Raw genomic sequence first — 47,686 nt, forward strand, 5'->3', positions numbered from 1 at the left:
GCCGGGCCGTTTTTCCTGCTGATGCCGATGAACACCCAGTGCTGCGTGATCGAAGGGTTCAACCTCGACGAGTTGCCGGTTGGATCGCCGCCGCGACTCGGACCGGCGGCGGACGACGGACGCTACGGCGAGGCGGTTGAGATCCTGCGCACCGCCGACCGCGTGGTGGTCAAGGTCGGCGGCGGCGCCCGTCACGCCGGCCGTGAAGTTCAGGAACTGCTGGAGCTGACCGACGGCGTGGCTGTCACCAGTCCGCTCGTCTCCGGCGTCATCCCGTACGCCCACCCGCGCAACATGACGGTGGGCGGATCCAAAGGCAGCTTGTGCGGCAATTGGGCGATGGATCAAGCGGACGTGTTGGTCGCGATCGGAACGCGCTTCGTCTGCCAGTCGGACTGCTCGCGCACCGGATACCCGAAGGTGCGGCGTGTGATCGCCATCGACGCGGACGCCGAAACGGCCATGCACTACGGCCGTACCATCGGCATGGTGGGCGACGCCAAGGCGACGCTGGAAAAGCTGTGCCAGACTCTCCTCGCAAAGGGTGTCAACAAGGGCAGCCGCTCCACGCCGTGGTTCCAAGCCTGCGCCGAAAAGAAGCGGGAGTGGGAAGCGTTCAAAGCCCAACGCTACGGCGCCGCGCGGCTGTTCGATCCGGTCTGGAAGCGAGAGGTGCTCACCCAGCCGGCGGCGATCAAAGCCGCCACCGACTGGGCGCGATCGGCCGGAGCGGTGACGTTCTTCGACGCAGGCGACGTTCAGGCCAACGGCTTTCAGATCGTCGAGGATGAGCGCCTTGGCCAGACCTTCACCGAGACCGGGGCCAGCTACATGGGCTTTGGCGTCTGCGCCCTGCTGACCACCGCAGTGGCCGACCAACCATTCTTCGGCCTGGCCCTCTCCGGCGACGGCTCGTTCACCATGAACCCGCAGATCCTGATCGACGCCGTCGAGCACGGCGCGATCGGCTGCATCGTCCTGCTGGACAATCGGCGGATGGGCGCGATCAGCGGCTTGCAGACGGCCCAGTACGGCAACGTCTACGCCAGCAGTGATTCGGTCGAAGTGGACTACGCCGCGTGGGCCCGCTCGGTCAAAGGCGTCCGCGGCGTGACCGTGGACGGCGGCACGGACGAACTGGTCAAACAACTGAACGAGGCAAAGGCGTACAAAGGCCTGACGTTGATCCACGTGCCGGTCTACTTCGGCGAAGACGAACTCGGCGGCATGGGAGTCTTCGGACGGTGGAACGTCGGCAACTGGTGCCACGAGGTCCAGGCCCTGCGCCACCAGATCGGAACGTAGCAACCAAAACCACAAACGCGAGGCTCACGCGGTGAAAGGTCTATCGGAAAAGGACAAGCAGTCGGCGCAGCGGACGGATGAACTGAAAAGCATCTGCCGCGAAATCCGTCGGATGATCATCAACACCGTCGCGGACGCCGGGGCTGGCCACACCGGTGGCTCGCTCTCGGAGGTCGAAATCCTGGTATCGCTGTATTTCGAGCTGATGCGGATCGACCCAGCCCGTCCGGAATGGCCGCAACGCGACCGCTTCATCCTCAGCAAGGGCCACGCCAGTCCGGGCTACTACTGCACGCTGGCCCGACGCGGCTACTTCCCGCGGGAACGGCTTCGGGAATTCGACGGGATCGACTCGATGCTCCAGGGCCATCCGTGCATGCTCAAGACGCCGGGCGTGGACATGTCCACCGGCTCGTTGGGGCAAGGACTCTCCGCCGGGATCGGCATGCGCCTTGGCGGCGAACGACGCAGCCTGGATTTCAACGTCTACGTGCTGCTCGGCGACGGCGAGTGTCAGGAAGGGCAGGTCTGGGAGGCGGCGATGTGGGCCGGAGCACGCAAGCTGCGCGGACTGATCGCGATCGTCGACTGCAACGGCGTCCAACTCGCCGGCACCGTGGCCGAGACTCTGGGTCTCGAACCGTTCGCCGCCAAGTGGGAGGCCTTCGGCTGGCGGGCGCTGACCTGCGACGGCCACGACATGCAGGAGGTCGTCTCAACCCTGGCACAGGCGAAGCAATCGGCAGCCGACGGACCTGTGGCGGTGATCGCCCGAACGGTCAAGGGCAAGGGCGTTTCGTTCATGGAAGGCAAATACGAATGGCACGGCAAGGCGCCCAATGATGACGAGAGGCGAAAAGCCCTCGCCGAAATCGAAGGCAGTGCATAGGAAGGGTCTCCAAGCATGGCGATGAACGTTGGTGACATGGTGGCGCCGCGAGCGGCCTTCGGCGAAGCGATGGTCGAACTCGGCAAACAAAACGCCGAAGTGGTCGTCTTCGACGCCGACGTCTGCGCCAGCACCCAGACCGTCGCCTTCAAAAAGGCGTATCCCGGCCGCTTCTACCAGATGGGCATCGCCGAGCAGAACATGGTGAGCGCCGCCGCCGGCATGAGCACGCTGGGCTTTGTTCCGTGGGTTTCGACCTTCGCGGTGTTCCTGGCCAAGCGAGCGGTCGACCAGGTGCGGGTGAGCGTCGCCTACCCGCGGATGAACGTCAAACTCAACGGGGCCTACGGCGGCATTCCCACCGGTAAAGCCGGCGCCACCCACCAGTCGGTGGAGGACATCGCGGTGATGCGGTGCATGCCTAACATGACCGTGATCTGCCCGGGCGATCCGTACGAAACGCAACTGGCGGTCCACGCCGCGACTGCGTTCAAAGGCCCGGTGTACGTGCGGACGATACGCTGCCCGGTCCCGGTCATCTTCGACGCAGCGCACCGGTTCGAGATCGGCCGGTCGTACCGGTTGCACGAGGGCAGCCGCCTGACCATCATCGGGACCGACATGATGACGCCCAAAGCCCTGACCGCGGCGAGGGAACTGGACAAGGAAGGCATCGCGGTCCGAATGATCCACATGCCCACGATCAAGCCGATCGACGAGGCGGCCATCGTCGCCGCCAGCCGCGAAACCGGCCGGGTCATCACGGTCGAGAACCACAGCCGCCTCGGCGGCCTCGGCGGCGCGGTCGCCGAAGTCCTGACCGAATACGCACCATGCCGCCTCACGCGACTCGGCTTTCCCGACTGCTTCGGCGAATCGGGCGACAACGAGGCGATCTTCAGCAAATTCGGCGTCAATGTGGAGAACATCATCGCAGCGGCCAAGCAGGCCGTCGCCGACCAATGACAACGGCCGTCTGAGTTAGCGATGCCGACCGGCTGTGCATTCATCATGGCTCCAACGACCATCCAGAAAAGGACAAATCATGGCTCCAACGCGAATGCGAAATTACGTCAACGGCAAGTGGATCGACCCGGAGAACTCAGGTTACATTCCGGTCGAAAACCCCAGCACCGGCCAGACCCTGGCCGAGACCCCGCTCTCGACGGCGGCTGAGACCAACCGCGCCATCGACGCCGCGGCCGAGGCCTACAGGTCGTGGAGTCAGACTCCGGTCTCGCGCCGCGTTCAGCCGCTCTATAGGCTCGTGGAACTGCTGCGGGATAACGAGGAAACCATCGCCCGGACGCTCGTCGCCGAAATGGGCAAGTCCCTCTCCGACGCCCGCGCCGAAATGAAGCGCGTCCTGGAAAACTGCGAAGTCGCCTGCGGCATGCCGGTGCTCCAGCAAGGTGACAAACTGGTCGGCTGCTCGTTCGGCATCGACGGCGAAGTGCTACGGCTGCCGCTGGGCGTCTTCACCATGATCGCCCCGTTCAACTTCCCCGCCATGGTGCCGTTCTGGTTCCTGCCCTACGCCCTGGCCACCGGCAACACGTTCGTGGTCAAAGCCTCCAAGCAGGTGCCGATGACGATGCAACTCATCACCGACTACATTGACCGAACCGGCCTGCCGCCGGGCGTCTACAACCTGGTCAACGGCGATCGGACGGTCGCGGACGCGTTCATGGACCATCCAAAGGTGCGCGGCGTCTCGCTGGTCGGCTCGACTCCCACGTGCCGCCAGGTGGCCGAAAAGTGCGCTAAAGCCAACAAGCGATTCCAGGCGATGGGCGGGGCCAAGAACCACCTGGTCGCCATGCCCGACGCCAAAATCGACGAGGTTGTCCGCAACATGATCACCTCGTGCTACGGCTGCGCTGGCCAGCGGTGCATGGCGTCGTCCGCCATCATCGGAGTCGGCGAGGCGACCTACCAGACGATCTGCCGGAAGTTCATCGAGGACTCCAAGAAAATCATCATGGCCAACCCGCTCGACCCGAAATACGCCGAGGAACCGATGCTGATGGGCCCGGTCATCTCCGCCAGGGCCAAGCAGTTCATCCTCGAGATGATTGACAAGGGCGTCAAGGAAGGGGCGACCCTCGCCCTCGACGGCCGCAACGTCAGAGTCGCCGGCTGTGAGAACGGCCACTTCGTCGGACCGACCGTCTTTACCGACGTCAAACCGGGCATGGAAATCCACCGCACCGAAATCTTCGGCCCCGTCGTGGTCATCCTCAAAGCTGACAGCCTTGACGAAGCGATCGAAATCATCAACAATCATCAGTACGGCAATGGCGCCTCGATCTACACCCAAAACGGCTACTGGGCCCGCAAGTTCAAGCTGGAGGCCGAGTGCGGCATGATCGGCGTGAACGTCGGCATCCCCGCGCCCGTCGCCTACCTGCCCTTCGGTGGCATGAAGGCCTCCCAGTTCGCCGACATCAAAGCCCAGGGCAAAGCCATCATCAACTTCTTCACCGAGGACAAGACCATCACCGAACGCTACTGGCCCGAGGAATCATAAAGAGCCGCCACCAACGAAAGGACCGTCATGAACATCGCCGTCATCTGCGAAACCAGCGCCGCCGACAGGAACAAGGACATCCTGGCCGCCCTCGACGGCCGCGGCCATCGAATCATCAACGCCGGCATGACCCAGAACGGTGCCTCGCCCGAACTGACCTACATCCACACCGGCTTGCTGGCCGGATTGCTGCTGAATGCGGGCCGCGCCGACCTCGTCGTCGGCGGCTGCGGCACCGGCCAGGGGTTCCTCAACGCAGCCCTCCAGTATCCCAACGTCTGCTGCGGTTTGATCCAGAACCCGCTGGACGCCTGGCTCTTCGGGCAGATCAACGGCGGCAACTGCATCTCGCTGGCCCTGAATTTCGGCTACGGCTGGGCCGGTGAAGTGAATCTGCGGTTCATCTTCGACCGGCTCTTCTCTCTGGAGCAATTCGGCGCCGGCTATCCGCCTCACCGCCGCGAATCCCAGCAGCAAAGCCGCCGCACGCTGGCCAAGATCTCAGCCGATACGCACAAGCCGATGGCCGAAATCCTCCGCACGCTGGACGAATCCGTGGTGCGACCGGCCCTCTCTTACCCCGGCATTGCCGAACTGCTCGACGTGGACTCGATCGCCGACCCCACGCTGCAAGCGGCGCTCCGGTCGCGAATGTAGCCTCGCGCCGCGGCGAACTAAACAGCCGAATCGCCCCTGCCCGGCTTGCCTCTTTACATATCGCCCACCGCCGTCTATACTTACGTCAGTCGCAGGAACCAAGGCCCCTGCGGCCGGGAGAAAGCCATGAGGCTCACCAGAATCAGGTTCTACATGGCGGCGATGATCGCCTTTCTGCTGGGCGTACCGCTGAGTGAAAAAGCGGTCGCCGGCGTCGGCGATGTCATCACCGGCTCGCTGCAACTGGGACTGGGCATCGCGGACCTCGCCGACACCAGCTAGGCGTTCGCCGGTGCGATATCGCCGAGCAGTCGGGCCAGCCGGTCCTGACCCCAACGCGGAATCCCCCACGGATACTGGCTGGGATCCTCCAGTACGATCCGCTCCAGACCGCGCAGATACCGTCGCGTGATGTACTCCACCGGATCGCTCTGCCCGGACCATTCCTCTTTCTCTATGGTTTCGCCCACCACGATCTCGAAGCGGAACGGCCGACCCGTCCGCCGAATGCCCGCCACCACTACGTCGGCTCCATGGCGGACGGCCAGAATCCCCACCGTCCGCCTCGCCACCGTCGGCAGCCCCAAAAACGTCGTCTCCACCCCATGCCGCGGCGCCTGATGGTCCGCGACCAGCGCGAACATCCCGCCGGACCCCAACACCTGCTCCGCCCGGGCCAAAGCGTCCGGAACCTCGACCAGCCGGCATCCGCTGCGGGCGCGGATGCGGCGCCGGTACGCGTCATAGCTCCGATTCTCGTGCGGCCGATACACCGCCGTCGCCCGCACCCCGTTGTACCCCAAAAAAACCGGCAGAAGATCGTAAGGCCCATAGTAGCACGTGACCAGGATCGCCGCCTGTCCCCGCCGGTGGGCATCGAGCAACTCCGATCGATGCGGCTCCGCCAACTGCCCGCCGTACCGCCGGTACGTTCCCGGATGCAGCAGCCGATCCGCCAGCATCAGATCCACCAGGTTCCACACCCGATGCACTACCGACCGCCGGGCGATCCGATCGATCTGATCCGCTGATAATCGATCACCCAACGCCGCCCGCGCCTGGGCCTCCACCGTCAACCGCAGCGGATCCAAAAGCCGATAGAGCCACAACGACATCCGCTCGGTAATCGCATACGCGACCTCCGGCCCAAGCACCCCCAGAACCGCCGCCAGCGCCCGGCGGTACACGTTTCCCGCCGACACCACCAGCCGCGGCAGTCGCGCCGATACGCCCATCGCCTTCCCGTCCATCGTCGTGCGGCCCATAGCACCATTCTACGCCCGTACCTTACGCTTTGCAGCCCCGCTCCGATGGTTCAAGGCGTCAACCTCCACTTGAGCCGCCGCGATCTTCCATAAGTGCTCACGCCCAAAATCCTTAACACACGGCGCATCCCGTCGCGTTCCACCGCCAACCCGGCATGTTTTTCATTGTGTCGGCGCAATTTCCGCGCATAATGGTGGTCAACGAGGTGCAAAAGAACACCAGGCTCGGGTCTCTGTGGGTTTGGCGCCAATGAATGTATGCTTGCTGACGCCGACGTTCTTGCCCAAGATCGGCGGGGTGGAAACCGTAGTCGCATCGCTGGCCAGGCACTACTGGCGGATGTCGGTGCGCACGTGCGTGGTCACGCAGTGGCCGCGGCGTGGCAAAGGCACGCCGGCTGACGACCAGCAGCCCTACCCGATCTTCCGCTACCGCCGGCCCTGGTCGTTCCACTTCTCGCTGGGCATGCGCACCATCCATCAGGCCCTCGAACGGGCCTGGCGCGAGACCGGCTTCGACCTGATCCACTGCCACCTGGTCTACCCAGCCGGTTACGTCGCCACCCAATTCGGCCAGAAGCACGGCGTGCCCGTGGTGATCACGCCGCATGGCAGCGACGTCCGGCCGACCTGCCGCTACCGCCAACTGCCGGTCATCTGGGAACGGATTACCTCCTGCCTGCGCCAGGCCTCACGGGTCACCGCCATCAACTCGCACATGCATCGGCTGGTCCAGGACATCCTCGCCGGCCGAACCGACCGGATCGCGATAATCCCCAACGGTGTGGACATCGAGGAGCTCAACGCGCCGACTCCGCACCAGGACGATTGGCCCGTTCCTTACGGTCAGCCGTTCGTGCTCTACCTGGGCGGCCTGACCCATAAGAAGGGCGTCGACGTCCTGCTGCGGGCGATGGACCGAATTCGTAGCGAAGGCCGAAGCGATCTGCGACTGGTTATGGCCGGCGACGGCCCGCTCCGCGACCAGCTTCAGGGCTACATCCGCAGCCGCGACCTCGACGCATCGGTCAACATGGTCGGCTTGGTCTGCGGCGAGTTCAAACAGTGGCTGCTGCAGAACTGCCGCTTCCTGGTGATGCCGTCGCGCACCGAATCGATGCCGCTGGTGGCGCTGGAGGCCTTCGCCTGCGGCAAGCCGATCCTCGCGTCCGGCGTTGGAGGACTCTGCGAACTGATCGCCGACGGCCGCACCGGACGGCTGATCCCGCCCGATCAGCCCGACCGGCTCGCCCGCGAATTGATCCGCTTCGCCGACGGCGATTATCTGCTGATGGCCGCCGCCGCCCGCGCCGAGGCCCAGCGGTTTGACTGGCCCAATATCGCCCGCGACTATCTCGACCTGTACCGCCAGATCCTCGCTGCCCCGCATCCCGCGCCGGCCCCGGTCGCGTCCGCCCCTAGCCCAGCGCCGAGACAATCGCTTCCTGCAGTTGTCGATCCCTCCCCGCTGCATACGACGTGGCGTTCCACCGATAGCCGAGGCCGTCACCCGATGTCCTGGGAATGATGTGGAAGTGCACGTGCCCGACCGCCTGACCGGCCACCTCGCCGTTGTTCTGCAGCACGTTGTACGCCCCAGCCCCGGTCGCCTTCAGCACCGCCTTGGCCAGCACCGGCAGATGCCGCGTTACCGCGCCGACCTCCTCAGCCGGCATCTCCTCCAGCCGCTCGTAGTGCCGCTTGGGAATCACCAGCACATGGCCTTCCGCCAGCGGACCGATATCCAGAAACGCCAGCGCCGAGTCGTCCTCGTAGACCTTCAGCGAAGGAACCTCGCCCGCGACAATCCTGCAGAAAATACACGCCATGGCACACCTCCCGTTTCCTCGGAGCGACCCTCGCCCCAACCCCTTATCACCGCCCACACCGCCAAAGTCAACAGCCTCCCGTCCTATTGCTCCTGCAGACCGTGAAGCTGCGTCTGGTAGAGCTGCTGATACAGCGGCGACGCCTCGATCAACTCCTGATGCGTGCCCGACGAGACGATCTTGCCGCGGTCCATCACCACGATCATGTCCGCGTGCTTGATCGTGCTGAACCGGTGCGCGATCACCAGCGCCGTCCGGCCCGGCATGAAGTGGTCGATCGCGTCCTGAATCTTCTTCTCGCTCTCCGCGTCGATCTGGCTGGTCGCCTCGTCGAAAATCAACACCGGCGCATCGCGCAGAATCGCCCGCGCGATCGCCAACCGCTGGCGCTCACCGCCCGACAGCGTCGCCCCGTGCTCGCCCACCACCGTGTCATACTTCCGCGGCAGCCGCTCGATGAACTCATCCGCGTGCGCCTGCCGGGCCGCCGCCATGACGTCCTCACGCAAGGCGCCGGGCCGCCCATAGGCGATGTTGTTGGCGATGGTGTCCGCGAAAATCACCGTCTCCTGCGATACGTACGAAATGTGCCGGCGCAACGACCGAAGGGCGAAGTTCTCAAGCTTCTCGTCATCCCAGAGCACCTGGCCGCTCTTCGGCTCATAGAACCGCAGCAGCATCGAAACCAGCGTCGTCTTGCCCGATCCGTTCGGCCCGACCACCGCCACCACCGATCCCGACGGCACCTCGAGCGTCACGCCGTCCAACGCCGCATGCTCCGAACCGTCGTAGCGGAACACAAGGTCCTGGAACAGAATCCGGCGCTTCGGCGGAAACGCCTCTTCGGTGCCCGAAGCCAGATCGAACTCCGACGGCTGATCGATCAGCTCGAAAATCCGCTTGGCTCCGGCGTTGGCCCGCTGGAGCTGCGTGTAGACGTTCGACATCTTCCGCCCCGAATCCAGCACGATGCCCAGCGCTACCAGCAGCGTGAACAGCTCCTCCTGCCGCACGCTGCCCCGCATGATCATCAGCATCACGATGTACACCGCGATGCATCCGGCTCCGATCCCGAGCACTTCCAGCGCCGGACTGCTCGTCGCGTTGACCTTCTCGATCCGCAACTGGTTCTTGAGGATGTGACGCTCGACCTTGAAGTAACGCTTCCGCTCCTGGTGCTCCATCGTGTACGCCTTGACCACCCGGATGCCCAGCAGCGTGCTCTTGAGCGCCGAAATCAGCATCCCGTAACCGGCCAGCATCTTCTCGTTCGCCCGCCGAATCCGCTTGCCGAACTGTCGGAACAGCAGCACCGCGATCGGTGCGATCACGATCAGCATCAGCGTCAGCCGAGGCTCCAGCACCACCGCCACCCCCAACGCCCCGATCGCCTTGAGCGGCTCGCGAAGCACCTTGCCGAACACCGTGTTCAGCGCCCGCAGCACGTCCTGCGTGTCCTGCGTGAACCGGCTCATCGTGTCCGAAATGCCGCGGGTCTGGAAGAACCCCACCGGCAGCGTCATCGCCTTGGCGTACATCATCCGCCGCAGGTCGATCATCGTCCGGCCGCCCACCACCGCCCCGTAGTACTCGCCCACGAACCGGCACAAATTGCCGAGCAATTGAATGCCGAAGAACACCAGCAGGATGATCGCCAGAATCCGCCGGCGGTCCGCCATCCGGGCCTCCAGAGTCTGCTCCGCCCGATCGGCGAAATTGAACTTCGCCAGCCCCCAACGCAGCCACTGGTACTGGATCGCCGCCTCACGCAGCGCCACCGAGACCGGCCGGCTCGCCGACGTGCCCGGCGTCCAGACCAAAAGACGCACCTGTTCCTCTGTCGGCGTCTCGGCCAGCCGGCGGATCAGATCGCGACCCCGCACCGTCGGCGCCTCCGCCAGCCCGTTCAGGTAGTCGTCCGGCTGAACCCCCGCCTCCATCAGCGGACGGCCCGGCTTGACCTTGACCACCTTGGCCGCCCGTTCGCCCACCATCTTCGCAATATCCAACCCCTGCGTGTCGCGAACCGCCAGATCGGCCCCCAGCCGGTCCTGGACGTAAAGCCGGTCCACGAATTCCGGGATCGACTCCTGCCCGATGATCACCGTCAGGATCGGATACAGCGAAAACAAACTCGCGGTCAGACTGATCGCCACCCCGATCATCGCCACCACGGCGATAAACAAATACTTGCGATGGGGCCACACCAGCCGGAGCACCCGGCCGAAATACCGCATCTCCCGAAGCTCTCTCCACCGCGTCTTCTTCTCTTGACCCATCAAAAGCCTTTCCTACTCGCCGTCGATCCGGACATTCTCCATCCGGCCAAAACTATCCATTTTATCTTGCCGCTGGATAATCTTGCAGATTCTAAGCCGCAACCCGACAAATTGAAACCCCAAAAGACCCCGCTGGCCCCCCGGACCCGGCCAGGAAACCGATAGAGTTTTCTACGGCCGACACCGAAGCCCGCAGACTTTTGCAGCCCTTTCCTCCAGGACTCTCCACGCCCGTCGCTCCGCCAAAGCAGGCCGATCCCAAGTGGTTGCGCAGGCCGTGGTTATAAAACCCCCACCGATCCCGAAACGTGTGCTATCTTTATTAGAAAAGGAGGGGCCAAGTTGACAACGACCAAGTCAGTCCGAACCGCCGATCAGCGGACCGATGCCGTCGCCGCCTCGCCGTGGCTGTCCGTCAGCTCTCACCTGACCGTCGATCCGCCCGCCTCGCCCGCCGCCGTCCAGATCGCAGCCGCCTTCGGCCTGACCTGCGACGGCGCCCGGACGCTGCGCCTGTTCGACAACCTGCAACTCGGCCTGGATCCCGGTCGCATCGTGCTGGTCACCGGGCCATCCGGCTCGGGCAAATCGACCCTGCTGCGGATCGTCCGCCGCCGGGTCCGGCCGTGCGTCGACCTTAACCGTCTCCGCCTCCGTCGCGACCGCATCCTGCCCGAGCACTTCCGCCTGTCGGTGCCCCGCGCCCTGCACTACCTCTCGCTGGCCGGTCTGGCCGACGCCTTTATTCTCCTCCAGACCCCCGACCGCCTTTCCGAAGGCCAGCGCTACCGGTTCCGGCTGGCCCTGGCCCTCGCCCGCCGCCCGCGGCTGATCGTCGCCGATGCGTTCCTCGAGAACCTCGACCCGGTCACCGCCTTCGTGGTCGCCCACAACACCCGCCGATTCGCCGACCGCTTCGGTAAGACATTTCTCCTCGCCGCCACCCGCGACGACTTCATCGACGCCCTCAAACCCGACCGACACATCCGGCTTGGCGCCGCCGATCCGAATCCCGCTCAACCACGCGCTCAGCCGCCGCCGGCAAGGAACCGGCCTCGCTGACCACCGACAACCCAAGCTGCCGGGCCCACGCCCAGACCACCGCCGCCCCCAGCACCGCCAGCACAACCCAATGCACACCATACCACCGGACATCGCGCCAGCCGATACACGCCTCGCCGACCACCCACGCCGCCAGGCCCACAATGGCCAACCAGCGGCCCGGCGTCTTCCGCCGCGAGCGGACCAGCTCCAGCCACACCACCGCCATCGCTGGAAACGCCAGCACCAGGTAGTAGTTCATCATCAGCGGCGTCAGCCAGAACATCGACAGCATCCAGGCCGCGCTCGCCGCCGGCCAGTCGCGCCCCTGCCCGATCCGCCCGGTCCACCACGTCCATACCGCCAGCAGCCCCATGCCCAACCCCACACTGGCCGCCCAAACCCACCAGACCCGCTCAGCCGGCCAGCGCGCCGCCGACCACCGCGGTACGCTCCGGCTGATCGGCAAAACCTGCCGGGCCCACGGTTTGCCGTCCAACGGCAACGGATCGACCACCAGCGCCTGGTTCCCCCTCAGACCCGCCCGGGCCGCCTCAACCGCCTCCGCCGGCGGATCGCCCCGCAACACCACCATCTCCTCGACCTCCGGCAGACCCCGCAGCCACCGGACCAGCACCGATGGATACGAAAAGTTCGAACGATGGTGATAAATGCCCAGCCGCAGCGGCTCGTAAATCTGCGCCGTCGGCGAATACCACCCGCTCCGCTCCCGCCACGCCCGATGCTCCACCGCTGCTCCGTCGTATCCGAGGAACAGGACGCTTGGAACCACGTCGAGGGCGATCACGCCCGCTGCCACGCCCAGCAACGCCCGCCATTGGCCCCGGCAGCCGAAGTACCCCAACAGCACCAGCGGCATTACCTTGATCGCCACCGCCAGACCGATCAGCGCCCCGCCCCAAAACGGCCAGCCGCGGCCCGCCAGCGCCAACCCGCCCGCGCACAAAACCAGCACCCACAGCGACAACTGGTTCATCTGCAAGACCTGCTGGATATTGATCGCCACCAGCAGCACCGGCCAGACGATCCCGCCGCCCAGCCGCCCGCCGGTCCACCAGCGGTGCACCACCCACACCGACCCGATCGCCGCCGCCGCGTTGCCCGCCACGTGCAGCAACAGCCCCCACGGCGAGGTCAGCCACACCGTAAACGGCATCAAAAAGAAGAACCCGCCCGGCGTATAGCCGAACATCCACCCCTGCCCGCCGAAGCCCCGATGCTCCCAGAAGTACCGGCAGCCCTCAACAAAGAGCTTCCAGTCAAATCCCGGATTCAGCCCGCGAATAAACAACCCGCCCCATATCCCGCTGAACACCACCACCCCGACAGCCAGCCACGCCGTCCGCTCCATAAGAATGCGCCGTCGTTGATGCAATTCGTCCACGTGACTACTCGCAATTCCAGATACTCATTCCATCCGCCCGCAACGTCATCCTATCACCCGCACCGGACAGCCAACAAATGAAAACCGTCCACCTCGGATCGAACCTGCCGTTTCGCTTCGCCATCCGGCCCTGCCCGTTCAGCGACTACGCCAAGCTCGCCCGCTTCCACTACCGAAGCGGCAATCCCGGTCCCGTCGCCCGATGCTTCGGCCTTTACGCAACCAACCTGCCTCGCGGACCCGACTCGAATACGCTGGTCGGCATCGTCGTCTACGGCCTGCCCCCGGTCAACAGCCCGCTTCGCGACCTGGCCACCGCCGACCGCTTCCGCATCGCCGACCGCGCTGCCCGAGCCAAGAAGCTCAACCGCGAACTGCGCACCATCGCCCGCGTAATCATCGACCCGCGATTCCGATCGCTCGGTCTGGCCGCCGCCCTCGTCCGACACACCCTGCCCCACGCCGGAACGCCCTGGGTCGAAGCCTCAGCCGTCATGGGCGCAATCAACCCCTTCTTCGAAAAGGCGGGCATGAAAAGGATCGACGGCCCGCCCAGCCGCAACCGCGCCGCGCTCCAAGCCGCCCTCACCCACGTCGGCCTCACCCCGCCAATCCTCCTCGACACCCCGCGGGCCATCCGCCACGTCGAGTCCCTCCCGCCGATCGAAAAACGCTTCATCCTCCGCCGCATCCACGAACATTTCCTGAACCCCCGCCAGGGCGCCTACTCCTCCGCCGTCAAACATGACCTCCCCTGGATTCTCCCCCGCCTCGCCCAACACGCCCTCGCCCAACCCGCGTACTTCATTTGGAAAAGAACGCGGGTGTAGCGTTACTTCCCGGTTTCCGTTGATCGTGGCCCCGCAAACTCGGCCAGGAACAGGTAGAGTACTCCCAAGATGAACGAAAAGCCACTAGCCCAGAGCATGCCACCGGTCTGAACCAGCGTGTGTGCAAATAGGTTTGGATCCCACGATTGGAGTCTGGATCCGACGAGCAATGCGATGAAATACCGCAAGGAAAACACAAAGAAGGCCAGCGTACAAAACGCTACTCCCGCCGCGCGTCGAGTCATTCAGAATCTCCTTGGACAATACGTTTGCTTTCAACTGCTGATGCGCAAGCCTCGATCAGCACGGAAACCCCGTGAAGGATCGCAGCCAGGACCACCAGGGGGAAGTACAACACCGCCAGTGTGGGCAGCCACCACATCTCCTGGGTGGCTCGAAATGGAAATGAAAGCGCCACGCCCACGACACACACGACCACCAGCCCGCCCAGCGCCCGGTTTCGCAGCTTCGGTACAAAGGCCGTCCAGGCAAAGGCCGGCGCAACCACCCCGCAGAGGATTACCAGAAACAGCAGGAAAAAGTACGCCTGATCGCTCATGCCACCGTCCTCCACTTGTATCCAGAGAATATCTTACCGCTTTCTCGTTCAGACGGCAACCGTGTGGACAGTCACACGCCACAGTATTTCACAAACCTGTCCGCCACGCCTTCGGGTCCTGTTCGTAGAACAGGCTGAGCTGACGGTAGAGTTCCGGGTGCTCTTGCGACAGCTCCACCGGCTTCTCGTAGAAGTATTCGGTGGCGACGGCGAAGAACTCGGAGGGGTCCTCGGCTCCGTATTCGTCGAGCAGCGTCCGTCGGCCGCGGCGGACGTGCGCAGCGAAGCGCTCGTACTCCCGCCCGAGCACCGCCGCCCACGCGGCAAAGCCGCCGCCCTGGAGCACCGCGCTGCTGTCGCCCTGGCCGCCCGTCGCGTCGATCTGATGGGCGAACTCGTGGAGCACGACGTTAAACCCGTCGTCAATGTCGGCTGCGCCGTCGAGCACGTCGTCCCACGCCAGCACCACCGGACCGCGATGCCACGATTCGCCCGAAAACTCCGCCACGCCCTCCTCCACCAGCCCCCAATCCAGATGTCTCTCGTCCTCACGCTCGTAGACCCGCGGCGTAACCAGCACCGTTCGCATGCCCGGAAAGTAATCCGTCCGACGATGCAACAGCAGCAGACACGCCTGGGCTGCGATGGTCACCCGCACCTCATCGGTGATCGCCTGGCCGTCAAGCCCTTCGAACGACTTTTCCGCCAGGAACACCAGCACGTGCCGCTCCAACTCCGCGCGCTCCGCCTCCGGCAAAAGCCGCCGATACGGCACGTTCCGCTCGATGATCGCTCGCCACCCAGCGGGAAACTCGCGGCCCGTCACCCGCGCCCGCCGCCAGCGCTTCAGCCATCCCATTACCATCTCCATCCATCCGTTTCGAGATGCTCCTGTCCGTCCGAATTGTACCGGTTCCCAGCCGTCCGAGGAACCCCATGCACGCCATTGACTTTCGATGCACAAGGACTACACTCAGTCTCGATGGAAGCATAGATCCATACGGCTGCCGAGTCCCTATCGGTCCCGATGAAGCCAAACGGCGAAGGGTGGAACGCAAATGTCGGATCACGTAACCTTCAGCACCATCGACTGGATCATCGTCTTTGCCTACCTAGCCGGGTCGGTGGTCATCGGGCTTTTGGTCAAACGCTACATCGCCAGCATGACCGACTACGTGGTGGCCGGCCGGGCCCTCAAGACCTATCTGGGCCTGGCCACCATGATCGGCACCGAAATGGGCCTGGTCACCGTCATGTACTCCGCCCAGAAAGGCTTTACCGGCGGGTTCGCCGCGTTCCACATCGCGGTGGTCGCCGCCATCGTCACGCTGGTGGTCGGCCTGACCGGCTTTATCGTCGTGCCCCTTCGCCGCCTCGAGGTCATGACCATTCCCGAATTCTACGAAAAGCGCTTCAGCCGCGGCGTGCGGGTCTTCGGCGGAATCGTCCTGGCCTTCGCGGGCATCCTGAACATGGGCATGTTCCTCAAGGCCGGCTCGTGGTTCGTCACCGGCATCACCGGCCTCGAATCGGTAACCTACCTCAACATCGTCATGACCGTTTTGCTGGCCCTGGTGCTCTTCTACACCATCCTCGGCGGCATGGTCTCGGTGGTCGTCACCGATTACATCCAGTTCGTCGTCCTGGCGGTCGGCATCTTCGTCGCCAGCGCCATGGCTCTCAGCACCCTCGGCTGGGACAACATCGTCAACACCGTTCACGAGCTCAAGGGCGAAGCGGGCTTCAACCCGTTCCACGAGGAGGGCTTCGGCGCCGGCTACGTGGTCTGGATGATCTTCCTCGGCCTGGTCTCGTGCGCGATCTGGCAGACCGCGGTCCTGCGGGCCTGCTCAGCCGAGAGCGTCAAGGTTGTCAAACGCATCTACATCTGGTCGTCGGTCGGTTTCCTGATCCGCTTCCTCGTCCCCTACTTCTGGGGCATCTGCGCGTTCGTTTTCCTCTATCAGCATCCGGACCTCAAAGCCGTCTTCTTCCCGGAAACCGGCAAGATCAGCAGCGAGCTGAGTCTACAGGCCATGCCCGTCTTCCTGAGCATCATCCTGCCCGCCGGCCTCCTGGGCCTGGTGACCGCCGCCATGCTCGCCGCCTTCATGTCCACCCACGACAGCTACTTACTCTGCTGGAGTTCCGTGCTTACCCAGGACGTATTGGCTCCGATCCTCGGCGACCGGATGACCACCAAGGCCCGCATCGTCTGGACCCGCATCTTCATCTTTCTGATCGGCGTATTCCTGCTCGTATGGGGGCTCTGGTACGCGATGCAGCAGGACCTCTGGGACTACATGGCCATCACCGGGGCGATCTACTCGACCGGGGCCTTCGCTGTGCTGCTGGCCGGGCTCTACTGGAAACGCGCCAGCACGGTCGGCGCCTACGGCGCCCTGGTCTGCGGCTTCGTCGCTCTGCTGGGGCTCAAGCCGCTCCAGACCTGGCTCATCATCCACTTGAATCTCGAATCCCTGGTGGCGGGCTTGGGTTTCCAGGACACCGTCGGCTCCGAGTGGGTGGGCCTGTTCACCATCGCCTTGGCGGTGACGGTCATGTTCGTCGGGTCGCTGCTGTTTCCCGACCGCCGAAAGGAGGCTGCGTGATGGACTTCTGGCTGAACCTCTGGACGCTGACGTTGATCGTCGGCCTGGGCCTCTTCGCGGTGATCGCAATCGTGGTCGCCATCGGCGGCGCGTTTGACATCCGCTCGCTGTTCCGCTCGCTCAACGCCCAGCACAACCGCCGCGAACCGTAGCCCTACTCGCCGACGAACACGCCCGTTCCGTGCGTGCCGGCGTAGATCCGCTTGGGATTGTGCGGGTCCACCGTCACGCCCCAGACCCGCAAGCCGTCCAGCCCGTTCGACTTATCGCCGTACCTGGAAGCCTGCCACTTGCCCTCGGCATCCAGCGCCACCCGGTACACGCCGTCGCACTGGCTCGCCACGTATAGCACCGGCCGCTCGCCCGAGGCGTCCAGGTCCATCTCGAACGGAACCGGCACGTGGGCGATTCTGCTCCATTTCTCGCCGCCGTCCTCGCTGAGGTAGACGCCTTCGATCGGATCGGTTCGAAAGCCTCTCATCACGGTCGCGTAGACCCGCCGGCTGTCGGCCGGGTCCGGCACGAGGCAGATCACATGCCTGGCTGCGCCCTGCGGCAACCCCTGAGCCGCCAGCGATTTCCAGGTGCTCCCGTCGTCGCTGCGAAACAGGCCGTCGTCCGTGGCCACGTACAGCGGCAACGCGCCGCGACAGGCGGTCATGAAGTTGAAGACCAACTTTCCTTCCTTTGGGAGGCCGTCGGCGACCTTCCGAAAATCATCGAACTTCTGAAAGTCCATCCGATAGACGCCGTGCTGGCCGGAGGTGGCGTAAAGGTATTTCTGGGCCTGTTCGCCCTCTTGCCATTTGACGATCGCCACGTCGAGCACGGCTGAGTTGGGAAGGGCGGCGGCATACTTCTTCCTTCCTCCGATGATCCACCAGCCCTGGCCGTTAAGGTTCGTCAGCACTCCGCCTTCGCCCGTCCCACCGTAGGCGTTGCCGCAGTAGACGATGTCGGGGTTGTCCGGGTCCAGCGCCACGCCGCGGGTCGAGCCGATCAGTTCGGCGGCCACCCACGGCCCGAACGCCAGGCGCATCGACTTCCCACCGTCGACGCTCTCGAACAGCCCCCAGTCGTAGTACGAGAGCCACAGGTGGTTCGGATCGCGCGGATCGACCACGATCCGGCGCGAGCAGAGGAGCTCGATCTCGCCGCGTCCGGACCAGAACTCGTGTCCGTCGATGACCTTCCTGTCCGAGACGATCTGACGCCACGTCTTGCCGTTGTCCGAGGATTTTTTGATATCGCCCAAGTTGTCGCTGGCTGCGTAGATGACGTCGGATAACCCGTCCTTGTCGCCATCGACACCCGCTGGGCAGATATCGCAGCCGACCGAGGTGTGATTTCGGTCTCCATGCCAGATGGCATTGACGGCTGGGTCCACCATCTCGGGGCTCATGACGATCGCCCAACTCGCGCCGCCGTCGGTGCTTCGATACAGCGGCCGGCACCACTCGCGCGAGCCGGCGTAGATGACCTGCGGATTGACCGGATCGACGGCCAGGGCGAACAGGTGCGGGTCTTCCGGTATGCCCTCGTAGGCGCCCGTCCACGTCGCGCCGGCATCGTCGGACCGATACACGCCCGGCCGCAGTGTGCCGCCGCCCACCGTGGCGTAGACGACCTTTGGCTTACCGGCCACCGTCAGCACCTTCCGCGCCCGCGACTCGCCGAGTCCCGCCTGGATCGACTCCCAGCGTACGCCGCCGTCAACGCTTCGATACAACCCGTAGTCCGTCGTCGCGTACATCAACGCTGTGTCCTCACGATCGACGGCTAGGCCCAACACGTGGGCATCCGGCGGGATGTTGCGTTCTTCACTCGTATTGAGCACTTTCCACGAACCAGGCTCGCCCGATTCGCGGCTCACGTAGACACGCGGCCCGAACGCCGCCTTCCCATCCGCCGGCGGCGCAAACGTCTTGAGCTCGAAGTCCGCCGGCCGCCATTCGTAGTGCATTGAATTGGCGGCATAGACCGTTCTCGGTTCCTTCGGGTCGACAACCAGCAGGTTCAGCGCCCCGAGCTTCTCAGCCGCCTTCGTCCACGACCGGCCGTGATCGTCGGACACGCAGATCTGCCCGCGATCCGTTCCCACGACCGCGCGTCCGGTCGGCAGCACGACGATGGCGTTGACGCAGTTGCCCGCCGTTTCGCCGGCTGTGCCGATGCCCGCGTTGGCGTTGGCCCAGCTCTTGCCGCCGTCGGTCGTCACGTGCAAGCCGCCGCAGTCCAGGCCGGCGTAGACAACGTCCGGATTCGACGGGTCCACCGCCATCGCCCCCATCGTCCCGCCGCCGCCCGGGCCGATGTTACGAAAAGTCACCGCCGAACCGATGCCCGTTGCCAACAACACGATCGCCGCGCACAAAACCTTGTTCACCGAAGTCCTCCAGAGATAGTGTGAATGCTCGACATAGGTTCATTCGATGGTAGGGCGGGTGGTTCCGCGGCGAAGCCGCGGGTTCACCCGCCATTTGTCAAACCAACTCCGTCACTAATGCAAACCCGCGCCATAACGGCGCATGATCCACCAGTAGTCCGCGTCGTAGAATTGGCCCAGGCCCATGACCTCGATCGATCCATCCCAGTACAGGATGTTCATCATTCCCGAGTGCCGGCTGGCGAACCAGAAGAAGTCCGGCAGACAACTGTTGTTCTCCGACCAGCCCAGTCCGCCGCTCGCGCCGAAATAGCCCGGTGTCTGGTTCGGCACCACCTCGCCCCACAGGATGCAGTGGTTCGGATACCGGATCAGACTCAGGTTCCCACCCGGGGCTGGGTTGCCCCAGAGCCGGCTGTCGCTCACGGCTTGCCGATCGTAGAACGTCGCCACGCCGTTGATCGAATAACCCCCGCCGCCGTAGTATCCCGGCGTGGACGGACAGCGGAAGATCGGCACGTACAGGTACGTTTCCCGCGGCTTGGGCGGATCGTAGTCGAACGTCCGGTACATTCCCTGCGCGTTCGCCCAATTCATCACCGCGCAGACCCGCGTTCCCGCGTAGAAGTTGTTTTCGCCGAACAAACCGTAGTTCACCGGCCCCGTGCTGAACACCCCGTGATTCTCGTCCATGTAGATCGAGACCATCACGTGCAACTGCCGCAGGTTGCTCTGGCATAGCGCCGTCCTGGCCGCCTCCCGCGCCTGCTGCAATGCCGGCAGCAGCATCGCCACCAGCACCGCGATGATCGCCACCACCACGAGCAGTTCGATCAATGTAAAGACCCGCTCAGTCCGTATCCGCCGTTCATTCCTCATCGGGCACCGTACCTTCCTCGCCCACGAAGATGAAACTCCCGTGCGTCCCCACGTAGATCCGTCGATGATTCGTCGGATCGACCGTCACCGTCCAGCACCGGGTGTTGACCAGGCCGTTGGACTGGTTCGCGAAGGGCTCGACCCGCCATTGCTTGCCGTCCGGTTCGCGCGTCACCTTCAGCACGCCGTGGCTCTGTGAACTGACATAGACCGATGGCGTCGGCGACGCCGGATCGGCTGCGATCCCGAACGGGATCGGCACGTCCGCCGCCTTCGTCCAATGATCGCCGGCGTCCTCGCTGACGTACAGCCCGTCGGTCGCCACGAGCTGGAAGCTCTTCATCACGCTGGCGTAGATACGGCGGTGATCGGTGGGATCGACGTCCAGCGACTGCACTTCCACAATCACTTCGTACGGCGTGCCGGGTCCGGTCACCCGCCGCCAGGTCGTCCCGTCCTCGCTACGAAACAGGCCATCGGAGGCGCCGGCCACCATACCGGGCGTTCCGGGTATGTTCAGCATCACGCGGAACCCCGTCTTCTCCGGCAGACCTTCCGAAACTCGCTCCCATTCCGTCGCGTTGGCGCCGATGTCAAGCCGGTACATGCCGTGCCCGTTCGAGGCGGCGTAGAGAAACTTGCGGATACGGCCGTTCTCGGTCCATCGCGCGAGCGCCACGTCGTCCACGTGGGCGTTGGGCAGGCCGCCCTTCTCCTTGCCGCGTCCGCCGATCACGCGGAACCCTCCGCCGGTGTTGCCGCGGATCACGCCGGGTCCGGCGTTGGCGTACGCCACGTCCGGGTCGTCCGGGTCCAGGATCAGGTTGCTCGAAACGCCGGTCAACTCGCCCTCGTACCACGGTCCGCCGACCAATGCCCACGACTCCCCGCCGTCGAGGCTCTCGTGCTGGCCCCAGTCGAAATCGCACGCCCACAGGTGCTTCGAATTCCGCGGGTCCACCACGATCTTCCGCGCGCAGAGGAATTCGATCTCGCCCCGCCCGGACCAGAACGCCCGGCCGTCGACCACCTTGCGGCGCGACGTGATTTGCTGCCAATCCCTGCCCCCGTCGAGACTCCGCCAGATGATCCCGACGTTGTCGCCGAGGCAGTAGATCACATCCGACAGGCCATCCTTGTCGGCGTCGGGCCCGCCGACCCAGATCGCGGTGCCCATGGTCGCGTGGTAGCCGGTCGGGTGCCAGGTCGAGTTGCGCTCCTTGTCGGGATACTCGCTGTTGAGCAGCGTGTTCGTGTCGTACACCAGTTCCCAGTGCGCTCCGCCGTCGAGGCTGCGATAGAGCCCGCCGGTCCAGTCCATCGACCCGAGGTACAGGCAGTTGGGATTGATCGGATCGACCGCCAATGCGATGTAGGACAAACCCTGGTCGAGCCCCTTGACCATCGGCTTCCACGTCTCTCCGCGATCCAGTGACCGGTACACCCCGGAGACGATGCCCTCGACGTCGGCGGTGCGCTCGCCGATCGACGTATAGACGACGTTAGGCTTGCCCGGCACCGTCAGCACCTGCTTGCCGACCGCCCGCTTGAGCAGGTACTGGACGGTCTGCCAACTCTTGCCGCCGTCGAGGCTGCGGTACATGCCGAAATCGGTGGCGGCGTACATCAGCTTCGGATCGTGATGGTCGGCCGCCACCGTGTAAACCTGCGCGGTCGGCGGGATGTTTTGCTCCGCCTCCGCGGTGTTGAGCTTCTCCCACGAACCGGCCTCGCCCGATCGGCGGCTCACGTAGATGTCGCCCGTCCACGGCACCCAGCCGACCACCGGCTGCTCCTGCAGCGGCCGGCCGCGCATCCAAACCCCCATCCCGCTGGCCGCGTAGACAGTGTTCGGATCGTGCGGATCGGCCAGCAGAAAGCCCAGTCCCCGCGCCCCGTCAAACACCTTGCTCCAGTTTCGCCCGCGGTCCTGCGAAACGTACACCTTGCCGGTCAGCGTCGTCGCCAACGCCCGCCCGGTCGGCAGCACCAGCACGCCATGCTGATTGTTCCAGTCCACCCGGCCGTCGAAGTCGATCCCGGTGTTCGCGTTCCGCCAGGTTTCGCCGGCGTCTTGCGTTACGTGCATGCCGCCGCAGTCGAGGCCCGCGAACACCACGTTCGGGTCGGTCGGATCGGCGGCCAGACACCCAGCCGTGCCGCCGCCGCCGGGGCCAAGGTTGCGAAACTCGATCGCCGACCCGGTCGTCGTCAACGTCGCCGACAGCACCAAACAGCCCAGAAGCATTCCCATCCGTTTCGTACCGCGCGATTTTGCCATACTATGCCCTCGCGGATTGCGACGAACCGTCACTGGATGACGGACCTTCCGCTACGCCAGCGGCGGGAGGTCCGCACGAATTCCGATGCACCAGCCCGCATGGCTCTACCCGCGACATGCTCCCATCCAACCCCGCCCCCTCATCCAGGTGATCGATCAGCATTTCCGCCGCCGTCCGACCATAGGCCTCCATCTCGTAGGCGATGGCCGTCAGCCGAGGCGACGAAAACTCGCACAACCGTGAATTGCACGTCGCGATCAGACTCACCTCGCCCGGACAGCTCACGCCGCGCCGCGACAACTCGGCCAGCAGCGCCACCAGCACCTGGTCCGAACCCAGAAGCATCGTCGCCCTCGCCTCGGGCGGTGTCGCCACCCAGTAATCGACCAGCCCCGCCGCACTGTCGTAGTTGCCCAGATACCCCTGAATCCGCGGCAGGCAAAGCCGGCATTCCCGCGTCCGGCTGTCCTGCCGCATCCGTTCCAGCAGCAGCTCCGCCACCTCCGCCGCCCGCCGGCTCTGCTCGTTGCCGTACAGAATCTTCCGGTGTCCCAGCGACGCCGCGTGCCATACCGCCTGAAACAACCCGTCCACGATATCGCAGGCCACCGTCGGAATAAGACCCGCCGTCTCGACGTTGTCGCCGACCGACACGCAGGGAATCCCGAACTCGTAGAACCGCTGCACCACGCCCGTCTCGACGTAGCCGGTCAGCACCAGCCCGTCCACGCTCCGTTGGCCCACCCGTTTGGGAAACACAAACGAATCGAGGTTCGACAGGTTGTACCGGCTGATGTTCAAGCCGTAGCCTCGATGGCGGCAGGCGTCCTCCACCCCGGCCAGCACCTGCGAATACACCGCGTTGCCCCAGCCGTCGGCGATGTTGTCCGACAGGATGAACCCCAGATGCCCGGTCCGCCGCGTGGTCAACGCCTTGCCCACCGCGTCCGGATAGTACCGGCAGTCGCGGATCACCTGCCGCACCCGCCGACGGGTATCCTCCGAAACGCGGATCGACCGGAAATTCTCGTTCAGCACCGCTGAGACCACCGCGTGCGAGACCCCCGCCCGACGGGCCACCTCGCGGATCGTCATCCGCCCCGGCCCGCGCGGCCCCGGCTTGTTTTCCTGACCGTTCATACCCGGTATGGTACCAGATTAACCGGGTAATCACAAGCCCCTACCCTGAATTTCAGGGTTTTCCAAAAACGGGGGCAAAATCGCCCCAGGCAGGTGAACCTAAGTCGCTTAACCATAACGACTTATAGTGGCAACGTGGTTTGCCGCCGGCAGATCCTGCCTACGAGCGGAGCTGCACCGTGCCGGACGACTGGCGGGCGTGCTCGATCGCCGCTTGGATGAACCCCAGGTACATCGGGTCCGGCCGCAGCGGCCGCGACGTGAACTCCGGATGCGACTGGGTGCCCACGAAGAATGGATGGTCCGGCAACTCCAGAATCTGCATGATCGGCTGGCCCGGAGCCTTGCCCGAAAACACCAAGCCGCTGGATGTGAGCTTCTTGATGTACTCCGGGTTCACCTCATAGCGATGGCGGAACCGCAGGCGCGTGGTCGCCGTATCGCCGTATAACCGCGAAGCCACCGAGCCCGGCGTCAACTCCACGTCCTGACCGCCCAGCCGCATCGTCGCCCCTAACTCCTTGATCCGCAACTGCTCCGGCAGCCGGTCGATCACCGGGTGCGGGGTGTGAGGGTCGATCTCCGTGCTGTTGGCCCGCTCCAGGCCGCACTCGTGCCGGGCGTACTCGATCACCGCCATCTGAAAACCGTAGCACAATCCCAGATACGGAATCCTGTTCTCCCGCACGTGCCGCACGCACGTGATCTTGCCCTCGGTCCCGCGGGCCCCAAACCCGCCCGGCACGATCACGCCGTGCATTCCAGCCAGCTTCTGGGCCGCGTTCTCGTCGGTGACGTCCGTGGTGTCCACCCAGTGCAGCGCCACTTTCGTGCCCGTCGCCGCCCCGCAGTGCTCCAACGCCTTGATGATGCTCGCGTAGCTGTCCCGCACCGCTGTGTACTTGCCCGTGATCGCGATGTCCAGCGTCTGGTCCGCCTTGCGGATCTGTTCGGTGAACTCCCGCCAGGTCCGCCACTTCTGCTCCGTCCGCTCGCCGTCCACCTTTTCCTGCAATCCGAGGATGTCCACCACCGCGGCGTCGATCCGGCTCCTGCGGATCATCTCGGGCACAAAGTAGATGCTCTCGCAGTCGTGCATCGAGAACACCCGCTCCATCGGGACGTTGGCGTAGACCGAAATCTTCTGCCGCGCCGTCTCCCGCACCGGACTGCCCGCCCGGCAGGCGATGATCTGCGGCTGAATGCCCATTGCCATCAGGCTCCGCAGGCCCAACTGGGCCGGCTTGGACTTCTGCTCGCCCAGGCTCTGCGGCTCCAGGATGTACGTCAACGCCACGAAGCACGTCGAGCCCGGTCCCTCCTCCAACGCCAGCTCGCGGACCGCCTCGATGAAATACGCGTTCTCGAAGTCGCCGACCGTCCCGCCGATCTCCACGAACACCACGTCGGCTCCGCTCTCGAGGGCCAGCTCGCGAAGCCGCAGCTTCACCTCGCCGGTCACGTGCGGGATCATCTGCACGTCGCGCCCCTGATAGCGCCCCATCCGCTCCTTGTCCAGCACCCGGGTAAAGATCTGGCCCGACGTGCAGAAGTTCAGCTTCGAAAGGTCCTGGTCGAGCATCCGCTCGTACGTGCCCAGGTCCATGTCCGTCTCCATCCCGTCGTCCAGCACGAACACCTCGCCGTGACGGAACGGATTGAGCGTCCCGGAGTCGACGTTCAGATAACCTTCCAGCTTGATCGGGGCGACCTTTAAGCCTTTATCCTGCAGCAGCTTGGCCACGCCGGAAGAGAAGATCCCCTTGCCCAGCCCGCTCATCACGGTCCCCAGCACCACCACGAACTTGCACTGCCCGCGCTGGTAGCCCGGAGGCACCGGCGTGTACAACTCGTTGGCCGCCTTCGACGCGATCTCGTTCAAAATGTCCGTTCGTCCGATCTGCATTGGAGTTAAGCCTTTCCCGACCGCGTATACCGTTCCACAAATCGCCGGTACTGCTCCGGCGTGTCCACCCCGCCGCTGCGGTGCTCCGTGACGCCCACCTGTATCCTATGCCCGTGCCACAGGGCCCGCAACTGCTCGAGTTTCTCGATCGCTTCGACCGGCGCCACCGGCAACTGCGTGAACGCCAGAAGGAAATCCCGCCGGTAGCCGTAGATCCCCAGGTGCAGCAGATAGCTGAAACCCGCGGGCAGGCCGGCCACCCCGTCCCGCGGGAACGGGATCAGGCTTCGCGAGAAGTACATCGCGTTTCCAAGCCGGTCGCAGACCACCTTGACCATGTTCGGGTTGGTCGGGTCGTCCTGCGGCCCGAACGGCGCCGCCAGCGTCGCCATCGGCGCTTCGCCATCGGCCAGCAACTCGACCAACTGGTCAATGCTCGACGGCGAGATCTCCGGCTCATCGCCCTGGACGTTGACGATCAGTTTCCCTTCGTCCAGATCCCTGGCCACCGCCGCCACCCGATCCGTGCCGCTCGGCAGTTCCGGATCGGTCAACACCACCTCGCCGCCGAAGCTGCGCACCGCCTCGACCGTCCGAGGATCGTCAGCGGCCACGATCACCCGGCGGACGCGGGTCGCGCGGCTCACCTGGTCGTGAACGTGCTCGATCAGGTACTTGCCCGTCTCGCGGGCCAGGATCTTGCCCGGGAATCGCGACGACGCATACCGGGCCGGAATAATCACCACAGCGGCAGTCAACACAAAGAGTCCGTCTGCAAAAAGGGGTTTTTGAGGAATCTAACGACCAGACCACCGCTTGTCAACCATCCACCGCCCGCATTCGCCTTTATTCTGGCCTCTGACTTCCTGCTTCTGGCTTCTCCATCAGTTCTCGTGTTCCACGAACGCCCGATAGACCTCCTCGGACGTCTTCGCCTGGCTGATCTTCTCGCGGAACGACGGGGTGGTCATGAGCCGGCTTAGGCGGGCCAGGGCCTGGATGTGCGGACCGGTCTGGTCGATGTCCGACCCGAACAGCACCACGAAGTTCACCGGCTGACCGTCGATGCTCTCGAAGTCGATCGGCATTTTCGGCTTGCCCGCCGCTCCTACCAAGCCGCCCAGCCCGCCGCACTTGCCGTGCGGGATGGCCAGCCCTTGTCCGATCCCCGTGCTCCGGGTCGCCTCCCGGGCCAGAACCGCCTCAAGCAGCGGCTTGGGATCGGTGAGCCTGCCCGCGTCGCACAGGGCCTGAACCAACTCCTCGATCGCCGCCTGCTTGTCCGTCGCCGACATCGGCACGACAATGCAGTCGGCACTAATGACCTCGCTAAGCTTCTTCATATCTGCTTATGGATAATGGATATAACCGGTAACCAATGTCCCAGTGCTAAGTATATTTCCCGCCCCGCCCGCCATCAAGGGCAATCGGATTCTCTTCCGCCCGGCCTCCGCCGCCCGCAGCGGCCAAAAACGCCCGCCTTTCCCGTTGATATTGGGCCGGTCCCTTCCTAAAATCTTGAAGGTAGCGAAAATCTTCCGACGCATGTCGGTCAACGAGTTTTGGCCGTGCTAGGCGGGGCGCTTGCGGTGCCCTCGTCCGCCTTCGGGCGGATGCCCGAAATCCGCCATATGCGGGGCTGAACGCTTTCCGAGGCCGTTAACTGCGGGTCGACTGTCGGTGCCGGGTGTTGAGGTTCAGGTCCTGCGCAACGGCGGATTTGGACAACGGGTCAGGTCCTGACGGAAGCAGCCCACCCAGACACCTCCGGGTGCCGCAGATCAACCTGGGCTGAGCCTGCAACGCCGGTGGCGGCTCGCAAGTGACGGTCGACGAGAGATGCACGGCCAATAATATTTATCGAATCAGCAGCGGCTCGGACGTCCGCTGCGATGGGCAGGTTCCAAACCGACGCAGGCCTCTGAAAGTCTGATATGAGCTATACCGTTCTCGCCAGACGATACCGGTCGCAGGACTTCGACGAACTGGTCGGTCAGGAAGCGGTGGCCACCACCCTCAAGAACGCCATCGAGGCTGACCGGGTCGCCCATGCCTACCTCTTCACCGGCACCCGCGGAGTCGGCAAGACCTCCGCCGCCCGCATCCTGGCCAAGGCCCTCAACTGCGAAAAGGGCCCGACCCCCAACCCCTGCGGCCAGTGTCCCATGTGCACCGACATCGCCCGCGGCGAGGACGTCGACGTGATCGAGATCGATGGGGCCAGCAACACCAGCGTCGATGACGTCCGCGAGCTCCGCGGCAACGCCATCTACCGGCCGTCCCGCGCCCGATTCAAGATTTACATCATCGACGAGGTCCACATGATCTCCACCAGCGCCTTCAACGCCCTGCTCAAGACGCTGGAAGAGCCGCCAAGCCACGTCAAATTCATCTTCGCCACCACCGAACCCAACCGGGTCCCGGTCACCATCCAGTCCCGCTGCCAGCGGTTCGACTTCCGCCCGATCGCCAAGGATAAGATCGCCGAGCAGCTCCGGATGATTCTCAAAAGCGAAAAAGTGCAAGCCGACGACCAGGTCATCGACCGCGTCGCCCGCCTTGCCAACGGCTCCATGCGCGACGCGTTGAGCCTGATCGACCGCCTGCTCTCGCTTGGGCAAAAGAAGCTCACCGCCGAGTTCGCCGAGCAGTTCCTGCCCGTCCACCCGGTGGATCAGTACGCTGAACTTGTCCAGACATTTCTCGACGCCGACCCCGCCGCCGCCATCCGCAAGACCGAAGCCATCCTCGCCACCGGAACCTCGCCCAATGACTTCTGCTCCGCCCTGGCGGAGTACCTCCGCGACGTGATGCTCGCCAGCGCCTGCGACGACGGGACCGATCTGCTGGCCAGTCCCGCCTCCGCCCACGAGACCATCCAGCGCCAGGGCAAGCACCTGCGGCCCCTGATCTGGGCCTACGGCATCACCGCCGTCGAGGAACTGGCCCGCGGAGTCCGCTTCTCCGAGCAGCCTAGGGCTCTGATCGACTCGGCCATGGTCACCTTGACCAGCCTGCCCCAACTGGTGGACCTGGCCGCCGCTGCACCGCCCGGCGGACAACCCGCCGCCTCCAGGCCCGAAACCGCCCAGGCGGATCGGGCAAAAAAAAAATCCGCCCCGGCCGCACGATCTAGCTAGCGACCAGACCCCGCCGACCCAGGACGAACCGGCCAGCCCCGAACCCGTCTCGCCCGCCACCTACCAAGCCGCCATGAACGAACCGATCGTGCGACGCCTCATCGACGTCTTCGAAGGCCGCCTCATGGACATTCGCCCCGCCAACCGCCGCTGAGCCCCGTTCCGCAAGATTTCCCGCGATTTGCTTTTCTCCACGACATATTGAACACTTATAGCGAAGGACGCGGATTTGCGAACCTCAGTGAATACACGGACTTCGAACAGCGAATTGCTTTGGCGGTCGTAGGAGAAGGCCCCGATCTCCTAGTAGCGGCCGGGCGGCGCCGAAATGCGTCGCCCGGTCTTTTTCTATCTACCCAAGTCCGATAATCGTGTCGCTATTGGTGTCATTTAACACTTATTATACCAGCTTGTCGATTGGCCGCTTCTCTGTCTACTTCCGCAAAAACTGAAAAACCCACCCCTCCGCTTCGTCATTATTATGAGGTCCCCGTTGCGGGCGAGGCCCGGGACTTTTGCGTTGACAAGGCCTTTGACACAAAGGTAATATTGACCCAGATTTATCCTTAGGGCTGCATGGCTCCCATCTGAGGAAGGAGGCCCCCGTCATGGGTTCTCAGAAATGGTGTGGCTTGGCGGCGGTGGTAGTGCTGTTGGCGGCGGCAGGCGCCTTGGCCCAATCCACTCCGAACGCCAAGTGGACGTTCATGGTCTATCTCGATGCGGACAACAACCTCGAGGAAGTAGGTATTGACGACTTTCTCGAAATGGCCGAGGTCGGAAGCACCGACAACGTTCAGATCGTCGTCCAGTTCGACCGCGTCGCCGGATACAGTTCCGAGTACGGCGACTGGACCGGCACCAAACGATTCCGCGTCACCGCGGGTATGGAACCGACCACCGCCAGCGCCGAGGAAGATCTCGGCGAGGTCAACATGGGAGACTCCAACTCCCTGGTCGATTTCATCGACTGGGCCAAGGACGAGTACCCAGCCGACAACTACGTCCTGGTCCTCTGGAACCACGGCAGTGGATGGCACAGCCCCGGCCCCGAAGCCGAGCCTCCGGCGAAAGCCGCTGAGAGTCCTGTGACCGCCCCAACCCGCGAGTCGCCCTTCACCGCCGTCTGCGAGGATGTTACCGACGCCGATACCCTCTACAACAAGGAGGTTCGCCAGGCCCTCGAAAGCGCCGGAGCTGACATCCGCATCCTCGCCTTCGACGCGTGCCTGATGGGCATGCTCGAAGTCGCCTACGAGATGCGCGACGTCGCCGACATCCTGGTCGGCTCGGAGTTGACCGAGCCGGGGCCCGGCTGGGCCTACGACACGCTGCTGCAGGACCTCGTCGACGACCCCGAAATGACCGGCAACGAGTTGGCCGCCGCCATGGTCGATCATTACATGGAAAGCTACGACAACTCCTCCGTCAACCTCTCAGCCATCGACCTGTCCAAGGTTGCCGCGCTGGCCGAGGCGACCTTCGATCTTGGCGATTCCCTCGTCGCCAACTGGGCTCACGACGATCACACCGAAATGGAGCAGGCCGCCACGCTGGTCCTCAACCGCCTTGACGAGGCCGTCATCGCCAACGGATTCGATCCGGCAACCACGCCGAACGCCAACGGCCTGGCCGTCTACTTTCCGCTCCAGGACGTCTGGTTCGACGACGACTACAGCCCGGTCAACATCCTTTTCGCCTCCGGTTCGTGGGATGAGTTCGTCCAGCAATATTACATTGCCATGGAGAGTTCCTGGGTCCGCAACATTCGGCTGGTCGTCCAGTCCTTCGACGACGGCTACGGCAGCAACATCGACCTTGGGCACTTCGCCGAACTGGTCGTCGATCCGCCGGTGACCATCGACTACTACACCCAGGAGATCACCAGCGAGACGTCTTTCGAGGAGGTCGGGACGCCTCGCGGCTGGCATGCCGACGACACCCATTGGGGCTACGACCTGCCCTTCCCCTTCACGTATTTCGGCCAGAGCTACAGTCGTATCTGCATCAGCTCCAACGGCTACATCCTTTTCCAAAGCTCCTGCGCCTCGCTCTCCGACTACACCAACAGCGAGGCGGAGTTCATCGCCCAACCCATGGTCGCCGCCATGTGGGACAACATCGTCACCGATGAAACCAACCAGGTCGGTGAGGATATCTACATCGAAGAGTCCGCCGAGCGCGTGGTCATCCGCTGGGTCGGCGAGCTCTACTCCAGCCGCCACCCGGTCAACCTTGAAATGGTTCTCCAGTCCAACGGCATTATCGAGTTCCGCTACGGGTCGGGCAACATCAACCTGAGCCCCACCATCGGAATCTCCGCCGGCGACGGGGCCAACTACTATTTGGCGCCTTATAACAACGTTTCCAACCTCGGTATGGCCCAGACCGTCCGCTACGTTCCGGTCGGACTGATCGATCCACCCACCAGCGTCAGCGCCGCGCCGGGCGACGGATGCGGCAACGTGGTGCTCAACTGGACCGCCTCCGAGGGCGCCACCGGCTACAAGGTCTTCTACCGCGAAGACCAGGCCGGCCCGCCCTGGGCGCCGCTCAACGACGGCGATCCCGCCAGCGGCGAGAGCGTCGGCAACGTCACTTCCGTCGCCATCAGCGGACTGGCCGCCGGCCAGACCTACCACTTCGCCGTCACCGCCTTCGACGCCGACTTCGAAAGCACGTACTCCGAGTCCGACTCCACCCTCACCGGCACCACCTGCGCGTTCCGCATCACCAGCCAGGTCGACGAAGGCGCCGGCGAACTGACCTGCGATCCGCCCGGCCCCACCTACACCTACGGCCAGATCGTCAACCTGACCTTCAAGCCCACCACCTGTTACCGCCTGCGCGGATGGGTCGGCACCGACGATGACTCCTCGACCAGCCTGAACAACACCATCCGCATGACCGACGACCGCGCCGTCGGCGTCGATACCGTCATCAGCACCCACGTGGTCAAGACCAAGATCCTCGGCGGCCACGGCAGGATCTGCTGCGAACCGCAGCAGTACAGTTACCAGTGCGGGGAAAACATCGCCCTCACCGTTCAGCCGGAATGGGGCTACCGCGTCCGCGCCTGGCACGGCACCGACAACGACGCGTCCACCGACACCACCAACAGCTTCGTCGTGGACGACGACAAGGAGATCATCGTCGAACTCGAACCCGTCGCCTACAACCTGAACATCAACGTCCCGACCGGCCACGGCAAAGTCCTGACCCAGCCCGAAGGGTCCAACTTCGGACCCGGACAGACCGTCCTGCTGATGGCTGTGCCCGACTGGGACTACCGCGTCAAGTCGTGGAGCGGCGCCCGATACGACAACACCACCGGCTACCTCAACGTCGTCCCCATGGACGGCCACAAGACGGTCACCGTCGAGTTCATGAAGATCCCCGAATTCAAGCCGCCGGACATCGTCACCTACACGCTGCAGGCCAACGTCGCCGACGGCGAAGGCCGCGTCGAACCCGACCTGAAGGTCTGCGCTCCCGGCGAGACCGTCACCCTTCTGGCCACCCCGGCCTCCGGGTGGCGGGTCAAGAGCTGGACCGGCACCGACGATGACGCATCGACCGAGAACTTCAACGTCGTCACGGTCGACGCCGACACCGTCGTCAGCGTCGAATTCATGCCCGCCCCAACGCCCGAAGGCGATCCCAACGATCCCAACAGCGGCGGGAGCGGCGGCAACCAGGATCCAATCAGCGCCGCCTGCGCTATGCTCGCCACCGTCCTCCTCGGCGCCGTCCTCCTCGGCTTCCTCGCCATCGCCGCACCGGGCCTGCGAGCCAAAGAGGACTAACGAACTACACCAACAAACAACAGACCCACAGCATCAAGCAAAGACCCACGGCCGGCCACCCCGGCCGTGGGTCTTTTTACCGTGCCAAACCTCCACGCGAGCCGCCCACACGCATTGTCATCCGTCCTCCGACTCCGCTGCCCTCTGCCTGTATTCTGAGTTCCGACCGCCAAATTCCTTCTTCCTCCTTCCAGCTTGACCCGCTATATTCCTGGAAACTCGGGACAGAGCGAAAGGCGTTCCATGACAGCACAATCGATCGTTCGCGATGACGGATGCGTGGAGGTCTCGCACGGTTGGGGGATTCCGTTTGGCGGGATCGGGACCGGTTACAGCGTATTCGGCCAATACGGTTACATCCGGCAGAATTTCGATTCGACGCCGGACTACGGCTCAGCCGACTACAACCTCAACCCGCGCCACGAGTGGGATTACGCGGGCGACCCGCACGAGACGCCGGACCTGGCCTTCTGCCTGACCGAGCAGGACCGCCGCTACGTCCTCCAGCAGACGCCGCTGCCGTGGCTGACCAGCGCCAAGCCGTTCGACCGCGTCCGGGCCTTCGCCCTGTTGCCCAAGGGGCTTTTCCTGTTCGAGCAGTCCGATCTGCAACTCGAGATCGCCCTGACCGCGTTCTCGCCGATGATCCCGCACGACCTGGACAATTCCAGCATTCCGGTGCAGGTCTTCGACTTTGTTCTGACCAACCGGGCTGAGCGGCCGCGGCGGATTCGCCTCGACCTTCGCCATCGCCGCCGCGTCTTTCCGCGCGAGGGTCATCTGCTCTACCACGACCCGCACGGCCAGATCGCCTTGGCCTGTGTCGGCGGCTTGGTCGATTATCCCACCGTCGGCCGTGAGGTCGAGCTTCAGCCTGGCGAATCGCAGACTGTCCGCTTCGTGGTCGCGTGGCACTACCCGCACTTCAAGACCAACTCACCCAACGCCGCGGCGATCCACCGCCGCTATTACACCCGCGCGTTCGCCGACGCCGCTGCGGTCATCGAACGGGCTGTGAACTGCGCCGACGATTGGTCAGCCGCCATCGACCGCTGGCATCAAAGCTACCGCGTGCCGGCCCCGTTCAAGCGAGTCTGGCTCGCCTCGCTGGCGTCGGTGATGACATCGACCATGCTCAGCGACGATCCGTACTTCTACGAAGTCGAAACGCCGCACCGCCACGTCTGCACCATGGACGTCAACGTCTACAGCTCGTGGCTCTACATGATCAACTGGCCGCAAATCGAACGCATGGAGATGGACCAGTTCCTCTCCGCCATTCCCACCGAGGGCGAGCGCAAAGGCTACGTCTGGCACTCGCTGTGGGACGATCCGGCCCACTACGTCGAGGAGCCGACCTTCCTGGTCCGCGTGTGGCGCGACGCGCTGTGGTTCAACGATCAGCCGTGGATGGCCAAAGCCTTTCCGCACGCCGTCAACGCCGCCGAGTGCGTCTATCGCACCGGCAATCACCGGCGTCTGCTCGTCTCGACCCACGGTAACCAGAGCTACGACGTCTGGAAGATGCCCGGCATCAGCGCCTACGTCAACCTGCCGTGGCTCTACGGCCTTGGCGGCCTCGCCTGCATGGCCCAGCGCCTCGGCCGGTCGCCGCAGCTTGACGGCCAACCCGTCGGCGATTTCATCGAGGCCGCCGCCAAGAACTTCGATGAGCTTCTCTGGAACGCCAGCGGCGGCTACTGGAACTGCTTCCACCGCACACCGGACGCCAGCCGACTCAGCACGCCCGATTCGCTGTTCACCGATCAGCTATTCGGCCGGTGGGCCGTGCTGATCGACGCGAATGTGCCCGACCTGCTGCCGCGCGAGAAGGTCGAACAAGCCCTGCTGACCCTCTATCGCCACAATCTCATTGAGGATCCGAAGGCCGGTTTCCGCGGCTGGGTCAACGGTCTGCTGCCAGGGCGGCGGCGCGATACCACCGGCTTCGACGCCGAAACCGCCGGTTACCACGCCTACGTCTGCTGGATCTGCGCTCAGCTCGATCTCGGTTCGCTGCTCGGGCACGTCGGCCGCGAAGCCGAATCGCTCGACGTCTTCAACTCCTTCGAGGCCAGCCTGCACAACAATCACCTGGCCGTCGGCGAATACAACCAGTCCATCGACGACGACCTGAACACCCGAACGCTTCCCGAAGAGCCCGGCAAGGACACCCCGCGCTTCCCGCCGTACCCTCGCTACAAGTGCGCGTGGGAATACCTCGTCCGCATCCTCGGTCTGTCGATGGACTTCGAGCATTTGCACTTCGCCCCGTTCAGGACCATCGACTTCGCCGTCGACGGCCTCCGCATTGCCGAGACTACCGTCAACATCCGCGTTCAACGCGGCTGGACGAGAATCCTCGTCGACGGCCGGCAAGGCGCCGCCGTCCCGCGCGACAACCAGACCCACACCGTCGAATGCATCATCTAAAACCAAAGGACTCGATCATGACCGCCGACACCAACATCGCCCAAGCCTCGATCAGCTTCCGCATCGGCACGCCGCTCTGGATGCCCGAGCCGCGCTTCCGCGAGTTGCTCGAACTGTTCCGCAAGTACCGCGGCGTCACCGATGAGATCACCTTCTTTACCTCCGAGACGCACCCGCCGCTGCCGCTGGAGGTGATCCGCCGGCGCTCCGAACTGCTCGTTAGGCGCATGGTCGACGCGCGGACGCTCGGCTGCCGATCCGGCATCAACATCCTCGCGACCATCGGGCACCACGAGGAAAACCTGCCCAACTCTCTCCAAGCCGACTACCCGCGGGCCACCGATATCGACGGCCGCGCCAGTCTCGGCTCGTTCTGCCCGAGCGATGAGCCCTTCCGACGCGACTACGTCGTGCCCGTCTACCAGGCCCTCGCCGCCGCTGAGCCGGACTACATCTGGATCGACGACGACGTCCGCCAGTTCGGCCACCTGCCGATCCTCTACACCTGCTTCTGCGACGCCTGCATCGAACGCTTCAGCCGCGAAATCGGACAGGCCTTCACCCGCGAGTCGCTCAAGCAGGCCATCAACGACGCCCCGCTCGCCGACAAACTCCAACTCCGCCAACAGTGGCTCGTCCACCAGCGCCGCATCATCCACGAGCTCTTCGCACTGATCGAGCAGACCGTCCACGCGGTCAAGCCCGGCCTGCCGCTTGGCTTCATGACCGGCGACCGTTTCTGGGAAGGCTACGACTTCGACGGCTGGACCGACACGCTGGCTGGGCCCGAGCGGGCCGAGGTCCTCTGGCGGCCCGGCGGCGGCTTCTATCGCGATGAGTGCATGTCCGGCCTCGTCGATAAGTCTCATGCAGCCGGCCGCCAGTGCGCGTTCCTGCCGCCGACCGTCGTCCGCATCCAGTCCGAGATCGAGAACTTCCCCTACCAGCGGCTCCGCAAAGCCGAGCACGTCACCGCCCTCGAAGCCGCCTCGCATATCGCCGCTGGATGCACCGGCGCTGCGTTCAACGTCCTGTCGATGTACGACGAACCGCTCGACGAGTACCATCCGCTGGTCGCGACGCTGTTGCGCCATCGGCCTTTCTTCGACCGCCTCGCCGTCGCCTTCCAGCGGTCCGCGTGCCTCGGCGTCCGCACCGGCTGGAATAAGGACACCGCCGCCTGCACGAATCTCGACTCCGGCGACTGGTTTCACCCGGATGATCCGCTCGCCTGGCTGGGTCTGGGCCAGAACGAGTTTTTCGAACTCGGCATTCCCGCCGCCTACGCGCCCGACGGCGCCTGCGTCACGCTCCTTTCCGGCACCCAGCCGTACGCCTTCTCGCACGGCCAACTCGAGAAGCTATTATCCGGTGGCGTCATGCTCGACGGTCCCGCCTTGGAGAATCTCAATCGCCTCGGCTTCGGCGAATTGACCGGTTTTGCCGTCAAGGGTTCCTTCGACCGCGACGCCATCGAGCAGCTTGCCGACCACACACTCAACGCGCCCTTTGCCGGACGATGCCGCGACGGACGACAGTCCTTTCATCCCGGCATCGCTTACGCCCTGGAGCCGACCGATGCGAACGCCCAAACCCTCTCGCGCCTCATCGACTACGCCGCCCGCCCGCTGGCCGGTTGCGCTGCCGGCGTCTTTGAAAATCGCCTCGGCGGCCGCGTCGTCGTCGCCGGCTATTACCCTTGGCAGCACCTCCAGAATCTTTCGAAGGCCACGCAGATCAAGACACTTGTCCGCTGGCTCTCGAAGGACGCGCTGCCCGCCCTGGTCCAAAGCTACCACAAGATCAACCTCTGGACCCGCCGCACCGCCGACGGCCGGATCGCCACTGCCCTGATCAACGCCAGCCTCGACCCCGCCGAAAACATCCAACTCCTGTTACAGACGCAGGATACGAAGATCGCCGCTGTGGATATGTCCAACCGTGAGCAATCGCTCGTCACTGAACCCGCCACCGGCCCATACCGCCGCCTCACCATCCCGCGCCTCGCGCCCTGGCACATGGTTTTGCTGCTATAAGCAGTAATCGCTTTTGCTCGCTAACTAAACTTTCAAGACCTGACCCCATGGGGTCAGGTCTTGAAAGTTTAGTTAATCGTCCGACTTCTCTGCCTGCTGACCTGAAGCGTTAGCGTCCCACCCCTCGAGCACGATGAAGGGACTTCGAGAACGCGCCGTAGCATTCTTACGGGGAGCCGGCGACCCAGAAGTCATTCGGGCCGTCGTCGTAGAGGTTCCTTCCCCAGATATCGCGATGATTAGCAGCCAGGTCGCGGATGTGCATGGGTTCGGTGTGGCCGTCGACGAAGGTAACGTTGGCTTGGCGGTGGTGGCGGGCGCCGACGCCGTTGTACGACTCGACTTCCGGGACGGCGGCGTTTACGTACGCGCTGCTGTCGGGATAGCCGTCGCCATCGGTGTCCAGATCGGCTGGAAACGTGACGAAGTCGTACAGCCAGGGGCTGCAGAGAGTCTCGCTCCGGGCGATGATGCCCGACGGATCCGGAATGCCAGGATCACGGATGCCCGAACACGATCTTCTTGACCTCAACCCCTTCGACGGCGTTGAGCTTCTCGAAAAGCTCCTGGCACTTCGCCTCGTCGCCGAACATCTCCAGCACCAGCAACCCGTTCGGCGAGCAGGAGTTCTGGTCCACCTCGTGCAAACCCAGGCGGGTCTTGATGTAACAGCCGTACTCGCTCAGCAACTGCTGAACCGTCGGGACGTGCCGGATCCGCTCGGTGATGTGAACTCCGAAGATCAAGTGGTTTCTGACGTTCATATTCCACCCTTGCCTGAAAAGTCCTTCGCACAACTCCGCCCGGCCGCGCCGGCCGGAGACGCCGCCGCCATTGTACCGTTCATCCCGTTCCGCTGCGACCGCCGTTTCGGCGAATTTGGGGTCAGGTCTTGAAAATTAAGTTAACGTGTCGCATCCGATCCGCCCCCCAAACAATTGCCCCGGACCGGAAATCGTTTCCCGGTCCGGGGCCGTGGATGGATACTCAACACTCGATTGTAAGCCCGCCGTCAGGCGATGTACTTGCCGCGCGGCGTGTAGCCGGTGTGCAGCAGCTTGTGGCTCAGGTGCCCGCACGGGCCGTCCTTGAGGAACTTCTGGTACATCATCAGCACGGCGGGGTTCTCGTGCGACTTGCGCACCTTGTACGCGGCGTCCTCGGCGTAGATCGCCTTGGCCCGCGCCGCCCGGATCGCCGGGCTCGTTGGGATCGGCTGACCGCCGCCGCCCAGGCACCCGCCCGGACAGGCCATGAACTCGATGAAGTGGCACTCGCTGAACTTGCCGCCCGCCTTGATGTCCTCGAGCACCTTCTTGGCGTTCGCGGTCCCGTGGCAGATGCCCACCTTCAGCGTGGCGCCCTTGAGCCAGTCCCAACTGTCGACCAAGCCCTTGAGAATCTCCGGCACTGGCCCGACCGCGGTGATCGGCAGCTCAGCGTACTTGACGCCCTCAAACCCGCGCACTGGAATGACGTTGGCGTGATCGAAAAGGTTCTCGATCTTCACGCCGCAGACCAGCTCGACCACCGTCCGGATCGCCGCCTCCATCACGCCGCCGGACGCTCCGAAAATCACGCCCGAACCCGTCGCCGACCCGAACGGATCGTCGAAGTCGCTCTTGGGCATCGCGGGCAGGTCGATCCCCGCCTCGCTGATCATCTGGGCCAGTTCGCGGCTGGTCAGGCCGTAGTCCACGTCCTTATAGCCGCTGTCCGTCATCTCCGGCCGGTTGCACTCGAACTTCTTCGCCGAGCACGGCATCAGGGCCACGCTCACGATGTTCTTCGGATCGATCCCCTTCTCCTGGGCGTAGAACGTCTTGATCAGCGCCCCGAACATCTGCTGCGGGCTCTTGGCCGACGAGACGTGTGCCAGCATCTCCGGATAGAAGTGCTCGATGTACTTGACCCAGCCGGGCGAACAGCTCGTAAACTGCGGCAGCGCCACCGAACTGTCCTTGTCCACCAGCGCCTTCTTCAGCCGGATCAGCAACTCCGTGCCTTCCTCGATGATCGTCAGGTCCGCTGTGAAGTTCGTGTCGAACACCTTGTCGAACCCGCAGCGGCGAAGCGCCGTGTTCAGCTCGAACGTCACCGCCGTGCCCGGTTCGAGCCCGAAGCACTCGCCGATCGCCGCCCGCGGCGACGGAGCGGTCTGAATCACCACGTGCTTCTCCGGGTCGTCGATCGCCGCCCAGACCTCGTCGGTCGGGTCGTTGGCCCGCAACGCCCCGGTCGGACAGCGGTTGATGCACTGTCCGCAGTTGATGCAGACCACCTCGCCCAGGGGCTTGTCCATGAACGTGCTCACCGTCGCGTGCGAACCGCGCTGCGTCACGTCCAGCACGCCGACTTCCTGGAGATCGATGCACGTCCGCACGCACCGCCGGCACATCACGCACTTGTTCATGTCGCGGACCACCGCGTAGCTCGACCGGTCCACCTCGTGCTCCGGCTTCGCCATCTGGCCAAACCGGAACGTATCGACCCCGTACTCCTTCGCCAGCGCCTGCAGCTCGCAGTTGTTGTTGCGCAGGCACGTATAGCACTGCCCGTAATGCTTCGAAAGCAGCAGGTCCACCACGTGCCGACGCGCCCGCCGCACCTTCGGACTGTGCGTCCGCACCTTCAGCGGCGAGGTGATCGGATACGCGCACGACGCCTGAAGCGTCCGCTGGCCCTCGATCTCCACCACGCACACCCGGCACACGCCCGCGATGCACAGGTCCTCGTGATGGCACAACGTCGGAATGCGGATGCCCAACTGCTCCGCCGCCTCCAGAATCGTCGTGCCCAGCGGGACCTTGATCTCGTTGCCGTCTATCGTCACCGATACCTGGCCGCCGATCGCGCCGGGGTCCTTGGCCTTCGCCGACGGACCCGGCCGCTGGCTGACCGGAGCTCGTGTTTCCGCGGTTTTCTCTGCCATGCGTCAACTCCTTGCGGTTGAAAATGTCAGTTGGACCCGTTCGTCCGGCCCATGATCTCGTCCCGGAAATTCGCCACGATCGAAAGAAACGCGTTCGCGCTCGACTGGCCCAGGCCGCACTTGCTCGCCACCTGCATCGTCTCGCCCAGCGAGCACAGCTCGCGCAGGTAACGCGTCGAGCACCGCCCGCCCTCCAGCAGCTCCACGCCCTCCAGCAGCTTCGCGTTGCCTTCGCGGCACGGCGTGCACTGCCCGCACGACTCGTCCACGAAGAACTCCAGGAAGTTCCGGGCCACCTTCAGCATGTCCCGCTCCGGACCGAATACGATGATCGAACCGCCGGTCGGAATGTCCTCGAACGCGATCGTCCGTTCGAACTGCGAAGCCGGCACGCAATGGCCCGACGCCCCGCCGATCTGCACCGCCTTGGCCCCTTCGCCGCCCACCTCCTTGAGCAATTGTGAGACCGTGATGCCCATCGGAAACTCGTACACGCCGGGTTTCGCGCAGTCGCCCGACACGCTGAACAGCTTCAAACCCGACGACTTGGCCGTCCCGATGCCCTTGAACCACTCCGGGCCCTTGCCCAGAATGCACGCCACCCACGCGAACGTCTCGACGTTGTTGACGATCGTCGGACGTCCCTCAAAACCGGTGTCCACCGGGAACGGCGGACGGTTACGCGGCTCGCCGCGATTGCCTTCCATCGACTCGATCAGCGCCGTCTCTTCGCCGCACACGTACGCCCCCGAGCCCATCCGGATCTCGACGTCGAAGTCGAACCCTTCCTTGCCCATCACGTTGTGGCCGAGTGTGCCCTCCTTGCGGCGCTTGGCCAGACACGCCTCCAGGCCCTCCCGCAGATACGTGTACTCGGCCCGAAGGTAGAGCACGCCGCGGCGGGCCCCGATCGCATACCCGCCGATCGTCATCCCTTCAAACACCAGATCCGCATAGTCAGAGAGAATCACCCGGTCCTTGAACGTCCCCGGCTCGCCCTCGTCCGCGTTGCACACCACGTACTTCTCACCGCTCCGGGCCGCCGCCGCGAAGTTCCACTTCACGCTCGTCGGAAACCCCGCCCCGCCACGGCCGCGAAGGCCCGATGCGTCCAGCGTCCCGATCACGTCCGCACGGCTCCGGCCCAGCGCAGCCTTGAGGCCCGCATCCGCCGCCACCGTGTCGTACGTCAACTTGCCCGTCGTTGTCTGCACCATGCTAGTGGCCCTCCTTATGCGAAGCCGACGCCGCGCCCGCGTACTGCGTCACCGTTCGGCGGCACGCCTCGATGATCGCGTGCACCTTCTCCGGCGTCACCTTCGTGTGCACCTCGTCGTTGACCAGCATCGCCGGCCCCTGGTCGCACATGCCCAGGCAGTTGGCCCACTCCAAGGTAAACATCCCGTCCCTGGTCGTCTGGCCGAAGTCAATCTCCAGGTCGTTCCGCAACTGCTGGGCCACCCGCCCCTTGCCCGCCATGTCGCACGCAATCGTCTGGCACAGCCGGATCACGAACCGCCCCTGCGGCTTGGTGTCCAAGAAGCTGTAGAACGTCACCACCCCGTAGACCTCCACCGGGTGGATGCCCAGCATGTCCGCGACCTGCTGCATCGCAAAGTCCGACACGCAGCGGTACTTCTTCTGAACATTCTGCAAAATCGGCATCAGGGCGTCCCGCCCGCTGCCGTACTGCGACACCCATTCCTGGATGTCCTGTTTCATCCGTTCCTGTTCCGTCACCAGCATGCCGTTAGCCCTCCTTCTTCAGTAGTTCGTCGACCTTCGAAACCAGCGTGGACGGATCCAACGGCTTGGCCAGGAATTCATCCACCGGAACCACGTCCTCGTCCTTCCCGAAGTCCATGCCCGTCACGTGCGAGAGGTTCGTCAACATCAGGATGGGAGCGGAAAAACCGCTGCGACGCAACTCCTGGGCCATCGCCACCCCGTCGTCCGGACGGTCCATCATCACGTCCAAAATCAACAAATCGGGATTCTGCTTCGAAATCGCCGACATCCCCTCCTGCCGGCTGCCCGCCGATGAAATCTGGTGACCCGCTCGCTCCAGAGGGATCCGGCTCGCCTCCACCACGTCCGGATCATCGTCAATGATGAGTATCCTGGCCATCCACGTCTCCTTTCGAACTTATAGTCTATAAACTAAAATCGCCACACAGGCGATCAGAAGACCGGATTGTTAAGTGTTATAATAGAAAACACCGTTCAGTTATACTCAACGCTCAGGCATTCGCTGTGAAAAAATTCACAACTACACCCTTAATTCTAGCCCCTCGCCCGTATTTTTCAACCCCTTTTCTCCCCGAATTCCTCAAAAAACACCCCGGTCGATAGGATTGGCGTCTCACGAAAACCTATGCTATCCTTGCATTTGGAAGAACGCAACAATTTCATACGAACAATGATCGTGCAAGAGGTGAGAAAACCCCAAACGCCACCAAACGCCAGCGGAATTAAATGTTACTTATATTCACTTTCACTGCCCCATGACGGCAGTCTCCCCTTTGAACGGCCCAACCTGACATAAACCACCCCTTGGGACCACTTCAAGTCCCCTCCGAAGGCCGGTAGAACCACACCAACGCCAGCAGCCTAGCCCGCCAGGTGATTGACCAGCGTCTTGACCCCAAGCCCCGTCAGGGCCACCCCGCCCGCCAGCAGCGCCCATCGCCCAAGAATCCCACCAAGCCGGCGGCCGAACTCCAACCCCACGACCGCCAGCCCAGCCGTCATCACCGCCAGAACCACCGCCGCCAACCCGATCGGCTGGCCCGTCAACCCCAGCGACCCGCCGACCGCCAAAGCGTCGATGCTCGTCGCCACCGACAAGACAACCAGACTTAACCCCCGCGACGGATCCGAACTGTACGTCGGAAGTTTGCCCTCGTACCACTCCCACAGCATGTGCCCGCCGATCGCCCACAGCAACCCCGCCGCCAGCCAATGGTCGTAAGCCGACAGGTACTGGTTGATAAACGCCCCGGCCTCGTATCCCAAAACCAGGAGACCGACCTGAAACAGCGTGAAATGCCAGCCGATGCGAAATACCGTCCGAAACGTAATCGGCTGATACCCCATCCCCACCGCCGCCGCAATGGCCAGCGTGTCCATGCTCAGACCCAGGGCGACAATCACAATCGTAAAGTACGACACCGGTTCTCCATTCCTGCCGCAGCCAAATCCGACAACCAAGCCGATCTTAGCGACCCACGCGCCGCGCCTCAACCGTATTGCCCGCCCACGCCGCAACGGATGGCTAATCAGCTCAATATGAGCCAGCCGTGATCCGATGAATCTCAGATGGACTGGAGCTGCGCCCATGACTGAGCTGGCGAAAAAGCACTGGCCGCCCATCGTTGCCGCAGCCGTCCTGCTGGCGACGGTGACGGCTTTTTATCTGACCTCCCTCGCCCAGAATGACGGCCGCTTGGTCTACGCCCTCGACGACGCCTACATCCACACCGCGATGGCCGCCAACTTCGCCGAGCACAGCGTCTGGGGCGTGACGCGCTATGGCTTTTCCTCCGCCAGTTCATCACCGCTCTGGACGCTCATGCTGGCCGGTACGTTCTATCTGTTCGGCGTGATCGAAGCCGCCCCGCTGGTGCTCAACGCACTGGCCGCGGTGGCCGTGCTGATCCTGACCTACGCCATCCTGCTTCGCCACACCGCTAATCGCCGGGCGATCTTCGCCGTCCTGCTGGTGGTGGTCTTCCTGATTCCGCTGCCGACCCTGATCTTCGCCGGCATGGAGCACACGGTGCAGGTGCTGATCAATGTGGCCTTCGCCTACCTGGCCGCCGAATTGCTCTCGCGAGAAAAGACCGGTGCCTCCCGCCGGTTCGGCCGGGGTGAACTGGCCCTGGCGATCCTGGCTGCCCTGGTCATAACCGTGCGATACGAGGGCATGTTCCTGCTCGGCATCGTCTGCCTGCTGGCGCTGCTGCGAGGACGGGTGTTGCTCTCAATCGTCGTAGCCGCAGCCGCCGCTGCGCCGATCGTCGCCTATGGCCTGATCTCGCTCGCCCACGGCTGGCACTTCTTTCCCAATTCGATCATCCTCAAGGGCCAGACTCCTGACCTCTTCACACCCTCCGGCGCGCTACACTTCCTTTTGCACGGCAGCGACGACTCGACCCTGAAAATCCCGCGCGTGGTCACGCTGATCGCCATGATCGGCCTGGTCGCCCTCTTCCGTTCGTCGCGGGCCGACGGCCTCTGGCGACGCCACACGCTGATGATCGTCATCTTCGCCACCGCCGCGCTCCTGCAGATCCAGTTCGCCAAGGTCGGCTGGTTTTACCGCTACGAAGCCTACCTGCTCGCCCTCTTCATCGTGACCGGCGCGGTCTGCGTGCTCGAGGACCTCGCGACCAAGGACGTGCGCCTCGACCGCCGGATCCTCGGGCAGCACAAGTTCGCCACCGCGGTCATCACACTGGGCCTCGCCGTCTTTCTGCTTCGCGGCGCGCTCGCCCTCAAGGAAACCACGCAGGCAATGCACGACCGCTGCCTCGAGCACATCGCGATGGCCCGGTTCGTCGAAAGGTACTACGACGGTCAACTGCTGATGGTCAACGACATCGGCGCGATCTGCCACTACACCAACGCCCGCGTGCTCGACATGTTCGGCCTCGCCAGCCTCGAACCGGTGGCGTTCCGAAAGAAACCCGACGGCTACACCGCCGCCGACGTCCACGCCTGGGCCGTCGAACAAGGCGTCCGAGTCGCCATACTCAGCGTCGAATGGGATGAGGTCGCGCCGCGGATACCAGAGCAGTGGACGCTGGTGGGCTTATGGCGCCTACCCCGAAACGTGGTCTTCGGCACCACCGCGGTCGGGTTCCTCGCTATCGATGCCGCAGCCGTCGATGAACTCGCGGCCAACTTCAAAGACTTCGCCGCCAACGTCTCGCCCGAAGTCGCCCAGAAAGGCCTGCGCCCGGACCCGGCCTACGTGAACCGGTAGCGACGCCGTCGCCTCGACGCGATAACCGGCGCTCAATCGGCGCTCGTCCAGTACCGCGGCGGTTTGTGCCCTTGGTCGATCGTTGACTCTTCGAGATATCCCTTGCGATACGCCTCCTGCAGCGTCGCCGCCATCTCGCTCCGCAGACGATCCAGCTTCGACGCCAGCCACGGCATGCGCTCCGGCCGCAGGTTGTACGTCATCAGGATGTACTTGTCGTCCTTGCCGCGCGAAGCGCCGCGGTACACCCACTGCCGCGCATCCCACAGCACGCGGTCGATCCGCTCCAACAGGTCGCTCTCCGTTGCCGCCCGCGCGTCCGACCGGCTGCGGATCACCTTCGAGGCGTGCCGCAGCAGCCACAGATACTCGTAATCCTCCATGCCCTCGCGCAGGTTCTCCGCCCGAATGCTCGTGAGGATCTGGTCCTCCGGCATCCCGTCCTTCGGCGGGTAGATGATGTTCCCGTCGCCCGGAACGCAGAAACCCTCGCTGTACCACTGCTCCGGCGGGTTCCACGGATCGCAGAACTGCCACCACAGGTTGCTGAAGTACTCCATCATCGGCAGATCGTCGTACCACGTGTGCCATGCGTCGAGCCGATGATTGATCGCCTCGCGGTCCATGCACAGGTTCAAACTGCCGTCGAGGGTCAATCCCAGCGCCTTGCCGTAACATCGCGCCTCAGCCACCGGCATCCGGTCCAACGGAAAGTCCGGACTGCAATACGCCCGCATCGTCCAGATGTCCACCGACGACAGCAGCGTCCGGTCGAACGGCCACGCGCTGGCCATCACCGCCATGTTCCCGACCACCGGCCGCACCGCACGCACGTAGTCGCGCAGCGACCGGATCGGCTCCTCGCGAGTCTCGTAGTGCGGACAGATCGGCTCGTCGCCCGCGTACCACACGTACCGCTCGCGCACCGGCCAGCCCTTCTCGTCGGCCAACTCCAGGAACAAACGCCACAGGTTCCGCTGATACTCCAGTTCCTTCTGACCCTCCTCCGTGTCGATCTGCGGGAAGTTCGTCCCGTAGCCGACCAATCCCGTCCTCAGCCACATGAACTGGAATACGCCCGGAAATTCCTTCCAGAACTGCGGAAAATACTCCGCCACCACGTCGCGATTCGCAAACACCCACTCGCCGCTTGCGTCCTGCTCGACACGGACCTCCGGCCACACCACGCCCGGCTGAAGCCGATGCTTCTGGTACCACCGGTAGTGCGCCCGGATCAGCCGGATCTGCCGCTCGATCGGCCACTCGTAAAACCCTTTGTAGAAACTGCTCGCCGCGTTGCAGAGCCGAAACTCCACCAGCGACGCCAGGTGCGGAAGCTTCGGCATCGGAAAATCCCAAACCCGAACCGGCAGGCGAAACGAACCCAACTCCTTCGATCCCGCCAGCACCCGGCAGGCGAGCTCGAAATCGCCCGCCGCGGCGCCGCGCTCGCTCCGAAGCGTCAACCAGAACGATCGGTTCCGCTCAGCCGGCACGTCGATCCGAGGGTCGTTCAAGAGCGGGTCCGGCGTCAGGCCCGTGCGTACCTTGCTCTGTTTGATGTCCACCAGCTCCGCCGGCTGGCACTGAAATGTCACGCCCTCCGGCAAACCCTCCGCCTCGACGGTCACATCCTCCAACGCCTCAGCCGACCGCAATGCAATCTGAAACGGCTCGTACTCCCCGCGGCACAACTCCAGCCGCGGCATCGCCTCGGGCGCAACCTCGAACGGATCCTCCGGATAGACCTTATAGTGCGGCGAAACCCGGTAAATGCTCAGTCCCTCCGACGCCAGCAGCGGATGACCCACAATCGTCGGGCCCGGCTCGGCCAACGCCGCAACCGCCTCATCCTCCACCGGCGACGCCAACCCCAGATTGTCGTACGCCACCACACCACGCGACGTCAACCGCACGCTCGACGGAGCGCGATGATCCGTCTTCTCCCACTCCGTCCATGCGTAAAACCCGCCGCCCCGCGGACCATACCGCGCCCGCACCCGCCGCGCTGCCAGGTCCACCTCCAATTGCACCGTGTACCACGCGCTCACCCGCAACGCCGAACCGCCCGGCAGCGGAACCGTCTTGTACTGCTTCGGCGTCTCCTTGACCGACAGCTCCACCGCCGGCAGGCCATAGTCGCACGACAAGCTCACCCGTCCCAGCGGCGACCACGGATGCTCCGTCCGATACTCGACCATCGCGAACGGACTATCGACCGTGCCGGTCTCCTCGAGGCGGACATCGATGCTCAGCCGCTGGACCGCCGCCGCCTCCTTCGACATCACCCGCGACCACTGAATCGACATGCTCTCGCCGCCCGCATCGTCCGCCCGCAACACCTTCGACCCGCCCGACTCAACGATGCCGAACCCCCCCGTCGCCGCCGCGGTCGCCTCAAACCAGCCATCCCGCTCCGCATCCGGCGCCCACGACTTCGTCACGCCGTACTGCTCAAACTCCTCAATGCACTCCGCTTCCGCATGCGCTACCGCGGGAAGCCACATTAACCACAACCCGACCGCCCAACAGGCGCAGTGTCTCATCCCATTATCTCC

The 47,686-nt window shown here is 64.2% G+C and carries 37 protein-coding genes and 1 other RNA gene; 17 read left to right on the forward strand and 21 right to left on the reverse strand.

What is annotated here, in order from left to right:
- The 6 genes from GXY33_12345 to GXY33_12370 form a co-directional block, all read left to right on the forward strand.
- A partial coding sequence (locus GXY33_12345; protein NLX05921.1) for a thiamine pyrophosphate-binding protein occupies nucleotides 1–1,305 on the forward strand: 1,305 nt, incomplete at its 5' end.
- 112 nt (nucleotides 1,306–1,417) lie between these two features.
- Nucleotides 1,418–2,194 carry a transketolase gene (locus GXY33_12350; GenBank protein ID NLX05922.1) on the forward strand — a complete coding sequence of 259 codons (777 nt, stop codon included), beginning with the start codon at nucleotides 1,418–1,420 and terminating at the stop codon, nucleotides 2,192–2,194.
- A gap of 21 nt (nucleotides 2,195–2,215) precedes the next feature.
- Entirely contained in the window at nucleotides 2,216–3,160 is a 945-nt protein-coding gene (locus GXY33_12355; protein NLX05923.1) for a transketolase family protein, read from the forward strand.
- 79 nt (nucleotides 3,161–3,239) lie between these two features.
- Nucleotides 3,240–4,724: a CoA-acylating methylmalonate-semialdehyde dehydrogenase gene (locus GXY33_12360; GenBank protein NLX05924.1), complete on the forward strand. Its 1,485-nt coding sequence runs from the start codon at nucleotides 3,240–3,242 to the stop codon at nucleotides 4,722–4,724.
- A gap of 27 nt (nucleotides 4,725–4,751) precedes the next feature.
- Nucleotides 4,752–5,381, forward strand: coding sequence for a ribose-5-phosphate isomerase (locus tag GXY33_12365; GenBank protein NLX05925.1), 630 nt, complete (start codon nucleotides 4,752–4,754; stop codon nucleotides 5,379–5,381).
- Between the two features lie 126 nt (nucleotides 5,382–5,507).
- Nucleotides 5,508–5,663, forward strand: coding sequence for a hypothetical protein (locus GXY33_12370; GenBank protein NLX05926.1), 156 nt, complete (start codon nucleotides 5,508–5,510; stop codon nucleotides 5,661–5,663).
- Here the strand turns inward: GXY33_12370 and GXY33_12375 are convergent.
- Nucleotides 5,660–6,646 (reverse strand): lysophospholipid acyltransferase family protein, encoded by a 987-nt coding sequence (locus GXY33_12375; GenBank protein NLX05927.1) that lies wholly within the window; start codon nucleotides 6,644–6,646, stop codon nucleotides 5,660–5,662. The genes GXY33_12370 and GXY33_12375 overlap by 4 nt on opposite strands.
- Nucleotides 6,647–6,908: 262 nt before the next feature.
- Between GXY33_12375 and GXY33_12380 the strand changes: the two genes are divergently transcribed.
- Nucleotides 6,909–8,174, forward strand: coding sequence for a glycosyltransferase family 4 protein (locus tag GXY33_12380; protein NLX05928.1), 1,266 nt, complete (start codon nucleotides 6,909–6,911; stop codon nucleotides 8,172–8,174).
- Here GXY33_12380 and GXY33_12385 read toward each other — a convergent pair.
- Both GXY33_12385 and GXY33_12390 read right to left on the reverse strand, forming a co-directional pair.
- Complete coding sequence (locus tag GXY33_12385; protein ID NLX05929.1) at nucleotides 8,065–8,475, reverse strand: HIT family protein; 411 nt, start codon at nucleotides 8,473–8,475, stop codon at nucleotides 8,065–8,067. The two genes, GXY33_12380 and GXY33_12385, sit on opposite strands and share 110 nt — an antisense overlap.
- Before the next feature lie 83 nt (nucleotides 8,476–8,558).
- Nucleotides 8,559–10,754, reverse strand: a complete 2,196-nt coding sequence (locus GXY33_12390; protein NLX05930.1) for an ATP-binding cassette domain-containing protein — start codon at nucleotides 10,752–10,754, stop codon at nucleotides 8,559–8,561.
- Between the two features lie 465 nt (nucleotides 10,755–11,219).
- Between GXY33_12390 and GXY33_12395 the strand changes: the two genes are divergently transcribed.
- Nucleotides 11,220–11,816, forward strand: a complete 597-nt coding sequence (locus GXY33_12395) for an ATP-binding cassette domain-containing protein (protein ID NLX05931.1) — start codon at nucleotides 11,220–11,222, stop codon at nucleotides 11,814–11,816.
- On the opposite strand, the gene GXY33_12400 is transcribed toward GXY33_12395, so the two are convergent.
- Nucleotides 11,722–13,167 carry a DUF2029 domain-containing protein gene (locus GXY33_12400; GenBank protein NLX05932.1) on the reverse strand — a complete coding sequence of 482 codons (1,446 nt, stop codon included), beginning with the start codon at nucleotides 13,165–13,167 and terminating at the stop codon, nucleotides 11,722–11,724. The genes GXY33_12395 and GXY33_12400 overlap by 95 nt on opposite strands.
- A 110-nt stretch (nucleotides 13,168–13,277) precedes the next feature.
- Between GXY33_12400 and GXY33_12405 the strand changes: the two genes are divergently transcribed.
- Complete coding sequence (locus tag GXY33_12405) at nucleotides 13,278–14,030, forward strand: hypothetical protein (protein ID NLX05933.1); 753 nt, start codon at nucleotides 13,278–13,280, stop codon at nucleotides 14,028–14,030.
- Nucleotides 14,031–14,271: 241 nt separating this feature from the next.
- Here GXY33_12405 and GXY33_12410 read toward each other — a convergent pair whose 3' ends face one another.
- Both GXY33_12410 and GXY33_12415 read right to left on the reverse strand, forming a co-directional pair.
- Nucleotides 14,272–14,589 (reverse strand): hypothetical protein, encoded by a 318-nt coding sequence (locus tag GXY33_12410; GenBank protein ID NLX05934.1) that lies wholly within the window; start codon nucleotides 14,587–14,589, stop codon nucleotides 14,272–14,274.
- An 88-nt stretch (nucleotides 14,590–14,677) separates the two neighbouring features.
- Entirely contained in the window at nucleotides 14,678–15,448 is a 771-nt protein-coding gene (locus tag GXY33_12415; GenBank protein NLX05935.1) for a zinc-dependent peptidase, read from the reverse strand.
- Between the two features lie 199 nt (nucleotides 15,449–15,647).
- Between GXY33_12415 and GXY33_12420 the strand changes: the two genes are divergently transcribed.
- Both GXY33_12420 and GXY33_12425 read left to right on the forward strand, forming a co-directional pair.
- Nucleotides 15,648–17,201, forward strand: a complete 1,554-nt coding sequence (locus GXY33_12420) for a sodium:solute symporter family protein (GenBank protein NLX05936.1) — start codon at nucleotides 15,648–15,650, stop codon at nucleotides 17,199–17,201.
- Nucleotides 17,201–17,353: a hypothetical protein gene (locus GXY33_12425; GenBank protein ID NLX05937.1), complete on the forward strand. Its 153-nt coding sequence runs from the start codon at nucleotides 17,201–17,203 to the stop codon at nucleotides 17,351–17,353. The genes GXY33_12420 and GXY33_12425 overlap by 1 nt, the downstream gene beginning before the upstream one ends.
- Before the next feature lie 2 nt (nucleotides 17,354–17,355).
- Here the strand turns inward: GXY33_12425 and GXY33_12430 are convergent, their stop codons facing one another.
- The 7 genes from GXY33_12430 to GXY33_12460 form a co-directional block, all read right to left on the reverse strand.
- On the reverse strand, nucleotides 17,356–19,587 hold the full coding sequence (locus GXY33_12430; protein NLX05938.1) for a hypothetical protein: 2,232 nt from the start codon (nucleotides 19,585–19,587) through the stop codon (nucleotides 17,356–17,358).
- 114 nt (nucleotides 19,588–19,701) lie between these two features.
- Nucleotides 19,702–20,466 carry a DUF1559 domain-containing protein gene (locus GXY33_12435; GenBank protein NLX05939.1) on the reverse strand — a complete coding sequence of 255 codons (765 nt, stop codon included), beginning with the start codon at nucleotides 20,464–20,466 and terminating at the stop codon, nucleotides 19,702–19,704.
- Nucleotides 20,456–22,720: a hypothetical protein gene (locus GXY33_12440; protein NLX05940.1), complete on the reverse strand. Its 2,265-nt coding sequence runs from the start codon at nucleotides 22,718–22,720 to the stop codon at nucleotides 20,456–20,458. Before GXY33_12440 ends, GXY33_12435 begins: the two co-directional genes overlap by 11 nt.
- Before the next feature lie 28 nt (nucleotides 22,721–22,748).
- Nucleotides 22,749–23,888, reverse strand: coding sequence for a LacI family transcriptional regulator (locus GXY33_12445; GenBank protein ID NLX05941.1), 1,140 nt, complete (start codon nucleotides 23,886–23,888; stop codon nucleotides 22,749–22,751).
- A gap of 160 nt (nucleotides 23,889–24,048) precedes the next feature.
- Entirely contained in the window at nucleotides 24,049–25,794 is a 1,746-nt protein-coding gene (locus GXY33_12450) for a CTP synthase (protein ID NLX05942.1), read from the reverse strand.
- A gap of 5 nt (nucleotides 25,795–25,799) precedes the next feature.
- Entirely contained in the window at nucleotides 25,800–26,552 is a 753-nt protein-coding gene (gene kdsB / locus GXY33_12455; protein NLX05943.1) for a 3-deoxy-manno-octulosonate cytidylyltransferase, read from the reverse strand.
- 126 nt (nucleotides 26,553–26,678) lie between these two features.
- Nucleotides 26,679–27,137: a PTS sugar transporter subunit IIA gene (locus tag GXY33_12460; GenBank protein NLX05944.1), complete on the reverse strand. Its 459-nt coding sequence runs from the start codon at nucleotides 27,135–27,137 to the stop codon at nucleotides 26,679–26,681.
- A gap of 223 nt (nucleotides 27,138–27,360) precedes the next feature.
- On the opposite strand from GXY33_12460, the gene ffs reads away from it, so the two are divergent.
- From ffs to GXY33_12485, 5 genes are all read left to right on the forward strand, one after another.
- Nucleotides 27,361–27,641: signal recognition particle sRNA large type (gene ffs / locus GXY33_12465), an RNA gene on the forward strand.
- Nucleotides 27,642–27,728: 87 nt separating this feature from the next.
- Nucleotides 27,729–28,934, forward strand: coding sequence for a DNA polymerase III subunit gamma/tau (gene dnaX, locus GXY33_12470; protein ID NLX05945.1), 1,206 nt, complete (start codon nucleotides 27,729–27,731; stop codon nucleotides 28,932–28,934).
- A gap of 608 nt (nucleotides 28,935–29,542) precedes the next feature.
- A complete protein-coding gene (locus GXY33_12475; protein NLX05946.1) occupies nucleotides 29,543–32,740 on the forward strand; it encodes a hypothetical protein in 3,198 nt (1,065 codons plus the stop codon).
- A gap of 243 nt (nucleotides 32,741–32,983) precedes the next feature.
- On the forward strand, nucleotides 32,984–35,173 hold the full coding sequence (locus tag GXY33_12480) for a hypothetical protein (protein ID NLX05947.1): 2,190 nt from the start codon (nucleotides 32,984–32,986) through the stop codon (nucleotides 35,171–35,173).
- 17 nt (nucleotides 35,174–35,190) lie between these two features.
- Nucleotides 35,191–37,209, forward strand: a complete 2,019-nt coding sequence (locus GXY33_12485) for a hypothetical protein (GenBank protein NLX05948.1) — start codon at nucleotides 35,191–35,193, stop codon at nucleotides 37,207–37,209.
- A gap of 166 nt (nucleotides 37,210–37,375) precedes the next feature.
- Here the strand turns inward: GXY33_12485 and GXY33_12490 are convergent, their stop codons facing one another.
- The 7 genes from GXY33_12490 to GXY33_12520 all read right to left on the reverse strand — a co-directional run bounded on the left by GXY33_12490 (nucleotide 37,376) and on the right by GXY33_12520 (nucleotide 43,312).
- Nucleotides 37,376–37,741, reverse strand: coding sequence for a hypothetical protein (locus tag GXY33_12490; GenBank protein ID NLX05949.1), 366 nt, complete (start codon nucleotides 37,739–37,741; stop codon nucleotides 37,376–37,378).
- Nucleotides 37,707–37,973, reverse strand: coding sequence for a hypothetical protein (locus GXY33_12495; GenBank protein NLX05950.1), 267 nt, complete (start codon nucleotides 37,971–37,973; stop codon nucleotides 37,707–37,709). Before GXY33_12495 ends, GXY33_12490 begins: the two co-directional genes overlap by 35 nt.
- 248 nt (nucleotides 37,974–38,221) lie before the next feature.
- Nucleotides 38,222–40,141: a 2Fe-2S iron-sulfur cluster binding domain-containing protein gene (locus GXY33_12500; protein NLX05951.1), complete on the reverse strand. Its 1,920-nt coding sequence runs from the start codon at nucleotides 40,139–40,141 to the stop codon at nucleotides 38,222–38,224.
- A 26-nt stretch (nucleotides 40,142–40,167) separates the two neighbouring features.
- The gene (locus GXY33_12505) at nucleotides 40,168–41,358 is read right to left on the reverse strand and encodes a dehydrogenase (GenBank protein ID NLX05952.1); all 1,191 of its coding nucleotides are present in this window, start codon (nucleotides 41,356–41,358) and stop codon (nucleotides 40,168–40,170) included.
- A 1-nt stretch (nucleotide 41,359) separates the two neighbouring features.
- Nucleotides 41,360–41,887, reverse strand: coding sequence for an NADH-quinone oxidoreductase subunit NuoE (nuoE, locus tag GXY33_12510; protein ID NLX05953.1), 528 nt, complete (start codon nucleotides 41,885–41,887; stop codon nucleotides 41,360–41,362).
- Nucleotides 41,888–41,891: 4 nt separating this feature from the next.
- Complete coding sequence (locus GXY33_12515) at nucleotides 41,892–42,269, reverse strand: response regulator transcription factor (GenBank protein NLX05954.1); 378 nt, start codon at nucleotides 42,267–42,269, stop codon at nucleotides 41,892–41,894.
- Between the two features lie 482 nt (nucleotides 42,270–42,751).
- Nucleotides 42,752–43,312 (reverse strand): manganese efflux pump, encoded by a 561-nt coding sequence (locus GXY33_12520; protein ID NLX05955.1) that lies wholly within the window; start codon nucleotides 43,310–43,312, stop codon nucleotides 42,752–42,754.
- 166 nt (nucleotides 43,313–43,478) lie between these two features.
- Here GXY33_12520 and GXY33_12525 point away from each other — a divergent pair, with 166 nt between their 5' ends.
- Entirely contained in the window at nucleotides 43,479–45,128 is a 1,650-nt protein-coding gene (locus GXY33_12525) for a hypothetical protein (GenBank protein ID NLX05956.1), read from the forward strand.
- A 32-nt stretch (nucleotides 45,129–45,160) separates the two neighbouring features.
- Here GXY33_12525 and GXY33_12530 read toward each other — a convergent pair whose 3' ends face one another.
- A complete protein-coding gene (locus tag GXY33_12530; GenBank protein NLX05957.1) occupies nucleotides 45,161–47,572 on the reverse strand; it encodes a DUF4091 domain-containing protein in 2,412 nt (803 codons plus the stop codon).
- Nucleotides 47,573–47,686: the final 114 nt, after the last annotated feature.

The sequence above is a fragment of the Phycisphaerae bacterium genome, assembly GCA_012729815.1.
Lineage (GTDB): Bacteria > Planctomycetota > Phycisphaerae > JAAYCJ01 > JAAYCJ01 > JAAYCJ01.

Coding starts and splice junctions, on each gene's coding strand:
- GXY33_12420 (NLX05936.1), top strand. CDS start 15,648: ATGTCGGATCACGTAACCTTCAGCACCATCGACTGGATCATCGTCTTT.
- GXY33_12390 (NLX05930.1), bottom strand. CDS start 10,754: ATGGGTCAAGAGAAGAAGACGCGGTGGAGAGAGCTTCGGGAGATGCGG.
- GXY33_12480 (NLX05947.1), top strand. CDS start 32,984: ATGACAGCACAATCGATCGTTCGCGATGACGGATGCGTGGAGGTCTCG.
- GXY33_12435 (NLX05939.1), bottom strand. CDS start 20,466: ATGAGGAATGAACGGCGGATACGGACTGAGCGGGTCTTTACATTGATC.
- GXY33_12450 (NLX05942.1), bottom strand. CDS start 25,794: ATGCAGATCGGACGAACGGACATTTTGAACGAGATCGCGTCGAAGGCG.
- GXY33_12525 (NLX05956.1), top strand. CDS start 43,479: ATGACTGAGCTGGCGAAAAAGCACTGGCCGCCCATCGTTGCCGCAGCC.
- GXY33_12405 (NLX05933.1), top strand. CDS start 13,278: ATGAAAACCGTCCACCTCGGATCGAACCTGCCGTTTCGCTTCGCCATC.
- GXY33_12505 (NLX05952.1), bottom strand. CDS start 41,358: ATGGTGCAGACAACGACGGGCAAGTTGACGTACGACACGGTGGCGGCG.
- GXY33_12460 (NLX05944.1), bottom strand. CDS start 27,137: ATGAAGAAGCTTAGCGAGGTCATTAGTGCCGACTGCATTGTCGTGCCG.
- GXY33_12440 (NLX05940.1), bottom strand. CDS start 22,720: ATGGGAATGCTTCTGGGCTGTTTGGTGCTGTCGGCGACGTTGACGACG.
- GXY33_12360 (NLX05924.1), top strand. CDS start 3,240: ATGGCTCCAACGCGAATGCGAAATTACGTCAACGGCAAGTGGATCGAC.
- GXY33_12385 (NLX05929.1), bottom strand. CDS start 8,475: ATGGCGTGTATTTTCTGCAGGATTGTCGCGGGCGAGGTTCCTTCGCTG.
- GXY33_12365 (NLX05925.1), top strand. CDS start 4,752: ATGAACATCGCCGTCATCTGCGAAACCAGCGCCGCCGACAGGAACAAG.
- GXY33_12375 (NLX05927.1), bottom strand. CDS start 6,646: ATGGGCCGCACGACGATGGACGGGAAGGCGATGGGCGTATCGGCGCGA.
- dnaX (NLX05945.1), top strand. CDS start 27,729: ATGAGCTATACCGTTCTCGCCAGACGATACCGGTCGCAGGACTTCGAC.
- GXY33_12355 (NLX05923.1), top strand. CDS start 2,216: ATGAACGTTGGTGACATGGTGGCGCCGCGAGCGGCCTTCGGCGAAGCG.
- GXY33_12400 (NLX05932.1), bottom strand. CDS start 13,167: ATGGAGCGGACGGCGTGGCTGGCTGTCGGGGTGGTGGTGTTCAGCGGG.
- GXY33_12500 (NLX05951.1), bottom strand. CDS start 40,141: ATGGCAGAGAAAACCGCGGAAACACGAGCTCCGGTCAGCCAGCGGCCG.
- GXY33_12495 (NLX05950.1), bottom strand. CDS start 37,973: ATGAACGTCAGAAACCACTTGATCTTCGGAGTTCACATCACCGAGCGG.
- GXY33_12415 (NLX05935.1), bottom strand. CDS start 15,448: ATGGGATGGCTGAAGCGCTGGCGGCGGGCGCGGGTGACGGGCCGCGAG.
- GXY33_12485 (NLX05948.1), top strand. CDS start 35,191: ATGACCGCCGACACCAACATCGCCCAAGCCTCGATCAGCTTCCGCATC.
- GXY33_12410 (NLX05934.1), bottom strand. CDS start 14,589: ATGAGCGATCAGGCGTACTTTTTCCTGCTGTTTCTGGTAATCCTCTGC.
- GXY33_12475 (NLX05946.1), top strand. CDS start 29,543: ATGGGTTCTCAGAAATGGTGTGGCTTGGCGGCGGTGGTAGTGCTGTTG.
- GXY33_12350 (NLX05922.1), top strand. CDS start 1,418: ATGATCATCAACACCGTCGCGGACGCCGGGGCTGGCCACACCGGTGGC.
- GXY33_12370 (NLX05926.1), top strand. CDS start 5,508: ATGAGGCTCACCAGAATCAGGTTCTACATGGCGGCGATGATCGCCTTT.
- GXY33_12425 (NLX05937.1), top strand. CDS start 17,201: ATGGACTTCTGGCTGAACCTCTGGACGCTGACGTTGATCGTCGGCCTG.
- GXY33_12515 (NLX05954.1), bottom strand. CDS start 42,269: ATGGCCAGGATACTCATCATTGACGATGATCCGGACGTGGTGGAGGCG.
- nuoE (NLX05953.1), bottom strand. CDS start 41,887: ATGCTGGTGACGGAACAGGAACGGATGAAACAGGACATCCAGGAATGG.
- GXY33_12445 (NLX05941.1), bottom strand. CDS start 23,888: ATGAACGGTCAGGAAAACAAGCCGGGGCCGCGCGGGCCGGGGCGGATG.